56 protein-coding genes and 1 riboswitch (2 of these 57 running past the window's edge) are annotated in these 54,840 nt (G+C 63.4%); of the genes, 21 read left to right on the plus strand and 35 right to left on the minus strand.

From position 1 onward, the window contains the following. Positions 1-453: the 5' end (the start) of a thiamine ABC transporter substrate binding subunit gene (thiB, locus tag LB557_RS13400; RefSeq protein ID WP_224643733.1), read on the minus strand. Its footprint begins 546 nt before the window's first position; the window shows 453 of its 999 coding nt (coding positions 1-453); its start codon is at positions 451-453; the stop codon falls past the left edge of the window. 43 nt (positions 454-496) lie between these two features. After that, positions 497-611, minus strand: a riboswitch (TPP riboswitch). Between the two features lie 86 nt (positions 612-697). Between thiB and LB557_RS13405 the strand changes: the two genes are divergently transcribed. The 4 genes from LB557_RS13405 (at position 698) to LB557_RS13420 (ending at position 3,872) form a co-directional block, all read left to right on the plus strand. Continuing rightward, positions 698-1,357: a thiamine diphosphokinase gene (locus LB557_RS13405; RefSeq protein WP_015315292.1), complete on the plus strand. Its 660-nt coding sequence runs from the start codon at positions 698-700 to the stop codon at positions 1,355-1,357. A gap of 1 nt (position 1,358) precedes the next feature. Further along, entirely contained in the window at positions 1,359-3,179 is a 1,821-nt protein-coding gene (locus LB557_RS13410; protein WP_141906743.1) for an ABC-F family ATP-binding cassette domain-containing protein, read from the plus strand. 151 nt (positions 3,180-3,330) lie between these two features. Further along, the gene (locus tag LB557_RS13415) at positions 3,331-3,573 is read left to right on the plus strand and encodes a type II toxin-antitoxin system CcdA family antitoxin (protein ID WP_140822558.1); all 243 of its coding nucleotides are present in this window, start codon (positions 3,331-3,333) and stop codon (positions 3,571-3,573) included. Then, positions 3,573-3,872: a CcdB family protein gene (locus LB557_RS13420; RefSeq protein ID WP_015315289.1), complete on the plus strand. Its 300-nt coding sequence runs from the start codon at positions 3,573-3,575 to the stop codon at positions 3,870-3,872. The genes LB557_RS13415 and LB557_RS13420 overlap by 1 nt, the downstream gene beginning before the upstream one ends. Before the next feature lie 40 nt (positions 3,873-3,912). On the opposite strand, the gene LB557_RS13425 is transcribed toward LB557_RS13420, so the two are convergent. After that, a complete protein-coding gene (locus LB557_RS13425) occupies positions 3,913-5,670 on the minus strand; it encodes a hypothetical protein (RefSeq protein ID WP_224643732.1) in 1,758 nt (585 codons plus the stop codon). A gap of 77 nt (positions 5,671-5,747) precedes the next feature. Continuing rightward, the gene (locus LB557_RS13430) at positions 5,748-7,046 is read right to left on the minus strand and encodes an adenylosuccinate synthase (protein ID WP_015315287.1); all 1,299 of its coding nucleotides are present in this window, start codon (positions 7,044-7,046) and stop codon (positions 5,748-5,750) included. Between the two features lie 211 nt (positions 7,047-7,257). On the opposite strand from LB557_RS13430, the gene LB557_RS13435 reads away from it, so the two are divergent. After that, the gene (locus LB557_RS13435) at positions 7,258-8,154 is read left to right on the plus strand and encodes a DMT family transporter (RefSeq protein WP_224643731.1); all 897 of its coding nucleotides are present in this window, start codon (positions 7,258-7,260) and stop codon (positions 8,152-8,154) included. Between the two features lie 13 nt (positions 8,155-8,167). Here the strand turns inward: LB557_RS13435 and LB557_RS13440 are convergent, their stop codons facing one another. The 8 genes from LB557_RS13440 to glmM all read right to left on the minus strand — a co-directional run bounded on the left by LB557_RS13440 (position 8,168) and on the right by glmM (position 18,814). Then, entirely contained in the window at positions 8,168-9,379 is a 1,212-nt protein-coding gene (locus LB557_RS13440) for a cytochrome c (protein ID WP_224643730.1), read from the minus strand. Next, positions 9,376-11,142, minus strand: coding sequence for a GMC family oxidoreductase (locus tag LB557_RS13445; RefSeq protein ID WP_015315284.1), 1,767 nt, complete (start codon positions 11,140-11,142; stop codon positions 9,376-9,378). Before LB557_RS13445 ends, LB557_RS13440 begins: the two co-directional genes overlap by 4 nt. 2 nt (positions 11,143-11,144) lie before the next feature. Further along, positions 11,145-11,840, minus strand: a complete 696-nt coding sequence (locus LB557_RS13450) for a gluconate 2-dehydrogenase subunit 3 family protein (RefSeq protein WP_224643729.1) — start codon at positions 11,838-11,840, stop codon at positions 11,145-11,147. Between the two features lie 421 nt (positions 11,841-12,261). Beyond that, positions 12,262-13,863 (minus strand): phosphoglycerate dehydrogenase, encoded by a 1,602-nt coding sequence (serA, locus tag LB557_RS13455; RefSeq protein ID WP_015315282.1) that lies wholly within the window; start codon positions 13,861-13,863, stop codon positions 12,262-12,264. A gap of 65 nt (positions 13,864-13,928) precedes the next feature. Next, complete coding sequence (locus tag LB557_RS13460; RefSeq protein WP_224643728.1) at positions 13,929-15,104, minus strand: phosphoserine transaminase; 1,176 nt, start codon at positions 15,102-15,104, stop codon at positions 13,929-13,931. Between the two features lie 257 nt (positions 15,105-15,361). Then, positions 15,362-16,138 carry an outer membrane protein gene (locus tag LB557_RS13465; RefSeq protein ID WP_140874771.1) on the minus strand — a complete coding sequence of 259 codons (777 nt, stop codon included), beginning with the start codon at positions 16,136-16,138 and terminating at the stop codon, positions 15,362-15,364. Between the two features lie 208 nt (positions 16,139-16,346). Then, a complete protein-coding gene (locus LB557_RS13470; protein ID WP_015315279.1) occupies positions 16,347-17,207 on the minus strand; it encodes an outer membrane protein in 861 nt (286 codons plus the stop codon). Positions 17,208-17,458: 251 nt separating this feature from the next. Next, entirely contained in the window at positions 17,459-18,814 is a 1,356-nt protein-coding gene (gene glmM / locus LB557_RS13475; RefSeq protein WP_015315278.1) for a phosphoglucosamine mutase, read from the minus strand. Positions 18,815-19,181: 367 nt separating this feature from the next. Between glmM and LB557_RS13480 the strand changes: the two genes are divergently transcribed. Together LB557_RS13480 and LB557_RS13485 are read left to right on the plus strand one after the other, a co-directional pair. Continuing rightward, positions 19,182-20,039 carry a hypothetical protein gene (locus LB557_RS13480; RefSeq protein WP_015315277.1) on the plus strand — a complete coding sequence of 286 codons (858 nt, stop codon included), beginning with the start codon at positions 19,182-19,184 and terminating at the stop codon, positions 20,037-20,039. Positions 20,040-20,333: 294 nt separating this feature from the next. Then, positions 20,334-20,792, plus strand: coding sequence for a hypothetical protein (locus LB557_RS13485; protein ID WP_015315276.1), 459 nt, complete (start codon positions 20,334-20,336; stop codon positions 20,790-20,792). A gap of 277 nt (positions 20,793-21,069) precedes the next feature. On the opposite strand, the gene ftsH is transcribed toward LB557_RS13485, so the two are convergent. From ftsH to ybgC, 10 genes are all read right to left on the minus strand, one after another. Continuing rightward, complete coding sequence (gene ftsH, locus LB557_RS13490; protein ID WP_015315275.1) at positions 21,070-22,998, minus strand: ATP-dependent zinc metalloprotease FtsH; 1,929 nt, start codon at positions 22,996-22,998, stop codon at positions 21,070-21,072. A gap of 122 nt (positions 22,999-23,120) precedes the next feature. Beyond that, positions 23,121-24,488 (minus strand): tRNA lysidine(34) synthetase TilS, encoded by a 1,368-nt coding sequence (tilS, locus tag LB557_RS13495; RefSeq protein WP_224643736.1) that lies wholly within the window; start codon positions 24,486-24,488, stop codon positions 23,121-23,123. Between the two features lie 58 nt (positions 24,489-24,546). Further along, positions 24,547-25,641 (minus strand): tol-pal system protein YbgF, encoded by a 1,095-nt coding sequence (ybgF, locus tag LB557_RS13500; protein WP_140616641.1) that lies wholly within the window; start codon positions 25,639-25,641, stop codon positions 24,547-24,549. Between the two features lie 212 nt (positions 25,642-25,853). Beyond that, positions 25,854-26,360, minus strand: coding sequence for a peptidoglycan-associated lipoprotein Pal (gene pal, locus LB557_RS13505; RefSeq protein WP_015315272.1), 507 nt, complete (start codon positions 26,358-26,360; stop codon positions 25,854-25,856). Positions 26,361-26,618: 258 nt separating this feature from the next. After that, positions 26,619-26,996 (minus strand): four helix bundle protein, encoded by a 378-nt coding sequence (locus LB557_RS13510; RefSeq protein WP_224643727.1) that lies wholly within the window; start codon positions 26,994-26,996, stop codon positions 26,619-26,621. 32 nt (positions 26,997-27,028) lie between these two features. After that, a complete protein-coding gene (gene tolB / locus LB557_RS13515; RefSeq protein WP_224531044.1) occupies positions 27,029-28,300 on the minus strand; it encodes a Tol-Pal system beta propeller repeat protein TolB in 1,272 nt (423 codons plus the stop codon). Between the two features lie 78 nt (positions 28,301-28,378). Further along, entirely contained in the window at positions 28,379-29,536 is a 1,158-nt protein-coding gene (locus LB557_RS13520; protein ID WP_140822576.1) for a TonB family protein, read from the minus strand. Between the two features lie 7 nt (positions 29,537-29,543). Beyond that, positions 29,544-29,999: a protein TolR gene (gene tolR / locus LB557_RS13525; protein ID WP_023784270.1), complete on the minus strand. Its 456-nt coding sequence runs from the start codon at positions 29,997-29,999 to the stop codon at positions 29,544-29,546. Between the two features lie 9 nt (positions 30,000-30,008). After that, positions 30,009-30,719, minus strand: a complete 711-nt coding sequence (gene tolQ, locus LB557_RS13530) for a protein TolQ (protein ID WP_015315267.1) — start codon at positions 30,717-30,719, stop codon at positions 30,009-30,011. A gap of 270 nt (positions 30,720-30,989) precedes the next feature. Next, complete coding sequence (gene ybgC / locus LB557_RS13535; protein ID WP_015315266.1) at positions 30,990-31,469, minus strand: tol-pal system-associated acyl-CoA thioesterase; 480 nt, start codon at positions 31,467-31,469, stop codon at positions 30,990-30,992. Positions 31,470-31,523: 54 nt separating this feature from the next. Between ybgC and LB557_RS13540 the strand changes: the two genes are divergently transcribed. Then, a complete protein-coding gene (locus tag LB557_RS13540; protein ID WP_224644252.1) occupies positions 31,524-32,774 on the plus strand; it encodes a glycoside hydrolase family 5 protein in 1,251 nt (416 codons plus the stop codon). 8 nt (positions 32,775-32,782) lie between these two features. Here LB557_RS13540 and LB557_RS13545 read toward each other — a convergent pair whose 3' ends face one another. The 8 genes from LB557_RS13545 to LB557_RS13580 all read right to left on the minus strand — a co-directional run bounded on the left by LB557_RS13545 (position 32,783) and on the right by LB557_RS13580 (position 38,238). Further along, positions 32,783-33,679 carry a metallophosphoesterase gene (locus LB557_RS13545; protein WP_224644254.1) on the minus strand — a complete coding sequence of 299 codons (897 nt, stop codon included), beginning with the start codon at positions 33,677-33,679 and terminating at the stop codon, positions 32,783-32,785. Between the two features lie 210 nt (positions 33,680-33,889). After that, the gene (ruvB, locus tag LB557_RS13550; RefSeq protein WP_015315263.1) at positions 33,890-34,927 is read right to left on the minus strand and encodes a Holliday junction branch migration DNA helicase RuvB; all 1,038 of its coding nucleotides are present in this window, start codon (positions 34,925-34,927) and stop codon (positions 33,890-33,892) included. Positions 34,928-34,970: 43 nt separating this feature from the next. Then, positions 34,971-35,591, minus strand: a complete 621-nt coding sequence (ruvA, locus tag LB557_RS13555; protein ID WP_224644256.1) for a Holliday junction branch migration protein RuvA — start codon at positions 35,589-35,591, stop codon at positions 34,971-34,973. A 28-nt stretch (positions 35,592-35,619) separates the two neighbouring features. Then, complete coding sequence (locus LB557_RS13560; protein ID WP_224644258.1) at positions 35,620-36,039, minus strand: type II toxin-antitoxin system VapC family toxin; 420 nt, start codon at positions 36,037-36,039, stop codon at positions 35,620-35,622. Next, entirely contained in the window at positions 36,017-36,286 is a 270-nt protein-coding gene (locus tag LB557_RS13565) for an AbrB/MazE/SpoVT family DNA-binding domain-containing protein (RefSeq protein WP_140662640.1), read from the minus strand. Before LB557_RS13565 ends, LB557_RS13560 begins: the two co-directional genes overlap by 23 nt. Positions 36,287-36,341: 55 nt before the next feature. After that, a complete protein-coding gene (gene ruvC / locus LB557_RS13570) occupies positions 36,342-36,851 on the minus strand; it encodes a crossover junction endodeoxyribonuclease RuvC (RefSeq protein WP_140616635.1) in 510 nt (169 codons plus the stop codon). An 88-nt stretch (positions 36,852-36,939) separates the two neighbouring features. Continuing rightward, positions 36,940-37,473, minus strand: coding sequence for a DUF1465 family protein (locus tag LB557_RS13575; protein ID WP_015315258.1), 534 nt, complete (start codon positions 37,471-37,473; stop codon positions 36,940-36,942). A gap of 384 nt (positions 37,474-37,857) precedes the next feature. Further along, the gene (locus LB557_RS13580) at positions 37,858-38,238 is read right to left on the minus strand and encodes a hypothetical protein (protein ID WP_023771684.1); all 381 of its coding nucleotides are present in this window, start codon (positions 38,236-38,238) and stop codon (positions 37,858-37,860) included. 325 nt (positions 38,239-38,563) lie between these two features. On the opposite strand from LB557_RS13580, the gene LB557_RS13585 reads away from it, so the two are divergent. Beyond that, positions 38,564-39,115 (plus strand): DUF2269 family protein, encoded by a 552-nt coding sequence (locus LB557_RS13585; RefSeq protein WP_140712583.1) that lies wholly within the window; start codon positions 38,564-38,566, stop codon positions 39,113-39,115. A 13-nt stretch (positions 39,116-39,128) separates the two neighbouring features. On the opposite strand, the gene LB557_RS13590 is transcribed toward LB557_RS13585, so the two are convergent. From LB557_RS13590 to LB557_RS13600, 3 genes are all read right to left on the minus strand, one after another. Next, positions 39,129-39,899, minus strand: coding sequence for a sulfite exporter TauE/SafE family protein (locus tag LB557_RS13590; RefSeq protein ID WP_015315255.1), 771 nt, complete (start codon positions 39,897-39,899; stop codon positions 39,129-39,131). A 105-nt stretch (positions 39,900-40,004) separates the two neighbouring features. After that, the gene (locus LB557_RS13595) at positions 40,005-40,733 is read right to left on the minus strand and encodes a class I SAM-dependent methyltransferase (protein WP_140712581.1); all 729 of its coding nucleotides are present in this window, start codon (positions 40,731-40,733) and stop codon (positions 40,005-40,007) included. 91 nt (positions 40,734-40,824) lie between these two features. After that, the gene (locus LB557_RS13600; RefSeq protein WP_224644322.1) at positions 40,825-41,277 is read right to left on the minus strand and encodes an Lrp/AsnC family transcriptional regulator; all 453 of its coding nucleotides are present in this window, start codon (positions 41,275-41,277) and stop codon (positions 40,825-40,827) included. A gap of 132 nt (positions 41,278-41,409) precedes the next feature. Between LB557_RS13600 and LB557_RS13605 the strand changes: the two genes are divergently transcribed. The 9 genes from LB557_RS13605 to LB557_RS13645 all read left to right on the plus strand — a co-directional run bounded on the left by LB557_RS13605 (position 41,410) and on the right by LB557_RS13645 (position 49,438). Next, positions 41,410-42,315: a DMT family transporter gene (locus LB557_RS13605; RefSeq protein WP_140712577.1), complete on the plus strand. Its 906-nt coding sequence runs from the start codon at positions 41,410-41,412 to the stop codon at positions 42,313-42,315. Between the two features lie 132 nt (positions 42,316-42,447). Beyond that, on the plus strand, positions 42,448-43,095 hold the full coding sequence (locus LB557_RS13610; RefSeq protein WP_224644323.1) for a thiamine phosphate synthase: 648 nt from the start codon (positions 42,448-42,450) through the stop codon (positions 43,093-43,095). A 46-nt stretch (positions 43,096-43,141) separates the two neighbouring features. Beyond that, a complete protein-coding gene (locus LB557_RS13615) occupies positions 43,142-44,137 on the plus strand; it encodes a tetratricopeptide repeat protein (RefSeq protein WP_263496763.1) in 996 nt (331 codons plus the stop codon). Positions 44,138-44,302: 165 nt separating this feature from the next. Then, entirely contained in the window at positions 44,303-44,869 is a 567-nt protein-coding gene (gene efp / locus LB557_RS13620; protein ID WP_015315249.1) for an elongation factor P, read from the plus strand. Between the two features lie 89 nt (positions 44,870-44,958). After that, positions 44,959-45,759, plus strand: coding sequence for an inositol monophosphatase family protein (locus LB557_RS13625; protein WP_015315248.1), 801 nt, complete (start codon positions 44,959-44,961; stop codon positions 45,757-45,759). Positions 45,760-45,895: 136 nt separating this feature from the next. Continuing rightward, positions 45,896-46,582 (plus strand): PAQR family membrane homeostasis protein TrhA, encoded by a 687-nt coding sequence (gene trhA / locus LB557_RS13630; RefSeq protein WP_224642154.1) that lies wholly within the window; start codon positions 45,896-45,898, stop codon positions 46,580-46,582. 120 nt (positions 46,583-46,702) lie between these two features. Further along, the gene (locus tag LB557_RS13635; protein ID WP_041163650.1) at positions 46,703-47,728 is read left to right on the plus strand and encodes a MotA/TolQ/ExbB proton channel family protein; all 1,026 of its coding nucleotides are present in this window, start codon (positions 46,703-46,705) and stop codon (positions 47,726-47,728) included. A gap of 1 nt (position 47,729) precedes the next feature. Then, positions 47,730-48,761 carry a peptidoglycan -binding protein gene (locus LB557_RS13640; protein ID WP_109664719.1) on the plus strand — a complete coding sequence of 344 codons (1,032 nt, stop codon included), beginning with the start codon at positions 47,730-47,732 and terminating at the stop codon, positions 48,759-48,761. Positions 48,762-49,012: 251 nt separating this feature from the next. Beyond that, on the plus strand, positions 49,013-49,438 hold the full coding sequence (locus LB557_RS13645) for a hypothetical protein (RefSeq protein ID WP_140793042.1): 426 nt from the start codon (positions 49,013-49,015) through the stop codon (positions 49,436-49,438). Between the two features lie 102 nt (positions 49,439-49,540). On the opposite strand, the gene LB557_RS13650 is transcribed toward LB557_RS13645, so the two are convergent. After that, positions 49,541-49,894 carry a DUF1304 domain-containing protein gene (locus LB557_RS13650; RefSeq protein ID WP_015315243.1) on the minus strand — a complete coding sequence of 118 codons (354 nt, stop codon included), beginning with the start codon at positions 49,892-49,894 and terminating at the stop codon, positions 49,541-49,543. 142 nt (positions 49,895-50,036) lie between these two features. Here LB557_RS13650 and LB557_RS13655 point away from each other — a divergent pair, with 142 nt between their 5' ends. Further along, positions 50,037-51,521 (plus strand): carboxypeptidase M32, encoded by a 1,485-nt coding sequence (locus tag LB557_RS13655; protein WP_140822594.1) that lies wholly within the window; start codon positions 50,037-50,039, stop codon positions 51,519-51,521. A 50-nt stretch (positions 51,522-51,571) separates the two neighbouring features. On the opposite strand, the gene LB557_RS13660 is transcribed toward LB557_RS13655, so the two are convergent. Further along, entirely contained in the window at positions 51,572-53,371 is a 1,800-nt protein-coding gene (locus LB557_RS13660) for an ABC transporter transmembrane domain-containing protein (protein WP_140822596.1), read from the minus strand. Between the two features lie 205 nt (positions 53,372-53,576). On the opposite strand from LB557_RS13660, the gene rpmE reads away from it, so the two are divergent. Then, positions 53,577-53,798, plus strand: a complete 222-nt coding sequence (gene rpmE, locus LB557_RS13665; RefSeq protein WP_010912060.1) for a 50S ribosomal protein L31 — start codon at positions 53,577-53,579, stop codon at positions 53,796-53,798. Positions 53,799-53,881: 83 nt separating this feature from the next. On the opposite strand, the gene LB557_RS13670 is transcribed toward rpmE, so the two are convergent. Then, a complete protein-coding gene (locus LB557_RS13670) occupies positions 53,882-54,511 on the minus strand; it encodes a TetR/AcrR family transcriptional regulator (protein ID WP_224587581.1) in 630 nt (209 codons plus the stop codon). A 146-nt stretch (positions 54,512-54,657) separates the two neighbouring features. On the opposite strand from LB557_RS13670, the gene LB557_RS13675 reads away from it, so the two are divergent. Then, positions 54,658-54,840: the 5' end (the start) of a DUF1772 domain-containing protein gene (locus tag LB557_RS13675; protein WP_224530937.1), read on the plus strand. Its footprint extends 294 nt past the window's final position; the window shows 183 of its 477 coding nt (coding positions 1-183); its start codon is at positions 54,658-54,660; its stop codon lies beyond the right edge, outside the window.

Raw genomic sequence — 54,840 nt, forward strand, 5'->3', positions numbered from 1 at the left:
GCTACCCTCCACCAAATCCTTCAAGCTCTTGGGTGGGCTCTTCAGCTTTTCAGTGTCGTAGACGACGGCGAAGTAGCCGTAATCGAACGGGACAAAAGTGTTGTCGGTCCAGCCGCCCGGCACGTTGACGTCCGTTATTGCGCCATGTGGCGCGAACAGGCCCGAGGCCTTGGCATCGGCGGTGAGATTGGTGTCGAGGCCGAGCACGATGTCGGCCTTGGTCGAAGCGCCTTCCAGCTTGACGCGGTTGAGCAGCGCCACGCCATCGGCGACCGAGACGAACTCGAGATCGCAGCCGCATTCTGCCTCGAATTCCTTCTTCACCACGGGACCTGGACCCCAGTCGGCGGTGAAGCTCTCATAGGTGTAGACGGTCAGCTTGTCCTTGGCCAAGGCCGGCCCGGACAGGGTTACTGCCGTGGCGGCGACCAGAGAATATAAAAACGTGCGCATCGGCGCCTCCTTCGTTTGCGTTGAAAGGAATTGAGGCGTCGGAGTGTCCGAAACGTCTAATCCCTCCGCCGGTACAAACCGGATCAGGTTCAGCGGGTTGGCGAGACTGCCTCTCAGCCGGCCCGCGAAATTCGCGTCCGGCACCCCGTTAGAGCGTTTCGACACATAGGCCGGGCCGATGACCCGCGCAAGTGGGACTTTGCCGCCTTCCGTTTCCCGTGCCGGGCTGGTAAGGCGACGGGATATGAGCACATTCACCATCCTGCTTGGCGGCGACCTCATCCGCACGCCTCGGCTCGACCGCCAGGTCGAAGGCTCGCGCGTCATCGCTGCCGACGCCGGCATCGGCCATGCGCAGATGCTGGGCCTCGTGCCGGAACTGTGGGTGGGTGATTTCGACTCGGTCCCGGCTGATCTGCCCGCCGACCTCGCCGCCGTGCCGCGGCAAACCTTCCCGGCGGAAAAGGACAAGACCGACGGAGAACTGGCGATCGCGGCCGCACTGGAGCGCGGGGCGACCCGCCTTGTGCTGGCGGGCGCCTTCGGCGGCAAGCGCGCCGACCACGCCTTCCTGCATCTGGCGCTTGGCCTGCGGCTGGCCGAAGCCGGAATGGATGTGTTTCTGACCAGCGGCGCCCAGGAAGGTGTTCCCTTGCTGCCCGGCAGGGCCGGCTTCGATTATGCCGACGGCACGCTGTTCTCGATTCTCGGCTTCTCCGAACTCTCCGGCCTGACCGTCACCGGCGCCAAATGGCCGCTCGACAAGGTCGAGGTGGCGTTCGGTTCGTCGCTGACCATTTCCAACGAGGTCAAGTTCGGCAAGACCGGGGGCCGCCTCGACATCGCGCTCGGCCATGGCCGCGCGCTGCTGCTCGCCCATCCCTATCCATTGCCCGAAAGCTGACATGGCCCCGCCTCTTCTCAATCTCGACGGGATAAGACTGACCTTCGGCGGCGCGCCGCTGCTCGACGGCGCCGCCTTGACCGCTTCGGCCGGCGACAAGATCGCGCTGGTCGGCCGCAACGGGTCCGGCAAGTCGACGCTGCTCAAGATCGCCGCCGGCCTGATCGAACCACAGGACGGCGAGGTGTTCCGCCAGCCTTCGGCGACGGTGCGTTATCTGCCGCAAATGCCCGACATGGACGGCTTTGCAACCGTGCGCGCCTATGTGGAGGCCGGGCTCGGGCCCGCCGACGATCCCTACCGCGCCAGCTATCTGATGGAGCATCTCGGCCTGTCGGGCGAAGAACGGCCTGGCGACCTGTCCGGCGGAGAGGCCAGGCGCGCCGCGCTTGCCCGCGTCATGGCGCCGGAGCCCGACATCCTGCTTCTTGATGAGCCGACTAACCATCTTGATTTATCTGTCATCGAATGGCTGGAAGAAGAGCTCGTCCGGACCTCCTCGGCGCTCATCGTCATCTCGCATGACCGCCGCTTCCTCGAGCGCGTGTCGCGCGCCACAGTCTGGCTCGATCGCGGCCAGACGCGCAGGCTGGACAAGGGCTTTGGCCATTTCGAGGAATGGCGCGACCTGGTGCTGGAAGAGGAAGAGCGCGAACAGCACAAGCTCGGCCGCCAGATCGTGCGCGAGGAGCACTGGCTGCGCTACGGGGTGACGGCGCGGCGCAAGCGCAACATGCGGCGCCTAGGCGAGTTGCAGACCATGCGCCAGCGTTTTCGCGGCCATCGCGGCGCCGAAGGCACCGCGATAATGGTGGCAAGCGACGCCGCCGAATCCGGCAAGCTGGTGATCGAGGCCAAGAACATCGAGAAGAGCTTTGGCGACCTCACCGTCGTCAAGGGGTTCTCGACCCGCATCCAGCGCGGCGACCGCGTCGGCCTTGTCGGGCCGAACGGCGCCGGCAAGACGACACTTCTGAAGATGCTGACCGGCGAATTGGCGCCGGACGCGGGTTCGATACGGCTTGGCACCAATCTGGAGATCGCCACGCTCGACCAGAAGCGCGAGGCGGTCGACCCGCAAGAGACGCTGGCGCAATATCTGACCGACGGGCGCGGCGAGAACCTCGTCATCAATGGCGAGCAGCGCCATGTCGTGTCCTATATGAAGGATTTCCTGTTCAAGCCGGAACAGGCCCGCACGCCGGTGCGCGAGCTGTCCGGCGGCGAACGGGCGCGGCTGATCCTGGCGCGCGTGCTGGCACGGCCAGCAAACCTCCTGGTTCTCGATGAGCCGACCAATGATCTCGACATGGAGACGCTGGAACTGCTGCAGGAACTGGTCGCCGGTTTTGCCGGCACCGTCATCCTGGTCAGCCACGACCGCGATTTCCTCGACCGCACAGTCACCAGCATCATCGCGCCGGACGGCGGCGGCCGCTGGGTCGAATATGCCGGCGGCTATTCCGACATGCTGGCGCAGCGCGGCGGCACCAAGCTTGACGACCGCAAGGCGCGCGCCAAGGCGGAAGCCGGCGATGCGCCGGCACCGGGCAAGAGCGATCCGGCGGCGCCAAAAGGGCCGGCGAAGAAATTGTCGTTCAAGCAGAAGTTCGCGCTGGAGTCCCTACCCAAGAAGATCGAGGCAGTGACCGCGTCGATCTCGCGGCTGGAGAACAACATCGCCGACCCGGCCTATTACGAACGCGACCCGGCCTCGTTCCAGAAGACGATCGCCGCCCTCGACAAGGAGCGTGCGACGCTGGCCGCGCTCGAGGAAGAATGGCTGGAACTGGAGATGCTGCGCGAGGAGATGGAAGGGTGAAGAGCGGTCGGCCGTAGGCCGATCGATTGACAACGATTTGTCGACTGAAGCGACGAGCGCCCGGAGCCATAGTGGGGCGCTCCTTGCTGCGCCTGAGCATTGCCTCCACATCGGAATGCGCATACATTATGCGCATGTTGCGGAGGCCATTATGCGTAAGATTGCCTTGAATGCGATCCGTCAGCCAGCAAATCTGTCGATCGACTCGAACCTCATGCGGGAAGCCAAGGGGCTTAACGTGAATGTCTCGCGCGCTGCGGAAGCCGGCATCGCGGAGGCGGTGGCAGCTGAAAAGGGGCGGCTGTGGAAGCTTGAGAACCGTACCACGATGGATGCGTGGAACGACTACATCGACAAGAACGGCATCCCATTGGAAGAGTATCGGCAGTTCTGATGCCCCGCTATGATGTCTTCGCCGGTCGCGTTGAAGACAACTATTTGCTCGACGTCCAATCCGACCTGCTCGACAATTTCAAGACGCGGGTTGTCGTTCCGCTTCTGCCGGTCGCAACGGTGCCGCCGCCAATGCGAAAGCTTCATCCGATCTTCGAGATCAATGGACGGAAGCTGGTCATGGCGACACACCTGATCGCCACCGTTCCCGCAAGCGAATTGGTTGAAAGTCGGCTGAACCTGGCGAAGCATCACGATGACATCGTTGCCGCGCTCGACATGCTGTTCCAAGGATTCTGAACGGAGGCGACCGTCACGCCGCCCGTCTCAACCCGCCGTCTCAGCCCGCCGTCTTGGCCTGCCAGGCCTTGATCGCCTCGTCGAACACCTTCTCGCCGGGAATGCCCTTTTCCATGGTCAGCAGTGCCCGCCGTCCGGTCTTGTAGACGACCGGCACGTCGATCCAGTCCTGGCCGCGCAACAGGGTCATGTTGGCGTCTTCGTCGGCCTTGGTGTCGTTGAGCGCGACGAGGAAGAAGCCGTCGGCGATCTTGGCCGGGATGCCGATCAGCGGGCTGCCGGCGTCCTGTTCCGAACTCTTCATGGCAACGCGCAATATATTGTCGACGCCGCCGCCCTCGAACCCGTCTGGGGTCAGGAAGATCATCTCGATGATATGGCTGGCCGGCAGGGTCTGGTCGGTGTTGCGACGGATGGTCATGCGCAACTGGATGTCCTTGCCGGGAATGGTCGCCTCGGCACGGATCGCAGGCTCTGGCGGCAGGTCGCCGCCGGGCGATTCCTGCACCAGCGACCAAACGATGCTGCCGGGCTCGGCTGAACCCTGCGCGGTGCTGGTGCGCTCCTCATAGAAGATCGCCTTCTGGCCGACCGGAACCGAGGTTGGCGCCACGGCCGGAGCCGGTGCCGCCGGCGGCGTTGCGGCTGCCGGTGCGGGCGGCGGCGTGGCGGCGGCATCGGCCGGGGCCGCGGGCACGGTTCCGTTGGTGGGCGGTGTCGCGGGCGGGGTGCCCGCCGCGGGCGTGGTCGCGGCTGGCGCGCCTGCCGCGGGCGTACCGGCAGCAGGCGTATTGGCAGCCGGCGTATTGGCAGCCGGCGCGGGAACCGCCGGCGCTGCCGTGGCCGGCGCATTCGTTGCCGTTGGCGGTGTCGTCAGCGCGGCGACGGATTCGCCCTCGCCTACGCCGCTTTGCCCGCCGGCTGGGCCGGGGTCGGTCTCGCCGCCTTCAGGCGTCAGCCGCTGCGTGAACTTCGTGCCTTCCGCGCCGGTCGCGGGCGCCGGCGGCGTGGCCGCGGCATCGGTCGCCGGCTTGGCCGGCGTCGTTTTCACCGGCTCGGTTTTGGCAACAACCTTGCTGCTCTCCAGGCCCAGCATCTTGCCGAAGGCATCCTTGTTCAGCCAGATGCCGTAGCCGCCGCCGGCAACGACCAGCAGTGCGACGACGGCGGCGATCAGCCCGCCATAGCTGCGCTTGCGTTCGGCCGGCCGCAAACGCTCGAAAGTGTCGGTGGCGGCAGGCGCTTCGTCATCGGCAAAGACGTCGTCCTGATCGTCGTCCCGATCCGCGTCCATCCCCGGCAAGGTCTTCTCGGAAAAGTCCGGAGCGGGCTGCACCGGCGCCGGCCTTTGCCAGCCAGGCTCGACCTTGGCGGCTGGAGCGAGCCGGTAGGGCTCGGCATTGGCAACGGGCTGCGCCGGTTTGTATGGCTCCGGGCTGGCCGCGGCAGGAGCGGGCCGATACGGAGACGGAGCGGGAGCCGGTTCCGCCTTGGCCGGCTGCTTGACGTGGTTCGACTGGTTCTTATTGCGGTCGATGGAGGAAAAGATGTGTTCCAGTTCCGCGAGCGGATCGGTCTCCGGTACGCTCTTGACATAGCCCCGCTCGACGCCGGCAATGGCGTCGTCCAGCGCGCGTTTCTGTTTGTCTATGGCCTCGGAAGCCAGCGGCGGCGAATATTCCGCCAGCTTCTTCGCCAGCATGGCGCGCACGCTGTTATAGATGCGCGTACGCTTCTCGGGCGTCTCGTCGCCGTGCTTCTCGAACGCGTTTTTCAGAACAGCAACGAAATCTGCCATGCTTCAGTCGACCTGTATTTTTTGCCTCCGCGCCGGCCCCCGCAAATCAGCCGCGATGCCCGGAAAGGCTTCAGAAACTAGTCTTGAAACGGATCGGTCACAAGTATCGTGTCGTCCCGTTCCGGGCTGGTGGAGAGGAGCGCGACCGGCGCGCCGATCAACTCCTCTATGTATCGGACATATTTGACGGCCTGGGCCGGAAGATCGTTCCAGCTGCGTGCGCCGGCGGTGGTGCCTTTCCAACCCTCCAACGTCTCGTAGATGGGTTCCACGCGAGCCTGGGCGCCCTGGCTTGCCGGCAGATAGTCGATCGTCTCGCCGTCCAGCCTGTAGCCGGTGCAGACCTTGATCTCATCCAACCCGTCGAGCACGTCGAGCTTGGTCAGCGCGATGCCTTTGATGCCGTTGACGGCAACCGCCTGGCGCACCAGCACCGCATCGAACCAGCCGCAGCGGCGCTTGCGCCCGGTGACGACACCGAATTCATGGCCGCGCGTGCCGAGGAATTCGCCGATCTCGTTCTTCTGCTCGGTCGGGAACGGACCTTCGCCGACACGCGTCGTGTAGGCCTTGGTGATGCCGAGAACATAGCCGATGGCGCCCGGGCCGACGCCGGAGCCGGCGGCGGCCTGGCCGGCGACCGTGTTGGACGAGGTGACGAAGGGATAGGTGCCGTGGTCGATGTCGAGCAGCGTGCCTTGCGCGCCCTCGAACAGGATGCGCTCGCCGGCGCGGCGCTTGTCGTCGAGCACCTTCCAGACGCGGTCCATGTAGGGCAGGATGTCGTTCGCGACCGAGGTCAATTCCTGCATGATCGCATCATGCGTGACTTCGTCATGGCCGAGCCCGCGACGCAGCGCATTGTGGTGCGTCAGCAGCCTGTCGACCTTCAGGGGCAAAGTTTCCAAATCCGCCAGATCCATCACCCGCACCGCGCGCCGCCCCACCTTGTCCTCGTAGGCGGGGCCGATCCCGCGTCGGGTCGTGCCAATCTTTGTTCCGGAATTCGAAGCGGCATCCTCGCGAAACCCGTCCAGCTCCCGGTGTACGGACAGGATAAGCGCCGTGTTTTCGGCTATTTTCAGGCGATCCGGCGTCACGTCCACGCCCTGGCCTTTCAGTTTCTGCACCTCGGCGACGAAAGCATGCGGATCGAAGACCACGCCATTGCCGATGATGGACAGCTTGCCTTCCCGCACGACGCCCGAAGGCAGCAGCGACAGCTTGTAGACCTTGCCGTCGACGACCAGCGTGTGGCCGGCATTGTGGCCGCCCTGGAAACGCACCACGACATCGGCGCGCTCCGACAGCCAGTCGACGATCTTGCCCTTGCCTTCGTCGCCCCATTGCGAGCCGACGACCACCACATTGGCCATGTTTCTTTTCCCTTGAGACGCCGCCGCGCGGCTTGGATATGGTTCGAAACGACAGGCCTCTATAGCGTCAAGACCTCGCGAGTGCGACCTTTCTTTGCCGCCGAAAATGCCCTGAGGCACAACAATTTTCGGCTTTGACATCATTTACTTGGGCTGACCGGGGCAATAGGCCGGCAAACACCGCGGCCCATCCCGCGGCCGGAAGCCCGCGATGCATCGACACGCCTACATGTTCCTGCTGCTCACCACCTTGCTGTGGGGCGGCAATTCGGTGGCCGGCAAGCTGGCGGTCGGCCACGTCTCGCCGATGACGCTGGTCTTCCTGCGCTGGATGCTCGCCGTGGCGATCCTGCTGCCGATCGGCTGGCGCACGATCCAGGAGGATTGGCCCGTCGTGCGCCGGCACTGGCTCGTGCTGGCGGCGCTTGGCGCCAGCGGCTTCACCCTGTTCAACACCATCTTCTACACCGCCCTCAACTACACCACGGCGATCAATGTCTCGATCGAACAGGCGGCGATGCCGATCCTGATCATGACAGCCAATTTCGTTTTCTTCCGCCTGCGCGTGAACTGGGCGCAGATCGCCGGCGTGGTGCTGACCGTCTTCGGCGTCATCCTGACCGCCTGCCATGGCGATCCGCGCCGGCTGCTGACGCTGGAGCTCAATTTCGGCGACGCCATCATGCTGGTCGCGGTCGTTCTCTACAGCAGCTATTCGGTCGGGTTGCGGCTGAAGCCGGCGATGCGCTGGCAAAGCCTGATGCTGGCCATGTCGTTCGCCGCGCTCATCACCTCACTGCCCTTCTTCCTGTGGGAAGCCGCCGCCAGCAAGGTGATCGTGCCCGACGCCCGCGGCTGGGCGGTCATCGTCTACACCGCGATCGGCGCTTCGGTCATCTCGCAGATAACCTATATCAGGGGCAACGAACTGATCGGCGCCAACCGCGCCGGCCTGTTCATCAATCTGGTGCCGATCTTCGGCACGCTGCTTTCGGTGCTGATCGTCGGCGAGACCTTCCAGCTCTATCAGGCGCTGGCGCTGATCCTCGTTCTGGGCGGCATCGGGCTCGCCGAATACAGCGGGCGCAAGATGGCGTCTGGCTTCTGACGTCGCGCCGGGATTACTGCACCAATTCCTTGCGAACCGCCGCGATATCGTCCGACGAGACCGCCGGAGCGGAATTGCCCCAGCTGCCGCGCACATAGGTCAGCACGTCGGCGATTTCCTGGTCCTTCAGCCGCCATGCCAATGAGGGCATCGAAGGCGTCGTCGGCGCACCGGCCGTGTGCACCGCCTGGCTTCCGGCGAGAACGACGCGGGCCAGGGTCTCGGGATTGCCCTGCGCGACGATCGAGTTGCCGACAAGCGCTGGGAAAAGCGCTCCGGCCCCGGCGCCATCGCCGCCATGGCAGGCCGAGCAATTGTCACGATAGATCGCCGCGCCCGCCACCATCCGCGCGTCGTCGGGCTTGGGCGCCTGCGCATTGCCGGTGTCCGGCCCCAGGCTCTTGAGATAGACGGCCACGGCCTTGAGGTCGGGATCCGTCATTTTGGAGGTCGAGTTCTCGATCGCCTCGGCCATCGGACCGGATGCGATCGAATGCGCGTTGACGCCGGTCCTGAGGTAGGCGACCACATCGTCTTGCGACCATTTGCCCAGGCCGGATTGGGCATTGTTGGTGATGTCGGGGGCAAACCAGCCTTGCAGCGAGGCGCCTTGCAGGAAGCCGCTGTCTTGGTCCGCTCCAAGGAACGATTTGGGCGTGTGGCAGGTGCCGCAGTGCCCGGCGCCCTGGACGATATAGGCGCCGCGGTTCCATTCCGCCGATTTGGAGGGGTCGGCCTGGAAGCTTGCCTCGCTGAAGTTGAGGAGGTTCCACCCCCACATCGCCAGCCGGATGTTCAGCGGGAACGGCAGCTGGTTGGCTTCGACCTTGTTCGAGACCGGGTCGACCGTGGTCATGTAGGCCCACAGGTCGGAAATGTCCTGCTCGTTCATCCTGGTATAGGCGGGGTAAGGCATGGCGGGATAGAGCCGCACGCCATTGTGGCCGACGCCGGTCTTCATCATGTTGCGGAAATCGGCCTCCGACCAATTGCCGATGCCCGTCTCGTGGTCGGGTGTGATGTTGGGCGGCACCAGTGCGCCGAAAGGCGTTTCGAGCGGCAGGCCGCCGGCCAGCGGCTTGCCGCCCGGCCTGGTATGACAGCCGGCGCAATCGCCGAGCACGGCCTGATATTGGCCACGGATGATCTGGTCGGCCTGGTCGGCGGCGAGCGCCGGCGTGATCGCCAGCATAGCGGCGCCGACGGCGGCGGCGAGCGTCCTCATGCCTGCACCAAGGGGGCGCCGGGATTGCGCAAATAGTGATTGCGGATGCCGTCAGCGGCGCGGTAGGCGAGCGCGCCGACCGTTCCCGTCGGATTCTTGCCGGCATTCTGCGGAAAGGCCGAGGCGCCGATGACGAAGACGTTGGGCACATCCCAGCTTTGCAGGAAGCTGTTGACCGCACTCTTCCTAGGGTCCGTTCCCATGATGGCGCCGCCCGTATTATGGGTGCTTTGATAAGGGACGCTGTCCCAGCCCTTCTTGCGGCGGCCGACATTGTACTGCTTGCCCCCAAGCGTCTTCGCGATCTCCTCCATCCGGTCGCAGAGATAATTCGACATTCGGATATCATTGTCGGGAAAATCGAAGGTCATGCGCATGAGCGGCCGGCCGAAGCGATCCTTGTAGGTCGGATCGAGGTCGAGGTAGTTGGTGCGCGTCGCGTAGCTGCTGCCCTGCGAGGAGAAGCCGAGCGTGCTTTTGTAGCCCGCGACGGTCGCCTTCTTCCAGGCGCTACCCCATTTCGGCGTGCCGGGCAGCGTCGGCCTCGTCCCGATCGGACGTCCATTGGTAGGAATGCAGTTGATGCCCGCGCCGCCGACGAAATCGAGGCCGCCATGGTCGAAAGCGTCGCCATTATAGTCATCGATCGTCTGTCCGAGCGCGCCCGCGGCAATGAATGGGTTGAAGTTCTTGTCGTCGAAGAACACCTGCACGCCGGCATTGGTCTGGTAGCAATAATTGCGCCCGACGGTGCCCTCGCCGGTAGCGGGATCGTAGATCTTGCCGATGCCCGACAGCATCATCAGCCGGGCATTGTGCAGGCCGTAGGCGCACAGAAGCACGAGATCGGCCGGCTGGAAGAATTCCTGCCCCGACGTATCGACGTAAGTGACACCTCGCGCGGACTTGCCGCCGGCGGCGAGATCGACATGCAGCACCTCGCTGTCGGTCCGCACCTCGAAATTGGCCTTCTTCATCAGCACGGGAAGGATGGTGGTCTGGGCGCTGGATTTGGAGTAGTTGGCGCAGCCGAACCGCTCGCAGAATCCGCAGTAGGTGCACTGCCCCATGGTGATGCCGAGCGGATTGACATAGGTCCGCGACATGTTGGCGGACGGTGTCGGGAACGGGTGCAGTCCCATGGACCTGCCGGCATTGGCGAACAGGGTCGGCGCGTAGGTCATCTCCATTGGCGGATTTGGGTAATCCCGGGACCTCGGATCCTCGAACGGGTTGCCACCTTCCTGTATCTGCCCCTTGATATTGCCGGCCTTGCCAGAGATTCCCGCCAGATATTCGAACTGGTCGTAATACGGCTCCATCTCGGCGCCGGTCACGCCCCAGTCCTCGACCTGGAGATCGGCGATCCGCGCCGCGCCATACTTCTTGGTCAGGTTGGTCTTGATCTGGAAGTCGGAGTCCCAGAACCGCCAGGTGTGGCCGTTCCAATGGACGCCTGCGCCGCCGACGCCGTTGCCGGGCAGGAACGAGCCGAAATCGCGCATCGGCAGCGCCGTCTGCGAAGGGTCGTTGCGCATCGTCATGGTTTCGACGGCTGGCTGCAGGAACAGGTCGCGCCGCACGCTGTAGCGCAACTCGTCCTGCGCATAGCCGATGTTGAAATCGGTCGCCGTGTCGCGCCAGGGACCACGCTCGATGGCCAGCACGTCCAGGCCTTGATCGGTCAGTTCATGCGCAAGGATGGACCCCGTCCAGCCGAGGCCGACGATCACGACGTCCTTGCGGGGCAGTATCGTCGTCATGGTCAGCTCCTTTTCACGAGCCATTCCGGGCTGCCCTCGATCGAGACGGGCGGCCGCGGATAGGGCTGATTATGGTTGCTGACGTGATCCCGGTAGTCATAGCGCGCGCCGGGGAAACCAAGCATGCGCCACGACACCATGTCCTTGTTGCCGCCATAGACCGGATCGGCAAAGAACCCTTCCATCGTGTTCTGCAGCAGAAGTCCGAAGAAGCCGGCAGCCTTGACTCCATTGGGCAAGTCGACCTTTCCAGCCTCCATCGCCGCCAGGAACGTATCCTGATCGGCTGGCTGGAGTTCGGTGAACGCCTTGCCATCGCGCTGCTTCAGGAAAGCGTCGATGGCGGCGAGGCCGGAGCGGTAGCGCTGGGCGGGGTTTGCCTCGCCCTGGTAGCCCTGCGTGGGCAATCCCGGCAGAAACGGTCCTTTTGTGTAGAGCCGGCTCGACGTTCCGAACGCGCCCGTCAACTGACGGTCTATATAGACAGCGCAGCCGGCCTCCTTGCCGCCCATCGACAGATCGTCGGCGGGGATGATGCGGTCGACGATAGCCTCGACCAGCGCGGCCTCCTGCGGCGTGAAGAACTGCCAGCCGCCGGACACCACCTGCATAGGAGGATCGGAAGACAGCGGCGCCCAGGGCAGCGAGCCGGACAAGGATCGGGCAAAACCTGCCGATGTTGCCGTCACTGTAAACATCGCAGCCGAAGACAGAAAAAGACGCCGGCTCAGTCGGACAGTATTGCGATGATCCATCGAAGGCACCCCGACAGCAACAGAAGCGCGCCGGATGTTGCGCGCAAAATCATGACCAACTCAGTTAAGATCGCATCCATCAATTGACCGCAGCGTGCGGAAAGAAACCGGGATCGTCAAGCAGATCACAAAATCGTTAGATTGGGCCAGACCTTATGCTTATCTACATCCGCTAATGTACTGACGGCTAAAAAGGATATCTTGCAGCAGCTTGACGCAAGGACGCCGTTGGCGCGACGCCTGCGGCGGCGCCCGCAACGACGCAAACCGTCGGGCGGCGCCAGCGGTCGTGGAAACGCCCCGCATGCATGCCGGCAAACGGGGCGTCTGATGTATTGGCTTGTCACCTCAGAGGGTGTGGGGGCTAGATCCCGCCCACGTCGAACCGCAGCCGCTTTGCCGAATCGATCGACTTGTGGCCGCGCACCTGCTCCAGCACCTTCTCGGGGAACGGGGCGTCGAGATAGAGCAGTGCGATAGCGTCACCGCCCGGCCGGTTGCGGCCAAGCTGGAAGTTGGCGATGTTGACGTCGTTCTCGCCGCAGACAGTGCCGAGCAGGCCAATAATGCCGGGCGCATCGGCATTGGTCGTATACAGCATGTGCTGGCCGACCTCGGCGTCGAGATTGATGCCCTTGATCTGAATGAAGCGCGGCTTGCCGTCCGAAAAGCAGGTACCGGCGATCGAGCGCGTCATGTGCTCGGTCTTGACGGTCAGCTTGATGTAACCGTCGAAGACGCCCGATTTGTCGCGCTTGACTTCGGCGACGATGATGCCGCGCTCCTTCACCATGATCGGCGCCGACACCATGTTGACGTCGGCGACCTGCGGCCGGATCAGTCCGGCCAGGGCGGCACTGATCAGCGCCCGCGTGTTCATCGTCGCGGTCGAGCCGTCGAACAGGATCTCGACCTCGCTGATCGGATCCTCGGTGACCTGGCCGACAAAGGCGCCCAACACTTCGGCGAGCTTGACGAACGGCTTCAGCCGCGGCGCCTCTTCCGCCGTGATCGAGGGCATGTTGATGGCGTTGGAGACCGCGCCCTTGATCAGGTAGTCGGCCATCTGCTCGGCGACCTGCAGCGCGACATTCTCCTGCGCTTCCGCCGTCGAGGCGCCAAGGTGTGGTGTCGCCACCACGTTCTCCATGCCGAACAGCGCATTCTGCTCCGCCGGTTCGACCTCGAACACATCGATGCCGGCGCCTGCCACCTTGCCGCTCTTCAGCGCCGCGACCAGGTCGGCCTCGACCACCAGCCCGCCACGCGCGCAGTTGATGATGCGCACGCCATTCTTCATCTTGGCGATCGCCGCCGCATCGATGATGTTGCGGGTCTTGTCGGTCAACGGCGTGTGCAGCGTGATGAAGTCGGCGCGGGCGAAGAGTTCGTCCAGTTCCACCTTGTCGACGCCGAGCTCCTCGGCGCGCTTGTCCGACAGGAACGGATCAAAGGCGACGACGTGCATCTTCAGCCCGACGCCGCGTGTGGCGACGATCGAACCGATATTGCCGCAGCCGATAACGCCCAGCGTCTTGCCGGTGATCTCGACGCCCATGAAGCGGTTCTTCTCCCATTTGCCGGCATGGGTCGAAGCGTTGGCTTCCGGGATCTGGCGGGCGAGCGCGAAGATCATCGCCACGGCGTGTTCGGCCGTCGTGATCGAATTGCCGAAGGGCGTGTTCATCACGATGATACCCTTGCGGCTTGCCGCCGGGATATCGACATTGTCGACACCGATGCCGGCGCGACCGACAACCTTGAGATTGGTAGCCGCGTTGATCAGCTTCTCGGTGACCTTGGTCGCCGAACGGATGGCGAGGCCGTCATACTTGCCGATCACTTCGAGCAGCTTTTCCTTGTCCTTGCCGAGGTCGGGCAGATAGTCGACCTCGACGCCGCGATCCTTGAATATCTGCACGGCGGTGGGAGAGAGTTTGTCAGAGACGAGAACGCGGGGCGCCATGGCGGCCTCCTTGAAAATGAAATTGATCCGGGAACGGACGGCCCTCGGGGCCGCCACGGAAACTCTCAGGCGGCCGCTTTGAGCGACGCCTTCTGGCTGGCAAAGGCCCAGTCGAGCCAAGGCAGCAGCGCTTCGAGATCGGAGGTCTCTACGGTTGCGCCGCACCAGATGCGCAATCCCGGCGGGGCATCGCGATAAGAACCGATGTCGTAGGCGACGCCTTCCTTGTCGAGCGTCGAGACCAGGCCCTTGGCAAACGCCGCCTGTCCATCAGCGTCGAGCGCCGCGATATCGGGGTCGGTGAAGGACAGACAGACCGACGTGTTCGAGCGTGTCGCCGGGGCCACCGCAAGATGGCCGAGCCAGGATGATCTTTCCACGAACCGGTCGAGCACGGCGGCATTGGCATCCGCCCTGGCAATCAGCGCATCGAGGCCGCCGACCGACTTAGCCCAGTTCAACGCGTCGAGATAATCCTCGACGCAAAGCATCGACGGCGTGTTGATGGTTTCGCCCTTGAAAATGCCCTCGATCAGCTTGCCGCCCGAGGTCAGGCGGAAGATTTTCGGCAACGGCCATGAAGGCTTGTAGCTCTCCAGCCGCGCTACGGCACGCGGCGACAGGATCAGCATGCCATGCGCACCCTCACCGCCCAGCACCTTCTGCCAGGAGAAGGTCACGACATCGAGCTTCTCGAAGTCGAGCCTTTGCGCGAAGGCCGCTGAAGTAGCGTCGCAAATGGTCAGGCCCTTGCGATCGGCGGGAATGAAGTCACCGTCCGGCACGCGCACGCCCGAGGTCGTGCCGTTCCAAGTGAAGACCACGTCGCGATCGAAATCGATCTTGGTCAGATCAGGCAGCGCGCCATAACCGGCCTCGATCTTTCTGATATCGGCGAGTTTCAGCTGCTTGACCACGTCGGTGACCCAGCCGGAGCCGAAGCTTTCCCAGGCGACCATGTTGACGCCGCGTTCGCCGAGAAGAGACCACAGCGCCATCTCGACGGCACCTGTGTCGGAAGCCGGCACGATGCCGATGCGGTAATCGGCAGGAACTTGGAGGATTTCGCGGGTCAGCGCGATCGCCTGTTCGAGCTTGGTCTTGCCGATCTTGGCGCGGTGGGAACGGCCGAGCGCGGCAGCTTTCAGCGCCTCGACCGACCAGCCGGGACGTTTTGCGCAGGGACCAGAGGAAAAATTGGGATTTGCCGGACGGAGTCCGGGCTTCGTAAGCGTCGTCATCGTGGTCTATCCTTCCAGATAGTGGCCCCTCGTTGGGGAGGGGTGGCCCACGGACGGCGATATGCGTTCAGGCTTCGGGCGTCAAGAGGAAAGTTTTTGTCGCTGCCGGGATACCGGATGCATGTCGCCCAAAAGTGCGCGGCGGTTTTGGGGCTACGACATGCATCAAACAGGAAAGCGCCGCGATCAGGATCGCGTGACTTCAAATGCAAACGGCGGACCCGAGAGATCCGCCGTCAAGAGCTGGTGTGCCCAGTCTACCAGAGATCGTAGCGCAGCCCGAGCTTGATCTGGTGATTGCTGATCCCTTTCTCGACCGGAAAGGAAGTCAGGCTCGCGGCGGTCGCGTATTCGACGCTAGGCGCGGAAAAATACTGATAGCCGAGATCTACGGAAACATTCTTGGACACTTGATACGCAAGACCGGCATTCAACGTATAGGCGAGGGAATACTGCGTCTTGCTGTCATCAAGCGTGAAATCGTTGGCGGGGGTGGCCTCGTCGGCATAGCTGGCGGAGAGGCTGCGTTTGCTCACGACGACGCCGACACCCGCACCGACATACGGTGTGATTCCAACATAGGTGCCAAGGTCAACATAGCCATTGAGTATGCCTGAGAACGCATAGTTCTTCAGGTTTCCCGATCCCACGATCGACGTTCCAGCCGGTGCGGTAGCAGTATCGTCATAGCCGAAGCTTGCCTTGTTACCCGGCAAATAGCCGAAGTTGAGATCGGCGCGGAGGTAATCGTTGAAATGATATCCGAAGCCGACGCTCGCATAAATTGCATCTTCGCTCTCGCTAAAGTTTTCGTTGTTGATCGCCGACGGGAAGGTGAAATCCCCATTCTTGAAACTCTTCTGCGCCAGGTAGGAAACATCGCCGCGCAGGTACCAGCCGGAGCCGACCTCGACCGGCACATAATCCGGCGCCTGGTCGACATAGATCGGCGGATCGTAGTCGGCGGCGATTGCAGGCGCCAGCGGCAACAGCAGTGCGGCAAGCGCCAGCGCCATACGCGATATTGATATCATGGTCCCCGGCTCCCGAATTCGGCGCCGTCAAACAAGCAACGGCGGCCAACGTTTCATGAGCCATTGTTAACCATAGTGGTTAAGTGCCGGTTAAGGCTAACAGAGGGTTAGCGAATTGATTTCGAACGGGCTGACCTCGGCTCATCTCAAACGAAAACCGCCCGGCTGATGCCGGGCGGTCGACGAATTCCTGGAAACTTCGAAGCGATTACTTGGTGTAGATCGGCTCGGGCTCCGGCTGATAGGCCACCACCGGCGCGGCGCAACCGTTGTTGCCGCCGAACTGGTAACGCAGACCGCCGCGCACCTCGTGGGTGTTGAAGCCGTGATCGAAGCCCGGCCCGGCGCCCGGCGTGGCGCCGGCTGGACCATACTCGAACATGCGACCGCCTTGAATATGGGAGAAACGGTAACCAGCATCGAGGATGACTTTGTCGGTCAAGCAGTAGGAGGCGCCGGCCATTACCGCGTACGCGAAGCGCCAGCTGGATGTTCCGGGGTTGGACTCGGTTGCGCCCGGGGTCGGGTCGTAGACAGTATCCCATTTGACGCGCGCTCCGCCGATACCGGCGCCGACATAGGGCGTGATGCCGTGCCAGGTGCCGATATCGACATAGGCATTTGCCAGAAGCAGCAAGGCGCTCATCTTCGACGACTCGACCGAGACCGTGGTGAGATCCGAGGTGCCGCCGTTGAAGTTCGACTTGAACCAGTAGTCGGCGGTCAGGTCGGTGCGGAAGTGTTCATTGATCTTGTAGCCGACGCCGCCGCCAAGCGAGAAGCCGCCCTTGAGCTTGCCATAGTCGAAGGACTTGCTCCCGGCGACCCCGACAGGAGGCCCGCACGGGCAAGGCGCGGCGCCGTAGGTGATGTAGTCGATGTCACCGACCTTCGACTTGTGATAGTCGAGGTCGCCACGGATATACCAGCCGCCGACATCGACCGGTTGCTCATAGACCGGCGGCGGCGCTTCTTCGACTTGCGGCTCGGGCAGGTCAGCTGCGAACACCGGCCAGGCCAAGCCCGCGAACAGCAGCGCGAACAGGGCCTTTCTTGCTGTATTGAACATGCTTGTCACCCCTAGAAACCTCGGAACGGCGATCGCGTCCGAATAAGATTGGCTTTCAGGCGTGGATAATGAATTGCAAAAGTTAAAAGGCGTTTAACCCTGTCGATTAACCACGAATCTCCAGAATCCCGGAGATCTGGCAAGGATTTCGACAGAAAGAGACCGATCCTTTGCCAACAAAAAAGCCCGCCGGAGGGGCGGGCTTCGATGCAATAAAGGCGGCGGCGTGACGCCTTCGAGGCTGGCGGGGATCAGGCGGCGCTGCTGCGGGTTTCCGAGATGACCCCGACGATGTCGTTGACGACGGCCTCGACCAGTTGCGGATCGTCGCCCTCGGCCATCACACGGATCAGCGGCTCGGTGCCGGATGGACGGATGACCAGCCGCCCGGCCTTGCCGAGACGATGGCGGGCGTCCTCGATCGCGGCCTTGACCGGGGCTTCCTCCAACGGTTTGCCGCCGGCGATGCGAACGTTCTTCAGCAATTGCGGCACCGGCTCGAACTTCTTCGACAGTTCGCTGACCGGGCGGCCTTGCCGCTTGATGCAGGCCAGCACCTGCAGTGCCGAGACCAGCCCGTCACCTGTGGTCGAGAAGTCGGACAGCACGATGTGGCCCGACTGCTCACCGCCGACATTGAGCCCATGCGCGCGCATATGCTCCACGACATAGCGGTCGCCGACCTTGGTGCGGTGCAACTGCAGCTTCATGTCGCCGAGAAAGCGCTCGAGGCCGAGATTGGACATGACCGTCGAAACGACGCCACCGCCAGCCAGCCGCCCGCTCTGGTGCCAGGACTCGGCAATCAGCGCCATGATCTGGTCGCCGTCGACGATGGCGCCGTTCTCGTCGACGATGACGACCCGGTCCGCATCGCCATCAAGCGCGATGCCGATGTCGGCGCGCACTTCGTGCACCTTTTTCTGCAGATCGGCGGGATGGGTCGAGCCGCATTCCTTGTTGATGTTGAAGCCATTGGGTTCGACATTGATGGCCACGACTTCGGCGCCCAGTTCCCACAGCGCCTCGGGCGCCACCTTGTAGGCCGCGCCATTGGCACAGTCGACGACGATCCGCAGACCCGAAAGCGACATCGAGCGCGGCAAGGTGCGCTTGGCGAATTCGATGTAACGGTCATGCACGCCGTCGACGCGCTTGGCGCGGCCAAGCCCGTCGGAATCGGCGAGCGCCAGTTCGATATCCTTGTCGAGCATGCTCTCGATGCGCTCTTCGATCTCGTCGGACAGCTTGTAGCCGTCTGGGCCGAACAGCTTGATGCCGTTGTCGTAGTAGGGATTGTGAGAGGCCGAGATCATGACGCCAATGTCGGCGCGCAGCGAGCGCACCAGCATGGCAACCGCCGGGGTCGGGATCGGGCCGAGCAGAAACACGTCCATGCCGGCGGCGCAAAGACCGGCCACCATCGCGTTTTCGATCATATAGCCGGACAGCCTGGTGTCCTTGCCGAGCACGACACGATGGCGATGGCTGCCGCGCTGGAACGAAAGGCCGGCGGCCATGCCGACCCGCATGGCGATTTCCGCGGTCATCGGAAACTTGTTGGCGCGCCCGCGAATGCCGTCCGTGCCGAAGTAATTCCCTGCCATGCCAGTCAGTTTCCTTGGTTGTCCTTAGCCGGCACGTCATGCCACAATTGGCCGTCGTGCCTCGATCACATTGTGTGATTATATGTTACCAATCCTTAGAAAATCATTGTTGTGCGTTGCACACAACATGGCCGCAGCCTAGCACGGAGACGCTATGGCGTCACATATACCAGTTTTGCCAGCCATTCGGCGCGGATACATCCCGAGAATTCTTGCCTCGGCGGCAGTCAGGCCGAATGATTTCATCACCTTGTCGTTAGAAAGCGATTTCGGCGATATATAAGCCGCCTGGCATCTGGCGCAACCGACCGTTGAGCGTTATTGATTCGCTGGGACGTATAATGGGCTGCAGCCACGGAGAAACGCTATGCTCATCCACCGAATTGCTACTCTGACCGGCCTTGCGGTCGCGACGTTGTTCCTGGCCGCGCCAGCCAACGCGCTGACGATGGCCGAGTGCAGCACGAAGTACAACGCCGCCAAGGACGCTGGGACACTTGCCGGGGCGACCTGGAACCAGTTCCGCAAGGCACAGTGCGGCACCGACGCCGCCGCCACCACCGACACCAAGGCGGCCACGACCAAGGCTGCTGAAACCAAGCCGGCCGAAGCCAAGCCGGCCAAGACCACCAAGGCCGCCGCAGCGGCCAGCGACAGCACGGCCAAGGGCCTGACCGCCAAGGAATGCAGCACCAAGTACCAGGCGGCCAAGGCCGCCGGCACATTGAACGGCATGAAGTGGAACGACTTCCGCAAGGCCGAATGCGCCGCTGGCGCATCCGCCGCCGCCGACACCGTCAAGCCGGCGACCACCAAGGCTGCGACCACGACGGCCGCAGCTTCCGGCAAGGGCCTGAGCATGGCCGAATGCAGCACCAAGTACCAGGCTGCCAAGACGGCGAACACGCTGAAGGGCATGAAGTGGAACGACTTCCGCAAGGCCGAATGCGGCGCCAGTGCCTCGGATGACGACAGCGTGCCCGCTCCAAGCGAGGCGAGCTACACCAAGGAACCCGCAAAGCCGACGACGGTTGCCCCCAAGGGCGTCACCTTCCCGTCCGCGATCTCGGCGAAATATGCCAGCGAGACCCCCGGAAAAGGCCGCATGCATACCTGCCTTGACCAGTACTATGTCCTCAAGGACGCCAACGCACTCGGCGGTCTGAAGTGGATCCAGAAGGGCGGCGGCTTCTACAGCCTCTGCAATGCCAAGCTGAAGGGCTGAGCCGCGCATAGCATCCCCCCGGGATCGATGGGGCATGACGGTGAATTGAATTAGATGAAATCTGGCAAGGCCAGGCAAAGGCCCGCGATGCATCTGCTTCGCGGGCCTTTTGTTGCGCACGAAGACGCCAGGGTCTTGCTCGCGTCTGCATATCGCGGAAGCTGCCTGCATCATCAATTCGCTTACACTCTCGCCGCGAGGCTGATTGGTAACTCATGAAAATTCTGATTGAACATATCAGGAACAAACAGTATACAAAAGACGTCTGAACTTGTCATCAACCAGGAGGATCTTATGCCCAGTTTAAAATTGGCGGTATTGGCTGTGACGGCATTGGTTGCTTGCGGCGTCGCCCCTGCAAGCGCATTGACGATGAAGGAATGTGGCGAGACCTATCGGACAGCCAAGGAGAGCGGCACTCTGAATGGCATGGACTGGGCCGCTTTCCGCAAGGAGAAATGCGCGACGTCGGCTGCGGAGAGTGTCAGCGCGGATAAGGTCGAAACCGCACCGCAGCCGAAAAAGGAAACCAGCGCGGCACTTGCCCCCACCGTAGCGCCAGCGGGCGTAACATTCCCGACCACCCTCGCCGCCGAGTTCGAGACCGAAAAGCCCGCGAAGGCACGGATGAAGACCTGCCTGCAGGGTTACCATGGCAACAAGGAGGCAGGTACGTTGAACGGCCTTCGCTGGATCCAGAAGGGCGGTGGTTATTACAGCCTGTGCAATGCGCGGCTGAAAGCTGAATCATAAAAAGCGATAACGGCGGAAAGCGGTTCACCGTTTTTCCCGCAGACGTGGCCGTTATCCTCAGGCTGTCCCGAGGATCTGCTGTCGGGCGACATCTGGACCTCGGGCTAGCCTGAGGTTGACGTTCCAAATGTACGTCCGGCCAGCCTCCTGATGCGATGTCGCCCAAAGGTGGTTTGGGGGCGACGACATACTTAGAAGCAAAGACTTAAAGCGCGTCGGGGATAGCGTCAAAGAACAGAGCGGTTCTGCGTTCCGTGAAACGGTGAACCGCTCTGGTCTAGCTTGACGGCTGTGGCTCCATGCCGCCTTCGGGCTCGGGACCCTTCTTGCGGCGGCCGCCGGACTTCGGCACGGCCGAGCCACGGCTCGGCGGCGTGTCGTCGCCGAGGTCGCGCGAGGGCTTGTTGCCCGCGATCAGCTGCTTGATCTCCTCGCCCGACAGCGTCTCGTATTCGAGCAGGCCCTGCGCCAGCGCGATCCATTCCTTCTTCTTCTTGGTCAGCACCGACTTCGCCGTCGAATAGGCCTCGTCGATCAGGCGGCGCACCTCGCCGTCGATGATCTGCGCGGTCTCTTCCGAAATGTTCTGCGTGCGCGCCACCGAATGGCCGAGGAACACTTCCTCCTGGTTGTCGCCATAGGCGACATGGCCGAGCTTGTCGGAGAAGCCCCAGCGCGTGACCATGGCGCGCGCCAGCTTGGTCGCCTGCTCGATGTCGGAGGAAGCACCGGACGTGATGTTCTCCTTGCCGAACTTGAACTCCTCGGCAACGCGGCCGCCCATCATGATGGCGAGGCGCGAGACCATGTATTTGTAGCTCATGGAATAGCGGTCGCCTTCCGGCAACTGCATGACCATGCCGAGCGCGCGGCCGCGCGGGATGATGGTCGCCTTGTGCAGCGGATCGGCCGACGGCACGTTGAGCGCCAGGATGGCGTGTCCGGCCTCGTGATAGGCGGTCAGTTCCTTCTCGGCCTGGGTCATGGCCGACGAGCGGCGCTCGGCGCCCATCATGATCTTGTCCTTGGCGTCCTCGAACTCGGCCATGGTGACGAGGCGCTTGTTGCGCCGCGCCGCCATCAGCGCGGATTCGTTGACCAGGTTCATCAGGTCGGCGCCGGAGAAGCCGGGCGTACCACGGGCGACGACCTTGAGGTCGACATTGGGCGCCAGCGGCACGTTGCGCACATGCACCTTGAGGATCTTCTCGCGGCCGACGATGTCTGGGTTCGGCACCACCACCTGGCGGTCGAAACGGCCTGGACGCAGCAACGCCGGATCGAGCACGTCGGGCCGGTTGGTGGCGGCGATCAGGATGATGCTTTCGTTGGACTCGAAGCCGTCCATCTCGACCAGCAGCTGGTTCAGAGTCTGCTCGCGCTCGTCATTGCCACCGCCGAGGCCGGCACCGCGATGGCGGCCGACGGCATCGATTTCGTCGATGAAGATGATGCAGGGCGCATTCTTCTTGGCCTGGTCGAACATGTCGCGGACACGGGACGCGCCGACGCCGACGAACATCTCAACGAAATCCGAACCCGAAATGGTAAAGAACGGCACGTTGGCTTCACCGGCGACCGAACGGGCAAGCAGCGTCTTGCCGGTGCCGGGAGGGCCGACCAGCAGCACGCCGCGCGGAATCTTGCCGCCGAGGCGCTGGAACTTCTGCGGATCGCGCAGGAATTCGACGATCTCTTCGAGGTCTTCCTTGGCCTCGTCGACGCCGGCGACGTCCTGGAAGGTGACGCGGCCATGCGCCTCGGTAAGCAGCTTGGCCTTCGACTTGCCGAAGCCCATGGCGCGCCCGGAGCCGGACTGCATCTGGCGCATGAAGAATATCCACACGCCGAGGATCAGGATCATCGGCAGCCACGAGATCAGATAGCCGAACAGCGAATTGGAGCCGTCGGTCTCGGGCCGCGCATTGATGGTGACGTTCTTGTCCTGCAGCCGCGAGACCAGCTGGGGATCGCCGGGCGAATAGGTCTGGAAGCCGCTGGAATTGTCGGTGTAGTTGCCGGTGATGCGGGCGCCCGCGATGGTCACCGTCTTGACCCGGCCGGCCGCGACGTCCTGCAGGAACTGCGAATAAGGCACATCGCTCGAAGCCCCGCGCGTCTGCGGCGTCTGGAACAGATTGAAGAGGGCGATGAGCAGGACCGCTATGATCGCCCAGAGCGCGAGGTTGCGATAGTTCGGATTCATCAATTGTCCCGTTGGCGTCCGCGAGCGGACAGCATCATGAGAGGAAACTTGGGCCTAACATAGGGAGAGCGTACCCCCTTGCCAAGCAGAACAGCATGTCTGGGTTAAGCTTTCGCCCAGCATCAACCGGCACGAGGGCCACGCAATGGCAAGGCGGGAAGCGGTGCCGCGCCGATCAACCCGGCGACGCCGCTCGCCGGGGCCAGGTCGAAGGACGGCAGGAAGCGGGCAAAGGGAGCAACGACCGGCAAGGCCGCGAACCCTTGCGATGTCGGCCTGTCAGGCTCCGGACCCACCTTCTCGACGGCTTGCAGCCATCCTGGTTCCGCCGCCAATGCCGCACGCAGCAGGCTTGGCGGGGTTTCGCCCCGGCCTATAGCCAGCCGCTTCGCCGCCATTGCCCCGAATGGCGCGATCAACAATGCGCCGCCGGCGTCGTTCAATGTGATTTGGCGGCGCCCATCCCAGATGGCGCCGTCGATCGTTGCCGCCGCCGCCGGCAAACCGCGCATCTCCCGACGCAGGAAGATGCCGGCGCGCCGGAAGTCGACCACTGTCCGCGACAATGTGGCGCAAAGAAATCCGGCTTTCAGCCGGGCGAACAACGCCTCGCCGCGGGCTTGGTCCGGCAGGAAGGCAATCCCGCCTGACGTCGCCAGGAGAACGCGCAGTGCGTATACGGCCGTCCGATCGGCGCCGGCGCCGAGCAGGGCCGGATCGAGCCGGATGAGGCCCGCCGCCGGCTGGCTGGCAAAGCGCTCGATCAGACGGGCGGCCTCACCGCCAAGCCGCGTCCGGTCGCCGGCCTGCCGCGCGGCCAACGCCAGCGCGTCGTTCATGCGCTGCGCGCCGGCCTCCCCGGCAAGGGCTGCGCGCATGCGCGGCCGCTCGAAGGCTTCATCGGCATTGGTCGGGTCCTCGGCCCAGCCGACCTGTTGGCGCCGCAGGAAATCGCGCAGCGCATCGCGCCGCACGCTAAGAAGCGGTCGCACGATCCAGTCGCGCCAGTCATGCAGGGTGGCGGGCGCCATGCCGGCGAGGCCCCGTCCCTCGTCGCGGGTCGCATCGTTGCGATCGCGCCGCATCAGCACCGTCTCGGCCTGGTCGTCCGCTGTATGTCCGGTCACGATCAGGCCGATGCCTTCCGCCCGGGCGGCGCTGGCCAGCAGCTGGTAGCGCGCCTCGCGCGCCGCCGCCGGCAGGCCGGTCGACGGCTTGGCGCCGGACCAGGCCAGCATGCGGTGGGCGATGTCGCGATCCGCGCAAAGCTTCGCCACGGTCCGCGCCTCATCAGCCGAACCTTGCCGCAAGCCGTGGTCGATTGTGACCGCGAGCAGCTTCGCGGACGGTGCGGTTTTGTCGAGATGCTGTTTGAGAAGGAGAAGGAGCGCAGTCGAGTCGCTGCCCCCGGATACGGCCGCTACGGCGCCGTTGGAAAAATCGATATGCGAAAAGAGTCCGGTCGAAAGATCAGGCCCGGTATCGAGCATCAATCCATGTCGCCAAAAAGCGGTCCCGGTTTTGGGACTACGAGACCCCCAGAAAAAATCAGCACGCAGCCAGGGCCTTCTCCTGCTTGACGCGTTCCTTGAGTGTGCTGGAAATATCGGGATAGCGCTTGCCGACCTCGCTGAAGGTGGCGCAGGCAACATCGTGCTGCTTGAGACCGACCAGCGACACGCCCAGCTTCAACAGCATGTCGGGCGCCTTCTTGGCTTTGGGATAATCCTTGCTGGCGGCGAGGAACACTTCCGCCGCATCGCGGTATTTCTGCTGGCCAAGCAGCGATTCCCCCAGCCAGTAATGCGCGTCCGCCGCCTTCGCGTCCTTGGGGAAGCGCGAGATATGATCGCGGAAACCCTGTTCGGCGGTGCCGTAGTCACCCGACAGGATGAACTGGTAGGAGTTGCGATAAAGCTCTTCGGGATTGTTGGTCGCGGGCAGCGCCGCGACCACCGTGCCGCCGGACTTGCCGGCCTTGGCCGGCGCGCTGGCGGCTGGTGCCGTGTCCTGTGCCGGCGCGGTTGCCTGCGTGCTGCCGCCGGCATCGATCACATTGCCGTTCTTGTCGACAGTGATGGATCCAAAGGTCTTTTCGGGCGCTCCCTTGCCGGGGATCACCTTGCCGGGGTCACCGTCGGGTGATTCGACGATGACGTCCTCGACCGTCTTGCCGCCTGTGGATTGATCGCCGCCCGGCGCGGCGCCGGCATCGGCCGGCGCCTGGGTTGCCGGGGCCGAGGCCACGTCGGTGTTGGTCCCGGTGGTGGCATCTGATTTCTTCTGCGCCGGCGGTTGACCACCTTGCGAGCCGCCTTCAAGCTGCTGGAAGCGGAACTCGTTGTCTTCCTGCTGTTTGCGGATCTGCTCCTGCATCTGCAGGATCTGGAAATTGAGTTCCTCGACCTTGCCGGTCAACTGCCGCATTTGGTCCTCGAGCCCGGTCACGCCGGCGCCGCTCGACTGGGCGAGCTGGACCTGATCTTGCTTTTTCTTCTCGCCGAAAAGGCTGGGCAACTCGAGTGTCGGCAGATGAAAGGAAAAGCCGGTCTCGGCTGATTGCCCTGTACCGCTCGCCGAAGCGGTTACGCCTGATAGGAGCAGCAGCGCCAGCGTGCCGCTCAGAACCGATCTCAAATGCATGTGTCTCTCGCCGTCCAATCGTTAGCTTGTTCGCGCCTTCCAATCGATGTGAGACCAGCCAAGCGCCCTCGGCTCATAGCAGGGCGCGAGACTTCGGCCAAATTTTGTTTCGGGTGTCAGGAGATGAAAAAGGCGGCCCGAGGACCGCCTTTCGCAAAGAGGTGTTGTATTTTTGCCATCTGTGCCGTGCGCGCCTTGCGGCGCGCGACGCCTCAGGAACCAGCGCCGCTGAGCGTGGTGACGGCGCGGCGGTTCTGCGACCAGCAGGAGATGTCGTCGCATACGGCGACAGGACGTTCCTTGCCGTAGGAAATCGTCTTGAGACGGCTCGCCGAAACACCCTTGGAAACCAGGAAGTCGCGCGTGGCGGCGGCACGGCGGGCACCGAGCGCCAGATTGTATTCGCGCGTGCCGCGTTCGTCGGCATGGCCTTCGACGACGATGGCATACTGCTTGTACTGGTTCAGCCACTGTGCCTGGCGCGACAGCGTCGTCTGTGCGTCGGCACGGATCGAGGTCGAGTCCGTATCGAAGAAGATACGGTCGCCGATGTTGACGGTGAAGTCCTGTGCCGAGCCGGGTGTTGCGGCACCCGCGCCATTGAGGCCAAGGTCAGCGGCGCTGTTCGGGGTCTTCTTCGAAGCGCAACCGGTGATGGCGAGCATCGCCACCAGCGCGATCATGGCCGGGTTTCTGGTCAGTGCTGCGATACGGCCCATGCCGCCTCTCCTTCGTATTCGAGTGATCATGTTTCGAGTGATTTCGTTGATCACCCAGTAACCACGTTTGGGTTAACCGGCATTCAAGAAACACGGTTAAAATTTGGTTTAGGCTGCCCGTCCGCAGCTGTTTTGTCGTAGGCCACAGTTGGCGCGGACCCTAGGCGGAAATGCGGCCAAAACGCGACGAAGGCATGGAAAAGGGGAATGTAAGGGGGAATTGAAGAGTTGGAGAACTGAAGAATTGAAGAAGGATGTTCACCCTAGCTTCACTCTGAGGTTCACCAGCATTCCGTACACCTGGCCATACGATTGTAGCCACTCGTCCCGTTGCGCCTGCGAGATGTATTCGAGATCGAACGCGTATGAAATCCACGTCTCCACTTCACTGCACGATCCTATGGCCATCGAAATGAACCGGGCAAATTCAGCTTTGGAGTGGGTCTGTTTGGCAAATCCCTCGGCCAGATTGGCGCAAATCCCTTTGCTGGAACGCCGCAACTGATCGGCCAGCGCGTATTGCTCTATCTTGGGAAAAGCGAGGGTGGCCTTGTGAACCGCCAGAGAGACCACGTAAGCGCGCTTGTAGACCTCTAGATCCTTTGCTCGCTTAACGTAGCCCTCTACTTTCTCCATCTCTTCAATTCTTCAATTCGCCAATTCCCGTTCTATTCCAGCAGCGGCGACCAGGCCGGATCCGAAGCAAAGTTCGTCGTCGGGATCGGCTGCTCGTTGCGGCCGGTGAGATCGACGGAAACCAGTTTCGGGCCGCCATTGGCGTCGCGGAAAAACATCAGCACGCGGCCGTTCGGCGCCCAGGTCGGGCCTTCCTGCTGGAAGCCGGACGACAGGATGCGCTCGCCCGAGCCGTCGGTCTTCATGACGCCGATCTGGAATTCGCCGCCGCTCTGCTTGGTGAAGGCGATGAGGTCGCCGCGCGGCGACCACACCGGCGTCGAATAGACGCCGTCGCCGAACGAGATGCGGGTCTGGCCCGATCCGTCGGCGCCCATGACGTAGATCTGCGCGCGACCGCCACGGTCGGAGGTGAACACCACCTTGCTGCCGTCGGGCGAGTAGGAAGGCGAGGTGTCAATGGCGGTCGAGTTGGTCAGCCGCGTCGTCGAACGGCTGCGCAGGTCCATGGCGAAGATGTTGGAATTGCCGTCGTCGCGCAGCAGGCTCATGATCACCTTCTGGCCGTCGGGCGAGAAGCGCGGCGCAAAGGTCATGCCTGGAAAATTGCCTACCAGTTCACGCTGCCCGGTCTCGATCTGCAGGAGATAGACCCTGGGCTGGCCGCTCTCATAGGACATGTAGGTGATTTCCTGCCGGTTCGGCGAGAAGCGCGGCGTCAGCACGATCGACCTGCCGTCCGAAAGGTAGCGGACGTTGGCGCCGTCCTGGTCCATGATGGCGAGGCGCTTCTTGCGCGCGTTCTTGGCGCCGGACTCGTCGATGAAGACGACGCGCGTATCGAAATAGCCCTTCTCGCCGGTCAGCCGTTCATAGATGGCGTCGGCGATGATGTGGGCGACGCGGCGCTGATTGGCGTCGTTGGCGAAGAACTGCTCGCCGGCCATCTGCTGGCCCGCGAATGTGTCCCACAGCCGGTACTGGGCGCGGATGCGGCCGTCTGCTTCCTTGCTGACGCTGCCGGTGACCAGAGCCTGCGCATTGATCACCTTCCAGTCGTCGAAGCGGGGGGTTGCGTCCGGATTGGCGATCTTCTCGATGAAGGCGCTCTTGTCGATCGGCGCGAACAGGCCGGAGCGCTTCAAGTCGGCGGTGACGATCTGGGAAATCTGCGCGCCAAGTGCGTCGCCGCCCTGGAAATCGGTGATGGCGATCGGCAACGGCTCGACATTGCCCTTGTTGACGTTGAGTTCGACCAGCGCCCAGGCAGGCATCGGAACGATGGCCGTCATGCCCAGCGCCATGGCTGCAATCGTCAGGAGCGGCTTGAGGATTGATTTCATGTCTTCTCGCTTCTCATACTGATCTTCGGATATCAGGGCCTAGAGGCCGAGCATCTCCCTTGGGTCGAATGTGACCCGGATGTCGTTCCAGATGTCCTGCTTGCCGGCGGGAACCTGCAGGCCGGCCATGTCGCATTTCTGAACCGCGCGCACCGCGCTCTCGTCGAACTGCCTGTTGCCGCTCGACGTTTCAACGGAAGGACGGCCGTCGAGCTTGCCGGAGTTGTTCAGGTTGAAACGGACGACGACGACGAAATTCTCCGAACCTTCAAGCCCGGCCGGCAAGGTCCAGCAACCGCCGAGCTGGCTTTCCAGGGCGCCCTGCTCCGACTTCGACAGCTTCTGGCCCTGATCCTTGTCGCCGCCGAGCGACGCTTGCTGCGTCGAGCGCTTGGCGCCGCCGCCGGACGGCTTCTGCTTGTCGAGCAGCGCCGAAATCTCGTTGGCGTTGAACTGCTTGTCGTCCGACTTTGGCTTGGACGAAGCTTCCTTGACCGGCTTGTCGGCATCCTTGCGTTCAGGCGCCTTGGCGCTTTCGGCCTGTGCCGGCTGCGGCTTCGGCCGGGCCTCCGGCGCGGGCGCCGAATTCGGCAACTGCGCCTCCTCGGTGGGCGGGTCCTTGGCTATTGCCTCGGCGACGGCGTCGGGCTTGACCTCGGGCGTTGGATCGATGGCGGCGGTCTTGTCCTGCGGCGGCGGTGTCGGCGCGGGCTTTGCCGGAGTGGGCTTCGGCTCGGTCTGCTTGACCGGCTCAGGCTTGACCTCTTCCTTGGGCGTCGGCGCTGGCGCCACTTCCGTCGCCGGAATGGGCTTGGGCTTTTCCTGCGGCTTCGGCACGTCCTCGGTCTTCGGGATTTCCTTCGGGGTCGGCGCGGGCGCCGGAGCCGAGGTCGTGTCGACGGGTTTCGGCTTGGCTTCAGGCGTTATCGGCTTGTCGGTGTCGACGCTGTTTTCGCCGACCTTCTGTGCATTCGGCACGATATCGGGACGCTGCGTCGGCAACGGCGCCGGCTTTTCATGCATCACGGCCTTCTTGTCGCCCTGCAGGGTCTGCGCAATGGCTTCCATCGGCACGATATCGACCGCGACGGACTCGACATCGGCTGACGGAAGCGCGGCCGGCGCCGACAGCGTGAACAGGCCGAAGGCCAGCACCGCCGTATGCAAGATCACCGATGTGGTGAGGCCGGTCCTCATCGTGCGTCTATTGATCCTGTTCCTGCAGTGAAACCAAGCCGATGTTCTTGTAGCCAGCGGCCGAAATGCGGGCCATCACCTTCATCGCCGTGCCGTAGTCGGTCGACTTGTCGCCTCGGATGAAGATGCGCTCTTCATAGCCGGTCTTCGAGATCGCCTGCAGCTTGGCCACCAGCTCCTCGATCGGAATCTCGGTTTCCTGCAGGAAGATCTTGCCGGTCGCATCGATCGACACGGTGATCGGCTGGGTGTCGGCATTCATCGCCTTGGCCTGCGTGTCGGGCAGGTCGATCGGCACGCCGACCGTCAGCATCGGTGCGGCGACCATGAAGATGATCAGCAGCACCAGCATCACGTCGACCATCGGCGTAACATTGATCTCCGACATCAATGCATGGTGACGGCCGCGCCGTCGATGACCCCTGCCGCCACGTCCACCACCTGCGCCTACAGACATTCCCATGATCGTCCCTCAGGCCTTCGGCGCGACTTTTTCATCGATTTGGCGCGAGAGTATGGCGGAGAACTCGTCGGAGAACCCCTCCATCCGCACGGCGATCTTGCTCGCATCCGATGACAGCTTGTTATAGGCGATGACCGCCGGAATGGCGGCGAGCAGGCCGATGGCCGTCGCCAGCAGCGCCTCGGCGATGCCGGGCGCGACCACCGCGAGACTGGTGTTCTTTGAGCCGGCGATGGCCTGGAACGAGGTCATGATGCCGATGACGGTGCCGAACAGGCCGATGAAAGGTGCCGCCGAGCCGGTGGTGGCGAGGAAGCCGAGGCGGCCCTCCAGCTTTTCCATCTCACGGGTCAGCGCCAGGTCCATGGCCTTGTCGATGCGGGTCTGCAGGCCGAGCGGCGACTTGGCGCCTTTCTCGAAACTCTTCTTCCATTCGCGCATGGCGGCGACGAAGATGGCGCCCATGCCTGTCGTCTTGCGGTCGGCAAGGGTGCGATAGAGCTCCTCCAGCGACTGCCCGGACCAGAAAACCTGCTCGAAGCGGTTCAGCGCCAGGCGCATGCGGCCATAGGCAACCAGCTTGTCGACGATGATCGCCCAGGTCCACACCGAGGCGCAGAGCAGCCCGATCATGACCAGCTTGACCACCCAGCTGGCCTGCATGAACAAGGCCCAAATCGACAATTGCGCGCCCGGTTCGGCGAGTGCGATATTTTCCATCGTTACGTCCTTAAGATTTTCCGGGCGAAGCTGGCGGCTGGCCCATGGCATCCCTTGTGGTCGGTTCGCACGAAGCTACCGGACACCCCAAACCGTGCCGTTAGCGGCCTTTTCGGGGCAAATATTGGTGAAAGGAAGGCGCTCGATAACGCCAATCTTCACCAATCTCTTCATGAACCGTTATGGTTAAGGATGGGTTAGTCCATAAGGCGCGGCGCATTGCCGCGCCCCGGCACCGGCGCTGGCGAAGTCGGCACGCGATCCGTCCAATCAGTCCTGGGGAACGACCTTGGGCATGAACGCCGCCACCCATTCCCTGGGAAAACGCCTCGGCCGGCCGTTCTCGCCGATGATCGCCGCCTCGACCTTGGCCTCGACCAGCACCTCTTCGCCGCGCTTGAGCTGCTGCGCCATGAAGATACGCGCGCCGGAAATGGTCTCGGTGCGGGTGTCGACGGTCAGGATGTCATCGATACGGGCGGGGATGCGGAAGTCGATCTCCATGCGGCGCACCACCCACACGATCTTCTCGCCGTGCTTGCCGTCGGCGAGTTCGGTGTGATGCACGCCGGTGAGCCTGAGATAGTCGGAGCGGCCGCGCTCGAGGAATTCCAGATAGCGCGCGTGATAGACGACACCCGAGAAATCGGTATCGGCATAATAGACCCGCGCCATCAGCCGGTGGCCGAACGCGGTCAGCGCACCGGAAAGCCCTGCCAGCAATGCCGCGGATTCACCATGATCGCCCATTGCGCTTCCCTTTTGGATGCCGACGCGGCAGGTATTTTTTGGCGCATGAACCCGATGGCACTGTTGACGACGATGATCAAGACCTTGATGGCGGTCGTGCTGGCGCTGGCCGCTTCTACACTCTCGGGTGAGGCGGCGACCTTCTCCATGAAGCGCGGTCTCAATCTCGACCAGTGGGTCACCTGGCCCGGCGAGGACCAGTGGGGTGATGCCAAGGCCATCCTGCCCTACCCGGAATGGCGCAAATTCCTCAACGAGGACGACCTCAAGGCGCTGAAGGATGCCGGCTTCGATTTCCTGCGCATGCCGGTCGATCCGTCGCCTTTTCTCTCGGACAAGACAACGGACCTTCGTGACCAACTCTATGCCAGCGTGCTGGACTCGGCGCGCATGATCAATCGCGCCGGACTGAAGGTCATCGTCGACATGCACCTGATCCCGGCCGGCGGCGGCCGCAAGATCGGCATGGGCGAAGTGATGGACGACCCCGCGACCTTCGACCGCTATGTCGAGGTGGTTCGCGGCATGGCGCGCACGCTGGCCGCCGAAGATCCCGAGAAGGTCGCTTTCGAACCCATGAACGAGCCGATCGTCGATTGCGACAGCGACGGCACCAGCCTGTGGCCCGACCGCCAGCGCAAGCTGTTCGCGGCGGCGCGCGCCTCGGCGACGAAACTGACGCTGATCCTGACCGGAGCTTGCTATTCCGCTGCTTCGTCTCTGGAAAAGATCGACCCCAAGACGATCCCCGACGACAACGTCATCTGGACCTTCCACTCCTATGACCCGTTCCTGCTCACCCATCAGGGCGCGACGTGGGCCGGCGACTTCATTCCCTATGTGACCGGCCTGCCCTATCCTTTGACCGCGGTGCCGAAGGCGCAGCTTGATGTGACGCTGGACACCATCCGCGCCCGGATCAAGGCCGAGGCGCCGTGGACACGGCAGCATGGCCTGCTTGCCTATCTCGACGAGCAGGTCGCCAGCATGGACAGCGCCGACAAGCTGCTTGGCCTGATGGATGCGCCGTTCAAGGCTGTCGAGGCTTGGGCGAGGGCCAACGGCATCAAGCCGGAAGACATCACGCTGGGCGAGTTCGGCATGATCCGCCAGGAGTATGGCAATGCCTATGTGATGCCGGCCGAGTATCGGGCCGCCTATGTCAGGGACATGATCGCTCGGGCCGAAGCACATGGCTTCTCATGGTCGGTGTGGAGCTATGGCGGGGCTTTCGGTATCGTCGACGCGTTCAATGGCGACAAGGCCGAGCCTGACGTGCTGGACACAATCCGAGGTCTGCCATGACGCGCCAGTCAGCCGAGGTCGATCTGCAGGATTTCCGGACGCATTCCGAAACGGATCGGCAAATTGCTGAAGCCAAGCCCGCCCGAGACGATGAGGTTGCGGTCGTTCTCGACGACATGGCCATAGGCGTAGCGATTGCCGAACTGGGATGGCACGATCGGCGAATAGCCGAACAGCCGCACCTGCCCGCCATGGGTGTGTCCCGATAGAGTCAGCGACACACGCCACGGCACTTTTGGAAAAATGTCCGGTTCGTGCGCCAGCAGGATGACGGGCGCGGCGTCGCTGATTTTGGCCAGCGTGCCGTCGAGATCGTCCAATCCCCTGGGAGGCTCGTGCTTCTTTTTCGGCAACAGCGCCAACTGATCGGCGAGGCCCGCGATCCAGACGCCATGTCCGTCCTTTTCCAGACGCACGGCGTCGTTCTCCAGCACCGGGATGCCGGCTTTCTCCAGAGCCTTGCGCGCGATCGTCGGGCCGACTTCGGCACGCTGCGCAAAGCCGTCGGCCCACCAGTCGTGATTGCCGAGGATCGACACCACGCCGAGCGGCGCCTTGAGGCCCGACAGGGCGCCAGCCCATTCCGGCGGCGTCACCCTTTGCGACACCAGGCGCATGCCGGCTATGTAGTCGCCGAGCAGCACGATCAGGTCCGGCCGCAAGGCATTCGCCTCTTCGGCAAGCGAAGCGATCCGCTCCGGCGTCATCCACGGCCGGCAAGCATGGATGTCGGCGAGCGCGACGACGCGCAGCTTCAATCCGGCCGGCCAATGCGGTGGCGTCAGCGCATAGCGCTTCACATGCGTCAGCAGCATCGGCTCGATACCGACGGCGTAGGCGCTGAAGGAGGCGACCGACAGGAACGACCCGCCGATAAAGCGCAGGAACCCGCGTCTGGTTATCATCAAGTGGCTCCGGCACCTCATTTCGGCATGCGCTGCTACATGTCGCCCAAAAGCGATCTCGGTCGGGAGGAGGACATGCATGGATGCAGCGAACCCGATACAATCCAGCAATACGCCGGTAAGCCGGCGAAGATGAGGAGAATTTGCGCAGGCCCGTTCACTGATGCTTGATCGCTGGTCCGCGAAACCCGCGCCTGATCGCTTGCGTGGCTATTCTTCCTGGAACAGATTGATCTGCTGCTGCGCCAAATCCTTCGGCGCATCGAGGCCGAGATGGCGCCAGGCATTGGCGGTCAGCATGCGTCCGCGTGGTGTGCGCTGGATGAACCCCTGCTGGATCAGATAGGGCTCGATGATGTCCTCGATGGCATCGCGCGGCTCGGACAGGCCGGCGGCGATGGTCTCGATGCCGACCGGACCGCCGCCGAAATTACGGGCGATCATGCTGAGATAGCGGCGGTCGAGGGCGTCGAGGCCAAGCGCGTCGACTTCGAGCCGGGTCAAGGCCTCGTCGGCGATCAGGCGGTCGACATGGCCGTCGCCGGCCACCGAGGCGAAATCGCGCACGCGCCGCAGCAGCCGTCCGGCAATGCGTGGCGTGCCGCGCGCGCGCCGCGCGATTTCCAGCGCACCGTCGTCGCCGAGTGGCATCTGCAGGATGCGCGCGCCGCGCCGCACGATCTGCTCCAACTCCTCGACGGTGTAGAAGTTGAGCCGCACCGGGATGCCGAAGCGGTCGCGCAGCGGATTGGTGAGCAGGCCGAGCCGCGTGGTGGCGGCGACCAGCGTGAAGTGCGCTAGGTCGATCTTCACCGAACGCGCTGCCGGACCCTCGCCGATGATCAGGTCGAGCTGGAAATCCTCCATCGCCGGATAAAGGATTTCCTCCACCGCCGGGTTGAGCCTGTGGATCTCGTCGATGAACAGCACGTCGCCTTCTTCGAGATTGGTAAGCAATGCCGCGAGATCGCCGGCCTTGGCGATGACCGGCCCGGAGGTCGAGCGGAAATTGACACCGAGTTCGCGCGCCATGATCTGCGCCAGCGTCGTCTTGCCCAGCCCCGGCGGTCCGACGAACAGCACATGGTCGAGCGCTTCCTTGCGGCCCTTGGCGGCCTCTATGAAGACCTTGAGATTGGCCCGCACCGCCGCTTGGCCGACGAAATCGTCAAGCGTTTGCGGCCGCAGGGTCTGCTCGGCATCCTCGCCGCGCTTTTCCGGTGCAATGAGGCGGGGGGAAAGGCTCATGGGACCTTCCTTGCACAGGGCAGCGCCCCGGACAAGCGATGGCTCACCGTGCCAGTTCCTTCAACCCAAAACGGATCAGTTTGGACGCATCGGCGCCCTCGCCCACCGTCTTCAGCGCTGCTGACACCGCATTGGCGGCGGTGTCGCGGGAATAGCCGAGATTGACCAGCGCGGAGACGGCGTCGGTGATCGGCGCCGGCGCTACGCCTTCGCCGAGTTCCTGCTTGAGCCCAATGGTGCCGGTGGCGGTGCCCGCATAGGCCGGCGCCTTGGCCTTCAATTCGGTGACGATGCGCTCGGCCACCTTCTTGCCGACGCCGGGCGCGCGGGAAACCATGGCGATGTCGCGCAGTGCAATGGCATTGGCAAGGTCAGCCGGCGCCAGCGTCGACAGGATGGCCAGCGCCACCTTGGCGCCGACACCCGGCACATTGTTCATCAGCAGCCGAAACCATTCGCGCTCGAGCTGCGACTGGAAACCATAGAGCCGGATCATGTCCTCTCGCACATAGGTCTCGATGAACAGCACCACCGCTTCGCCAGGCGAAGGCAGCGCGGCAAGCGTGCGGGTCGAGCAGTACGCGACGTAGCCGACGCCGTGGATATCGACGAGACAATGGTCTTCGTCGACCTCGTCGAGCGTACCCTTGAGCTTGCCGATCATGCCAGATCTTTCATGGGAGATAAGCCCCTCATGGGTGCGTTTCCGGAGAGATGATATCGAGATCGGGGAAATAACCGCGATAGCGCGCGGCGTCGCGGGTCAAAAGACGATGTCCGGCAACAGCCGCATGAGCACCAATAAAGAAATCAGGCAAGGTGCGTTCCCGAACGCCGCCGGCCCGGCGATAGCGGGAATGCGTGACGCCCGCAAGGAATGCCGCGTCCCAAGGTACAAGTTCGCGATCCATTTCGAGCATGTCGACGGCTCTTCGAAGCGCCGTCTCCGTCGGGATCAGCGGCGCGAGCTCAGACCAGACGATTGTATTGACGACCAATGCGCCGTCGCTACGGCATGAAACGATTGCAGACGCTGACCATTCCGTCAGCGGCCCGGTTGGCCCCCAAACGTCGATGAGGACATTGGTGTCAATCAACGTCGAGATCTTCACGCGGGCCTCTCAACCACTCCATGTAAGCGTCGGCGGTCATGCCTCCTAGATCCAGTGTGCCCGCCATGCCGTGGAGAATATTCCTGAACCTGCGCGCGGCTTCTTCGTCGGACAGGTTTTCATTGACGGCAACGAGCCGAGCCCCTTCCTCGGTGGCCACGAACTCAACCTCGGAGCCCGGCCCAATGCCCAGATGGTCCCTTATCGGCTTGGGGATTGTGACTTGGCCCTTGGTGGTCACGCGCATGGTAATACCTCTAGGGTATTACTACACGCGCAGCGTGAACAAGTCAAGAACATTGCTATTCGGCAAGCGCCATCCGGTAAGCGGCACTTTGCCGGTGATGCGCGTGACAAATCGCGATGGCCAGAGCGTCGGCGGCATGTTCGGTGTCGAAGATCGCTTTCGGCAACAGCACCTTCACCATCATGTGGATCTGCTTCTTGTCGCCGTGACCGACGCCGATCACCGCTTTCTTCACCGCGTTCGGCGCATATTCGGCGACGACGAGGCCGGCGCGCGCCGGCACCAGCATGGCGATGCCGCGCGCCTGGCCGAGCTTCAGCGTCGCCACTGCATCCTTGTTGACGAAGGTCTGTTCGACCGCGGCTTCATGCGGCATCGCCCGGTGCAGGATATCGGCAAGCCCGTCATGCAGCTGGCAGAGCCGCGTCGCCAGCGCCGCCTTGTCCTCCGAGCGCACGGTGCCCGCAGCAACAAAGCGCAAGGAATTGCCGAGGCTCTCGACGATGCCCCAGCCGGTGCGCCTGAGCCCCGGATCGATCCCGATGATGCGAATCGCGTCCCCCATGCCGTGAGTGTACCTCCGGCGGACAGCGATGCCAGCGAAAAGTGAACAAACCGGAAACGTTCAGCCAACCGGGAGGCCTCGACGTCTCTCAGTTGCGGGCGAAAGCCGTGTTGAGCAGGCTGATCTGGTCCGACACCGGATTGGGCCGGCGGGCCACGGGCTGCATGTCGACCACGGCGCCTGCGCCATAGATCTCTTCGTCCATGCGGCGCACCAATGCCTGCAGGCGCAACGACCGGTTGACGAGATCGAGGAAATCGGTCGGCAGTTCGGCCCAGCCGGCCGCCTCGTCATGGGCGGAAGCGGTGTCGAGACGCACCTTGGATTTTTCCGAAGCGACCTGATCGCGCGTCATCTCGCCGGAATTCGCCGCACGCTGCAAAAGCAGCCACGAGGCAACCTGCATCAGCCTGGTGGTCAGCCGCATCGATTCGGCCGCGTAGAGCGTGGCCGCCAGCCGCGACAGTTTCTTGGCCTCTGCCCGGCCTTTGCCGTCGAGATATTCCGCCGCCTGTTCGACTAGGCCCATGCCTTCCTGGTAAAGCGGTTTGAAGGAGTGCGAAAACACCCGGCGTTCCGCCAGCTTGACGGTTTTCGCAATGCCCTTCGAAGGCTCGTTCATTGATACGCCCCTGCACTTGCGACCGGCCGATTCGGCTCTCTGCCGATACACCCGTGACCCTATAAAACTGAAGCTTGAAAATGCGCTTCGTCCGGGGTGAAGGCAAGCACATGTTTAACAGAAGGTTAACGGAGTTCGGCCGTGCGGAATGCCGCCTGGGTGCGGACAAAAAAAGAGCCGCGGATAAGGCGGCTCTCAGGAGTTTAACAGGGAGGCGTCAAACAAAGTGGCTCCAACCACTCGGTAAGAATCCAGATCACTGGATGGACATAGTAAACGCCTGTAAAGCTTAATGAACCCTTAACGGCTCTGATGTTTTTTTACCCAACACCGTGCTCCTGTGCCGTAACAACACAGCCGCACCGGCTGGGTTTCAGCCTTCACTCAGGCTTTTTTCCACACCACCGGCAAGGCGATGAAGGCAAACAGCAGCATGCCTGCGTAGAAGCCGATCGAAGATATCCCCAGCAACGGCTCGATCCCCGGATTTCCGGCAAGCAGTATATAAAGGCCGATCATCAGCCCGATGCCGCTGATTGCCGTCAGCCAGAAATGGACAAGGGCCAGCGTCTTTTGCCCGGCAGCCGGAAACAGGTGGTAAAAGAACGCGAAAACCGCCGACATCAGCCAACCGGCCACCATCGTGTGGGCGTGGGTCGGCATCTGGCCGTGGTCTTCACTGATTGCCATGTGGATGCCGAGCGCCATGCCGCACAGCGCGTAGATGATCGCCAGCGTGAAGAAATTCCGTGCTACCCCTTGCATATTAGTCCCCCGAATTGCCTTTTCCCAAGCTGGGATTGGATTGATCGTCAGGCGAACGCTGTCGCCGCCGGACTCCGGCTTCGGCACTAGCATCGGCAGTGTTTCCGGACGATGTCGCCCCCCGACGCTGCCGACGATAGCAGAAAACCGGGCGGTGGGTTCATCATATTAGTTTCTCCTTTCGTTAGCCGGCAGCCTGAAACACAGCCGGTTTTTCCACGACATCGTCCTGAAACAGCCGCGCCGCTAAACGCTGCGGCATCGAAGCGGCGGGCGGGCAATGGCGCGGCCTCGCCAGCAACCATTGGACATCGGGGAGAAAGCCATGGATTGGTATTCCATCATCAAATTGCTGCACATCCTTTCGGCGATGCTTTGGGTCGGCGGCGGCTTCACGCTGATGGTGCTGGCGACGCTGGCGGATCGCGCCGGCAACATCCAGGGAACGCTGCAGGCGATGCGCGCCACTGGCGAACTGGGCAACCGCTTCTTCGCTCCGATGTCGATGCTGACATTGGTCTTCGGATTGATCATGTGCTCGTTCTGGGTCGGCTTCTCCGATCTCTGGGTCCTGATCGGGCTTGCCGGCTACGCCACGACCTTCTGCATCGGCATGTTCGTCTTTAAGCCGACCGCCGACCGCATGGGCGCGATGATCGCCAGGGATGGCGTGACGCCTGCGGCACTTGGCTATGGACATCGCATCCTGCGGGCGGCGCGCTTCGACTATGCGGTCATGCTCATCATCATCACCGACATGGTTCTGAAGCCTACCCTGCACGACGTCGGGATTCTCGCCGGCATGGTGGTGGTCCTTGCCGCCGGTGCCACAATGGCGCTCAGCCGGCCAAGACGCATGGTGCCCAGCGCCGCCTGACGCGGCTGGAGCGCTACATGATGCCGGCGATCCCGTCCCACAGAAGCTTCACTGCCACGACCGCCACGGTCGCATAGGTGAAGGGATAAAAAATTTCTGGCCGCATCCGCCGCACCAGCCAGGCACCGGCGATGGTCGACAGTGGCGCCAGCGGCATCAGCACGGCGGACGCCGTCAGATTGGCGGTGTCGAACTGGCCGAGCGCGAAATACGGGATGAGTTTCAGCGCGTTGGTAGCGGCGAAGAAGATCGCTGCCGTGCCCGACAACACCTTGGGGTCGAGCCGGATCGGCAAGGCATAGACCTGGAAGGGCGGGCCGCCGACATGGGCGACGAAGCTGGTGAAGCCTGCGACCGTGCCCCATATGGCCGCGGCCACGCGATTAGGTGCGGCCGCATGGTCGGAACCATGACGAAATTGCAGGTAAAGCCAGCGCAGCACGAAGATGATGGCAACGGCGCCGACGATGAGCCGCACCGCTTCCTCGGTGACCAGTGCCGCCGTCAGCCAGCCAAGCCCGATGCCCACGATGGCGCCCGGCATCATGTCGACCAGCATCTTGCGGTCGTACACGCCCCACCATGTCCACACCGAGACGATGTCCATCAGGCACAGGATGGGCAGCAGGATGGCGGCCGCTTGAACCGGCGGCATGGTCAGCGCCATCAGCGGCACGCCGACGAAACCAACCGCGCCGCCGAAGCCGCCCTTGGACAGGCCGACCAGGATGACCGCCGGAATGGCGGCCGCGTAGAACCACGGATCGAGAAGCAGGCCTGACATGAGGAGGAACTGATCTGGAGGGAAAGCGCGTCGACGCCTGAATAGCCCACAATCTTGAGTCGAGCGACAGCAAAAGCAACCCGCGCGCCTCGCCATGCCCCTATTCTATCGGCACGCCGAAACCAGCAGGAACATCGGCCGCTCGAGTTCTTCCGCCAGGTCCGGTCTGGCCGCGATCTGCGCGTCGGTCGGATGGAATTCCTCGACATGCTCGATTGTGAAACCCGTGCGGATCAGGGTGTTGAGCGTGGTCCCGATGGTGCGGTGATGTTTCACCACCCCCTTGGCCAGCCAGTTGGTCTTGCGCGGCCCTTCCACCAGATACTGGTCGACAGGCCAGGTCCTTTTCCCCTCCCCATCGATCGACCAGCCCGGATTGGTCGGCGCCATGTAGATCGGATGCTCGGTCGAGAAGACGAAATGGCCGCCGGGCGACAGGGCTTCGTGCACGGTCCCGAACAGGCGCTGAATGTCTTCGACGTAATGCAAGGCGAGCGAACTGTAGGCGAGGTCGAAGCCGCCTTGCGGCAGGCTGAGCTGGTCGAGGTCGGCTCTCTCGTAGGTGATGCCGGTGTCCGGGCCGGCCGCTCTCGCACGGGCCAGCATCTTTTCCGACAGGTCCAGCCCAAGGACTTCCCTCGCCCCATTTTCATGTGCCCAGCGGCAGAACCAGCCAAAGCCGCAGCCGAGGTCGACGACCCTCAGGCCACCGACATCGGGCAGCATCGCGCGCAACGCCGGCCACTCGGCGGCACCATCCAGGCCTTCGACGGAGCGGCCAAGCTGGCTGTAGCCCGCGAAAAAATCGGGTTGATCGTAAATGTTCTGCGCCATCTTTTTCTGGCTCCTCGGACAATCATCCGGCGGAAGACTGATATTTGGTGGACTGGCTGCGCCTTTCCACCACTGCCATGCCCTGTCAAGCCTACGAGGCCGTCGGCAATCCTAGTGGCGGCGGTCGCCGCCGGATCGGCTGTGCCTTGATAATGGCGGTGCTGGTCTCGGCCTTGTCGGCGATGCGATCGAGAATGCCGTCGAGGTCGCCGATCGAGCGCACGAACAGCCGGGCGACGAAGCAGTCGTCGCCGGTCACCTTGTCGCACTCGCCAAAAGCTTCAATCTCCTCGATCAATTTCTGAACGATGTGCAGCTTGCCCGGCAGAGGCTTGATCCGCACGATCGCCTGCAGCGTATAGCCGAGTGCCAACGGATCGATCTCGACGGTGAACGCCCGGATGACGCCGCGCTCCTCGAGGCGCCGCAGCCGCTCCGAAACGCTCGGCGACGATAGCCCGACCTGGGCCGCCAGATCCTTCAGCGAGGTTCGCGCATCCCTGACCAGGATTTCAAGCAGTTTTCGGTCCAAATCATCCAGCATTTTCTATTTCTCGTAGATTTCAAGCGGATGCCTAATTTAATTAGGCACTATCATTATATTGCCTTTCCTAGGAGATGGATAGCCCAGACCTCACATGAGATTATGCCGCCTCAACGGGTTCAGAGGCTTATTATGAACGATACGGTACGAGGCACGGTCGAAATGTCGGCCGCAATGGCGATCCTGGGAACGATCGGCTGGTTCGTCATCATGTCCGGTCAGCCGATCATGGATGTCGTGTTCTGGCGCTGCGCGTTCGGCGCGCTGACGCTGCTCTTCATCTGCGCTTCGCTTGGATTACTGCGCAACAGGCTGTCGTTGCGCGTCATCGGCCTTGCCGCGCTTGGGGGTGCGGCGATCGTCATCAACTGGCTGCTCTTGTTCAGCGCCTTCTCGCGCGCGTCGATCTCGATCGCCACCGCCGTCTACAACACGCAGCCTTTCATGCTGGTCGGCTTCGGCGCGCTCTTGTTCGCCGAGCGGCTGACATTGACCAAGCTGACATGGCTGGCAATCGCCTTCGCCGGCATGCTGCTGATCGTCGCCGCTGCTCCCGATGCCGCTGATGTCGGCACGAACTATTTCGCCGGCATCCTGATGGCCCTGGCCGCCGCCTTTTTCTGGGCCGTCGCGGCAATCGTCACCAAGAAGCTCAAGGGCACGCCACCGCATCTGATCGCGCTGATTCAGGTCTGCGTCGGCGTCGTCATGCTCGCGCCCTTCGCCAATCTCGCGCATCTCCCCGGCGATCCATGGAGCTGGGCCATGCTGGCAACGCTCGGCATCGTCCACACCGGCCTGATGTACATCCTTATGTACGGCGCCATCCAGAAGCTGCCGACGCATCTGCAGGGGTCGCTGTCCTTCATTTATCCGGTCGTTGCCATCCTGGTCGATGTCACCGCCTTCGGCCACCGGCTGCACCTCAGTCAGGTCGCCGGCGCCGCCGCCATCCTGATCGCGGCCGCCGGCATGAACCTCGGCTGGACATTGTGGAAACCGAGACCGGCCGCCGCGAGCCCCGAGCCGATCAGGTAAGGCGACGCGCCGGCTGCCCGGCGGATCAAAAATCGCGATCCGGCTGCCCGCCTGTTCAAAGCGGGCAGTTTGCTCTATGCCGCAATCCAACCATCTTCGCCCGGCATAGGCGAAACCCGGGATCGAAGAACCATGAATGACGCAACGCCCCCCAACCGCTGCCGCATCGTGCTGATCGCGCCGTCCGGCGTGTCGGCGGATCGGATCACGGCCGCATTCGACGGCGGCGATGTCGCCTCGCTGATCCTGCCCGAGAACGGCATGGACGAGGCCTCCTTCCAGGCCTTCGCCGAGCGTATCGTGCCGGTCGCGCAGGCCGCCGGAGTGGCCGTCATTATCGCTGGCGACACCCGCATCGCGGGCCGCGTCCAGGCCGACGGCATCCATGTCGAGGTCTCCAAGGCCGAACTCGCCGAGACGATCGAACATTTCCAGGCGAAAATGACGGTCGGCGCCGGCGGCGCCAAGACGCGTGACGACGCGCTCGAACTCGGCGAAGCCCGGCCCGACTACATTTTCTTCGGCCGGTTCGGCTACGACAACAAGCCCGAGCCGCATCCGCGCAACCTGTCATTGGGGCAATGGTGGGCGCAGATGATCCAGATCCCCTGCATCGTCGAGGCCGGTTCCGATCTTGCCTCTGTCGAAACCGTGGCCGCCACCGGCGCCGAATTCGTCGCGCTGTCGAGCGCCGTGTTCGCCGACGGCATCGATCCGAAGGTGGCGATCGCCCGGGCCAATGCGCTGCTCGACGAAACAGCGCCGCGCCTCGAGGACTGACGTGTTCCTGGCAAGGCTTTCCCTTCAGGCCCTGCTTGCGGCGGTGATGATCCAGGCCGGCGCCGCCGAAACCATACCCTTGCCGCAGCCCAAGCCTGAAACCGGCGTGCACACCGACAAGCCGATCGAAAAGCAGCTGCCGCAGCCCGCCACTACATCCGAACCCGCGCCGTTGCCGTCGGCCGACAGCGTCAATCCCGACCGCTTTGGCGCCAAGCCGGCGGACGCTGCCTATGGTGCCTTCCAGCGTGGTCTTTACAAGACCGCCTATAATCTGGCGCTGGTCCGCGCGCAGAATGGCGATCCGGCGGCGCAGACGCTGGTGGCCGAGATCCTGTCGCGTGGGTTGGGCGTGCCGTTGAACGCGGCCGAAGCCGCGAAATGGTATGCGCTTGCCGCCGAGCAGGGTGTGCCGGAATCGCAGTTTCAATATGCGCTGATGCTGCTCGACGGCCGCTACGTCAAGAAGGACGCGAAGGAAGCCTATGCCCTGATGCAGGCCGCCGCCGAAGCCGGCAATCAGCTTGCGCAGTTCAATTTCGCGCAGATGCTGGTCCAGCAGGATCCCGGCAACGCCGGCCTGGCCAAGGCGGTTTCCTACTATGAGCGCGCCGCCGCGACCGGTCTCGCCGACGCGCAGTACGCCATGTCGCAGATCTATGCCAACGGCGTCGGCGGCAAGCCGCGCGACGATGCACAGGCACGGCGGCTGCTGGCGCAGGCCGCCCGTCAGAACTACGACACCGCGCAGATCGATCTCGCCGCCTGGATGATCGAGGGCCGCGGCGGCGCGCGCGACCTGAAATCGGCCTTCGGCTGGACGAAGCAGGCCGCCGAAGGCGGCAATGTCGCGGCCCAGAACCGGCTGGCAAAACTCTATATGCAAGGCATCGGCACCGATCCCGACCTCGTGCTCGCCGGCGCCTGGTACATCGTCGCCCGCCGCGCCGGTCTCATCGATCAGCAGATGGACGATTTCCTGCAAGGGCTGAGCGACGACCAGACCAAGCAGGCCCTGCAGAAGGCCAACCGCCTGCCCTGATGGCGGTAGGCGGAACCGGCCGGTGCCCGCCCCCGTTGCTCAGCCGCAACCCGCCCTCCCTTGCCTCTCCGGGCGATTTGTGGTCTTGGAGCCTTAAATCGCCTGTCACGGCGAACATCCCATACCAATGGCCCGGCCGTTGGCAGCATCCCGGATCCCATCATCATGGCCAAGATCAATGGCAACGAAATCCGCCCCGGCTACGTCATCGAACACGATGGCGGCCTCTGGGTGGCGGTCAGGACCAACACCGTCAAGCCCGGCAAGGGCGGCGCCTACAACCAGGTTGAGCTGAAGAACCTCATCAACGGCACCAAGCTCAACGAGCGCTTCCGTTCGGCCGAAACGGTCGAGCAGATCCGGCTAGACCTGAAGGACTTCTCCTTCCTCTACGAGCAGGACGACGCGCTGGTGTTCATGGACACCCAAAGCTACGAGCAGCTCGAACTGAACAAGGATTTCGTCGGCGACCGCGCCGCGTTCCTGCAGGACGGCATGATGGTGACGGTTCAGCTCTACGAGGAGCGGCCGATCGGCATTTCGCTGCCCGATTACGTGACGTTGACCATCACCGAGGCGGATCCGGTGGTGAGGGGCCAGACGGCGGCATCCTCCTACAAGCCGGCGGTGCTGGAAAATGGCATTCGCGTGCTGGTGCCACCCTTCATCGGCGCCGGCGAACGCATCATCGTCGACACCAACGAAATCACTTACGTGCGCCGCGCCGACTGATGCATGCATGTCGCCCGGAAGCGGCCCCGGTTTGGGTCGCCGGCATGCATCGAGACAGAATTTAAAGCGCCGCACCAGGAAGAAGCACTATGGCACGCTCAGCCCTCCTCAACGTCATGGTCCAGGCCGCAATGAAGGCCGGCCGCTCGCTGTCGCGCGACTTCGGCGAGGTCCAGAACCTGCAAGTCTCGATGAAGGGCCCCGGCGACTATGTCAGCCAGGCCGACCGCAAGGCCGAGGACATCGTTTTCGCCGAACTGTCGAAGGCACGTCCTGGCTACGGCTTCCTGATGGAAGAGCGCGGCGCCGTCGCCGGCGATGACAGCCAGCACCGCTGGATCGTCGACCCGCTCGACGGCACCACCAATTTCCTGCACGGCATCCCGCTTTTCGCCGTCTCGATCGCACTGGAGCGCCAGGGCCAGATCGTGGCGGGCGTCGTCTACAATCCCGCCATGGACGAGCTCTACACCACCGAGCGCGGCGGCGGCGCCTTCATGAATGATCGGCGCCTGCGCGTTGCCGGCCGCACCAAGCTTGTCGACACGGTGATCGGCTGCGGCGTGCCGCATCTCGGCCGGGGCCATCACGGCAATTTCCTGGTCGAACTGCGCAACGTCATGGCCGAGGTCTCCGGCGTCCGCCGCATGGGCTCCGCCTCGCTCGATCTTGCCTATGTCGCCGCCGGCCGCATGGACGGCTTCTGGGAAGTGGGCCTGTCGGCCTGGGACATGGCCGCCGGCCTGCTCTTGATCCGGGAAGCGGGCGGCTTCGCCTCCGACATGGATGGCGGACAGGACATGCTGGACACCGGCACGGTTGTCGCCGGCAACGAGATCATCCAGCGCGCATTGCTGAAGACGGTGAAAAAGCCGCTCCCGCCGCGCTGAAGCAATTCCGGAAAAAATGTTCGCGGTTTTGCATCCAGAATTGCGGTCAAGGCAAAGCGCGCAGTCGTAAAACCGCAAACAAAGCTTGAAATACTGTCCGTCGGTTGCCCAGATATGGGGTGATGCAGGACGATAGATGACCGACACCCCGCCACAGATCGAGATTCCGTTCATCGGACGCTGGCACTATTCGCGCGCCGAGATGATCGCCGACGGGATCGTCCATGCTGTCGGGATCGTGCTGGCGATCGCGGCCGGTTCGGCGCTGCTGGCGCTCGCCGCCTTCCGGGTCGGGCCCGGCGAATATATCGCCGCCGCCTTCTATGTCGTGTCGCTGCTCACCGTGCTCTCTGTATCGCTGACCTACAATCTGTGGCCGGTGACCTCGCCCGCGAAATGGATCCTGCGGCGCTTCGATCATGCCGCTATCTATCTCTTGATCGCCGCCACCTACACACCCTTTCTCGCCCAGTTGGGAAACTCTGCGCTGGCGCGCTGGATGATCGTCCTGGTCTGGGCCGCGGCCGCAACGGGCATTGCCATCAAGGTGTTTTTCCCCGGCCGTTTCGACAGGCTGGCGATCGTCTTCTATCTTGCCATCGGCTGGAGCGGCATCGTTCTCGTCAAGCCGCTCGTCGAGACGCTGCCGACCACGTCGATCGTGCTCATCGTCGCCGGTGGCGTCGTCTATTCCTGCGGCGTGATTTTCTTCGCCTGGAAGGCGCTGCGCTTCCACAACGCACTGTGGCACGGCTTCGTCGTCACCGGCGCCGGCCTGCATTTGGCGGCCATGGTCGACTGCCTCGTCATCAACCGCCTCTGATGCGCCGGCTCCAAAGGCCGCCTGTGGCAATATTGCCAAGCACCATTCAATTTGGTCATAATTCCGTTTAGAGTTGCCAACTACGTGATCGGCGGCAGCGGCATCGGAAACGGGGCACGGATGGCTTTTCTCAGATCCTTCGGCATGGGCAGGCGCTCCGACGTGCTGATCTACGACCCGCATAAACTGTCCAGTCCGCAGGTCTTCCTGCTGACCATGGTCATCTTCCTGGCCATCGTCGCTTTCATCGCCGCCATCCTGACCCGCCAGGTCACCACCGCTTTCGTCACCAACCCGGGCCTCAACGGCCTCATCGTCGGCGTGCTCGTCGTCGGTATCCTGCTGGCCTTCACGCAGGTCGGGCGGCTGTTTCGCGAGGTCCGCTGGGTCAACTCTTTCCGGGCCGGCTCCGAAACCACCGAACCGGTGCTGCTGGCGCCGATGAAGGCGATGATCGGCCGTTCCTCGTCCATGGCCTTTTCGACCTCATCGATGCGCACAATGCTCGATTCCATCGCCACCCGCCTCGACGAAAGCCGCGACACCTCGCGCTACCTTGTGGGCCTTTTGGTGTTCCTCGGCCTGCTTGGCACTTTCTGGGGTCTGCTGAATACGATCGGCTCGATCCGCGAGACCATCGAATCGCTGGATCCCGGCACGGGTGACGCCGCCGCGGTGCTCGATTCGCTGAAACAGGGCTTGTCGGCGCCGCTGGCCGGCATGGGCACCGCCTTCTCGTCCTCGCTGTTCGGCCTGTCCGGCTCGCTCGTGCTCGGCTTCCTCGACTTGCAGGCCGGCCGCGCCCAGACACGTTTCTACACCGAGCTCGAGAACTGGCTGTCCTCGGTCACGGATCTGTCGTCCGACATCGTCGTTTCCGACCCGGCCAAGGCCGACTCTTCCGACGAGATCCGCGTCCTCTCGGAGCGGCTGCGCAGCATGCAGGAAAATGGCGGCGGCTCCAACCCGCGCGTCGCCACCGCCATGGCCAATCTCGCCGATGGCATTTCCGGCTTGGTCAAGAACATGCGCTCCGAACAGCAGATCATGCGCGACTGGGTCGAAGCCCAGTCGGACGAACAAAAGGCGATGCGCAACACGCTGGAAAAGATCGCCGACGCGCTGAAGAAGCCCGGGGTGCACTAGCATGGCGCTTGCCAGGGGCCGGCGTACCGATCGCCGCATCGACTATTGGCCGGGCTTCGTCGACGCGCTTTCGACGCTGTTGCTCGCCATCATGTTCCTGCTCACCGTCTTCGTGTTGGCGCAGTTCCTGCTCGGGCGCGAAATCTCCGGCAAGGATACGGCGCTGTCGCGCCTCAATTCGCAGATCAACGAACTGACCCAGCTTCTGGCGCTGGAGCGCTCGACGGCACAGGACAAGGACGATTCGCTGGCCAACCTGCAGGCGTCGCTGTCGGCGGCGGAGGCGGAGAAGAGCCGGCTCGAACAGTTGCTGGCGCAAGGTGCGGGTGCCGGCGACGCCGCCAACCAGCGAGCCGCGGCGCTGGGCGGCGAACTGGACAGCCAGCGCCAGATCAGCCAGCAGGCGCTGAGCCAGGTCGAGATCCTCAACCAGCAGATCGCGGCATTGCGCAAGCAGATCGGCGCGCTCGAGGATGCCCTCAACGTCTCCGAAACGCGCGACCGCGATTCCAACACCAAGATCGCCGATCTCGGCCGTCGCCTGAACGTGGCGCTGGCGCAGCGTGTGCAGGAGCTGAACCGCTACCGCTCCGATTTCTTCGGACGTCTGCGCGAAATCCTGGCCGATCGCGAGAACATCCGCATCGTCGGCGACCGCTTCGTGTTCCAGTCGGAGGTTCTGTTCCCGACCGGATCCGAAGTGATCAACGATGCCGGCAAGGTCGAGATGAAGAAGCTCGCCGACGCCATCATCGAACTGCAGAAAGAGATCCCGCCGGAGATCAACTGGGTGCTGCGCGTGGACGGCCACACCGACAACAAGCCGCTGTCCGGCACCGGCCGTTATCGCGACAATTGGGAACTGTCGACGGCGCGCTCGACCTCGGTGGTCAAGTTCCTGATCGAAAATGGCGTGCCGGCCAACCGGCTCGTCGCCGCCGGCTTCGGGGAATTCCAGCCGCTCGATCCCGCCGACACCGAAGAGGCGCGCAACAAGAACCGCCGCATTGAACTGAAGCTCACCGAACGTTGATCCATCATCACGCGAACTCACGCGAAATTGTTCGCCGGCTCAACTCTAGGGCGCAGGCATCCGCCGGCAAGGCCTGAAAAGATTATCTTTTTTTAATTACACTTCGCGCCGAAGCGCTCCTAGCTTGCTGCGCAGGGCCGAGAACCGCCGGCGATGCCTCCCATCGCGACGCGACGGGACTGGACGACCCAAAATGGTCGGGAGGCGAGGCGGCGCGGCCGCTCTCCCTTCCCAGCAGGAGGAAGCGCACCATGCGCTCATCAGCATCTCTCAAGACTGCAACGCTTGCCGCAATTCTCATTGCCGTCCCGCTTGCCGGCGCCTATGCCGCGGGCCACCACAAGGGTGCTCTCGATGCGACCGCCCCCACCGACATGGCAGGCCCCCGTGTCGAGGCGCTCGTTCAGCAGGTCCAGGGTGTTCATCAGGGCATCGTCGACGCCAGGCAAGCCAACCACATCACCCCGGCCGTCGCGGAGCGCCTGGAAATGCGCACCGCCCGCATCAGTCAGGTCGCCGAGAGAATAGCCGCGTCGGATCACGGCAGGATCCCGGCCGCGCAATACCATGACCTGCTGCGCCGGCTCGACAATGTGGATCAACGTCTGATGGTCGACACCGGCAGCGGTTTCCTGATGGGTGATGGCGCCGACGGCGGAAACTATCCGAACGGCTGAGGCTATTCCGGCCTGGAAACGTCCTCGGGGAAGGGACCCATTGACGCCTTCGGGACCCCAATCCGCTGGCGTCCTTTTTCTTTCCTTACCAGCCCATCCTGCCTACCAACCGAGCCAGGCCGCGACCAGGGCGACCACCGCCGGCACGGTCTGGATGTACAGGATCTTGCGGCCGACCGTCGCCGCGCCATAGAGACCGGCAATGGTCACGCACAACAGGAAGAAGACCTCGACCTGGAAACCGGCGGCGCCGAGGTAAAGCCCCCAGATCAGGCCGGCGGCGAGAAAGCCGTTATAGAGACCCTGATTGGCGGCGAGCACTTTGGAGGCACCGGCGAATTCCGGCGTCAGGCGGAATGTCTTGTGCCCGCGCGGCGTGTCCCAAAGCACCATCTCGAGATAGACGATGTAGACATGGATCAAGGCCACCAGCCCGACCAGGATGTTGCCGATCATTCTGCTCCCCCTTCATCCGTCGCCGGCAGCATTTCATGCCCAACCTCGCTTGCGCAAGCTGCATCTGCCGGATGGCATCCGAGGGTTGCCAATGCTTTTGCGTTGGTGTCTTTTCGCCCCGTCCTCAACCACGGAAGCCGCCATGTCCTTTCACAAACTCGACGATCTCGGCCACAAGCTCGAAGCGCTTGAGCATGCGCTGGCCATCCTCGGCGCCGATGAGGCGACCCACATGGCCGTCGGTGGTGGCGAGAAGCGCGCCGAGGCGATGGCGGCCCTTGCCGGCATGTATCACACCAGGGCGACCGCGCCGGAAATATCGGACTGGATCGCCGCGGCCGAAGGCGAGGCATTGGACGATGAGCAGCGGGCGGCTCTCGCCGAGCTGCGGCGGCAATACACCAACCTGACCTGCCTGCCGGTCCAATTCGTCGAGCGCCAGACGACGGCGCGCATGCGCTGCGAGCAATTGTGGCGTGCCCTGCGCGCCAAGAACGATTGGGCGGGTTTTCAGCCGGCGCTTGAAGGCGTGGTGGCGCTGGTGCGCGAAGAGGCCGCCCTGCGCTCCGACGTGCTCGGCCTTGCCCCCTATGACGCGCTGATGGAACAATACGATCCCGGCAATCGCACGGCCGACATCACGCCCGTCTTCGCCGACCTCAAGGCCTTCCTCAAGGGTTTCGTGCCGGAGGCGCTGGCGATCCAGGAAGCGCGGCTGCGCAAGCATCCGCTGAAACCGCTTTCGGGTACCTATGCCATCGACCGGCAGCGCGAACTCGGCCTTGCCATGATGGCGGCGGTCGGCTTCGACCTGACGCACGGGTCACTGTCGGTGTCGCACCATCCGTTCTGCGGCGGCGTGCCCAGCGACGTGCGCATCACCACGCGCTACAAGACCTCGGATTTCCTGTCGGCGCTGATGGGCGTGCTGCACGAGACCGGTCATGCGCTCTACGAACAGAACCTGCCCAAGGCGTGGGCGCACTGGCCGCTCGGCAAGGCCCGCGGCATGGCCGTGCATGAGAGCCAGAGCCTGTTCGTCGAAAAGCAGATCGGGCGCAATCCTGCCTTCTGGCGCTGGGCGCTGCCGGTGGTGGAGAAGCATCTCGGCGAAGCCTGGTCGCTCGACGATATCCTGCCGCATGTGCATCGTGTCGAACGTGGCCTGATCCGCGTCGACGCCGACGAGGTGACCTATCCCTTGCACGTCATCCTTCGCTACGAACTGGAGCAGGAGCTTGTTTCGGGCAGCCTCGAAGTGGCTGATTTGCCCGAAGCCTGGGATGCCAGGATGCGCGACTATCTTGGTCTCTCGACCATCGACAACCCCGCCGACGGGCCGATGCAGGACGTCCATTGGCCGGGTGCCGCCTTCGGTTATTTCCCGTCCTATACGCTGGGCGCGATGATGGCGGCGCAGCAATGGACCGCGCTGACGCGCGAGCATCCTTCAGCCGACGAAGACCTTGCAAAGGGGAATTTCGAGGCGATCAACGGTTGGCGCCGCGAGAAAATCTGGTCGCAGGGGTCGCGCTGGTCGACGCCGGACCTGCTTGAGCGCGCCACCGGCGAGAAGCTCAACGCCACGTACTTCGTCAACCATTTGAGGCAGCGCTACGGCGGCTGAGATGCCGCCTGAGACGACAATTTTCGTTGCGCCGAGGCGAACTGAACCTGCTACTCCGCCGCGCCCCTGAAGGCGCTGGCGCCGGTCTCGAACTGCAACTTGGCGAGCCGTGCATAGATGCCACCCTTGGCGACCAGGCTCTGATGCGTGCCTTCCTCGACGATGCGGCCGCCATCCATCACCAGGATCCTGTTGGCCTTCAGCACCGTCGCCAGCCGGTGGGCGATGACGATGGTGGTGCGCCCCCGCATCAGCCGCTCGAGCGCGGTCTGCACCAGTGTCTCGCTTTCGGCGTCGAGGGCCGAGGTCGCCTCGTCGAGCAGCAGGATCGGCGCGTCGCGCAGGATGGCACGTGCGATCGCCACACGCTGGCGCTGGCCGCCGGACAGCGTCACGCCACGCTCGCCGACCTGGCTGTCATAGCCGTTCTCGAGCCTGAGGATAAACTCGTCGGCCAGTGCGTCCCTGGCCGCGGCCTCGATCTCGGCCTCGCTGGCGCCTGGCCGGCCGAAGCCGATATTGTCGCGCGCGCTCGCCGCGAAGATGGTGACGTCCTGCGGGACGATGGCGATGCGCTGCCTGACCACGACGGGATCGGCCTCGCGCACATCGACGCCATCGATCAGGATCTTGCCGGTTTCCGGATCGTAGAAGCGCAGGATCAGCGAGAACACCGTGCTCTTGCCGGCACCCGAGGGGCCGACGATGGCGACCGTCTCGCCGGGCATGACTTGAAAACTCAGGCCGTGGACGGCGGCGCGATCGGGCCTCGCCGGATAGGAGAAGGACACATTCTCGAAGACGATCGCGCCCTTGGCAACCGCCGGCAGCGGCTTCGGATCGGCCGGCGCCTGGATCGCCGGCGTCTCGGCCAGAATCTCGGTCAGCCGTTCGGCGGCACCTGCGGCTTGCGCGAGTTCGCCCCAGACTTCCGACAGCGCGCCGAGCGCGCCAGCGGCGAACACCGAATAGAGGAGGAATTGGCCAAGCGTGCCAGGCGATATCGTGCCGTCGAGCACGTCGCGCGAGCCGAACCACAGCACCGCCACGACCGAGGAGAAAATGGTGAAGATGGCAAAGAAGGTGAGGAAGGAGCGCGCGAAGATCGAAGCGCGCGCTGCCTCGAAGGCCGCTTCCACCGCGCCCGAGAATCGTCCGGTGACCAGTCTCTCATTGGTGAAGGCCTGCAGCGTGCGCACCGCGCCGATCTGCTCGCTGGCATAGGCCGTCGCGTCGGCAAGCGTGTCCTGGGCCTGCCTTGACTTGCGCCGCACCGAGCGGCCGAAGGCGACCAGCGGCAGCACGATCACGGGGATCGCCCCGATGACCAGGCCGGAGAGTTTCGGGCTGGTGACGACCATCATGCCCACCGCGCCGAGGCCGAGGATGACATTGCGCAGCGCCACCGAAGCGGTGGCGCCTACCGCCGACTTGACCTGCGTGGTGTCGGCGGCGAGCCGTGACACGATTTCCCCCGACTGGGCGGTGTCGAAGAAGGCAGGCGACAGCGTCGTCACATGGGCAAAGACATCGCGCCTGATGTCGGCGACGACGCGCTCGCCGAGCGTGATGACGAAATAGTAACGGCCGGCCGACGCCGCGGCCAGCACGGCGGCCATCGCCACGAGGGCGCCGAAATATTCGGCGATGAAGGTGGTGCTGGCCGACGAGAAACCGTGGTCGATCATGCGCCGGACGGCCAGCGGCAGTGCCAATGTCGTTGCCGCGGCGATGGCCAGTGAAATAAGGGCGCCGATGACCAGCGTGCGATATCCGGCGATATACGGAAACAGGCGCCTGAGCGGCTTGAGCGAGCGTCGGCGCTCGTCTGCGCTGCTTGATTGCGCCATCTCGGTGTTTCCTCTAGCCACTTCAGCCTTTGCGCCTCAATATGCGCTTGCCGCGGCCTTGTGATTCAATTCCGGCTGATGTATAGGCACGCCGACCGTTTTAGAAGCCGTGGCTCCTCAATAGCTGCGGCTTCGAGTTTTAAAAAGAGGCGCATCGACGCAGGCTTATGCCCGTCCGCCGCGCCGGCAAGCCAGGAACAGAGCCATGAAGAGCGCAATCCATCCCGACTACCACACCATCAAGGTCGTCATGACCGACGGCACCGAATACACGACCCGTTCGACCTGGGGCAAGGAAGGCGATACGATGAACCTCGATATCGACCCGACCACCCACCCGGCCTGGACCGGCGGCCAGCAGACCCTGCTCGACCGCGGCGGCCGCCTGTCGAAATTCAAGAAGCGCTTCGAAGGCTTCGGCCTCTAAAGCGAAGAGCTTTTTCGCGGATCAAGAGCCCGCCCATGTGGCGGGTTTTTTGTTGCTTGGCCGAAGGCTGGGTCTTCGGCCCCTTATTCGTCCAGCAATTCCCTGAGTGCCATGCGCTTGTAGGCAGCGACCAGCCTGTCGCCCTCCTGCCTGTCGACCGAGATCGCCAGCCGCATGGCCGCCTCGCCCATCTGCCACACCAAGAATGCCGTCGTGTCGAGCGCCACCGGATCGGCATCGGGCCGCAGGCGCTTGAGTACCGCGATCAGAAATTCCGCGTTCGCCCGGCTGTCAGCGAGTTCGAGCTGGCGCAGCGCCTTGTCGGCCTGCGTGCCCGACCAGATGTCGCGCATCACCGGCTCGGCCAGGAACAGCTCGTAGTAAATATCGACCAGCTCCGAGAAAGCCTGCCGCAGGCCTTTGGCGTCGCTGACATCCCTGAGTGCCGCCGAGATACAAGCCTGGCTTTCCGCTGTGTAGCGTTCGGCCAGCGCCCAGACGATCGCCCTCTTGTCCGGAAAGAACTGGTAGAGCGAGCCGATCGACACCCCAGCCCGCTCCGCCACCTCGCCCATGCGCATGGCGTCGCTGCCTTGTTCGGCAATCAGCGCCGAGGCGGCGGCCAGCATGCGCTCGACCCGCTCGCGGCTGCGCTGCTGGCTTGGCGCCCGGCGCGGCGAACCGATCCGCTCATTGGTTTGCGTGCCTTCCATGACCGTCTCCAACAAACGCGCCCGGCAAAATCGCCGGGAACGACTTGACTTACAAAATACGAGGGTTTATCACGTTTTGCAAATGTGAGGCATGCTCATATTTTTTAGAGAGCAAACCGCCGCAACCGGCGTCTGGAGCAACTGAGATGATCAAGCTTCTTCCAACCCTCACCTTCATTGCCGCGATCGGCGCGGGCGTCGTCGGTGGCGTATTCTTCGCCTTTTCCAACTTCGTCATGGCGGCCCTTGCCCGGCTGCCCGTCCCGGCGGGCATCGCCGCGATGAATTCGATCAACGTCACGGTGATCACCCCGGCCTTCATGACAGCG

The sequence above is a fragment of the Mesorhizobium sp. BR115XR7A genome (assembly GCF_020165315.1).
GTDB lineage: Bacteria > Pseudomonadota > Alphaproteobacteria > Rhizobiales > Rhizobiaceae > Mesorhizobium > Mesorhizobium australicum.

Coding starts and splice junctions, on each gene's coding strand:
- LB557_RS13485 (WP_015315276.1), top strand. CDS start 20,334: ATGCCCAGTTTAAAATTGGCGGTATTGGCTGTGACGGCATTGGTTGCT.
- LB557_RS13405 (WP_015315292.1), top strand. CDS start 698: ATGAGCACATTCACCATCCTGCTTGGCGGCGACCTCATCCGCACGCCT.
- LB557_RS13600 (WP_224644322.1), bottom strand. CDS start 41,277: ATGCTGGATGATTTGGACCGAAAACTGCTTGAAATCCTGGTCAGGGAT.
- LB557_RS13510 (WP_224643727.1), bottom strand. CDS start 26,996: ATGGAGAAAGTAGAGGGCTACGTTAAGCGAGCAAAGGATCTAGAGGTC.
- LB557_RS13520 (WP_140822576.1), bottom strand. CDS start 29,536: ATGAGGACCGGCCTCACCACATCGGTGATCTTGCATACGGCGGTGCTG.
- LB557_RS13440 (WP_224643730.1), bottom strand. CDS start 9,379: ATGAGGACGCTCGCCGCCGCCGTCGGCGCCGCTATGCTGGCGATCACG.
- LB557_RS13425 (WP_224643732.1), bottom strand. CDS start 5,670: ATGGCAGATTTCGTTGCTGTTCTGAAAAACGCGTTCGAGAAGCACGGC.
- LB557_RS13435 (WP_224643731.1), top strand. CDS start 7,258: ATGCATCGACACGCCTACATGTTCCTGCTGCTCACCACCTTGCTGTGG.
- LB557_RS13625 (WP_015315248.1), top strand. CDS start 44,959: ATGGCACGCTCAGCCCTCCTCAACGTCATGGTCCAGGCCGCAATGAAG.
- LB557_RS13645 (WP_140793042.1), top strand. CDS start 49,013: ATGCGCTCATCAGCATCTCTCAAGACTGCAACGCTTGCCGCAATTCTC.
- LB557_RS13565 (WP_140662640.1), bottom strand. CDS start 36,286: ATGCGCGTGACCACCAAGGGCCAAGTCACAATCCCCAAGCCGATAAGG.
- LB557_RS13610 (WP_224644323.1), top strand. CDS start 42,448: ATGAATGACGCAACGCCCCCCAACCGCTGCCGCATCGTGCTGATCGCG.
- LB557_RS13450 (WP_224643729.1), bottom strand. CDS start 11,840: ATGTTTACAGTGACGGCAACATCGGCAGGTTTTGCCCGATCCTTGTCC.
- LB557_RS13540 (WP_224644252.1), top strand. CDS start 31,524: ATGGCACTGTTGACGACGATGATCAAGACCTTGATGGCGGTCGTGCTG.
- ybgC (WP_015315266.1), bottom strand. CDS start 31,469: ATGGGCGATCATGGTGAATCCGCGGCATTGCTGGCAGGGCTTTCCGGT.
- LB557_RS13590 (WP_015315255.1), bottom strand. CDS start 39,899: ATGTCAGGCCTGCTTCTCGATCCGTGGTTCTACGCGGCCGCCATTCCG.
- LB557_RS13470 (WP_015315279.1), bottom strand. CDS start 17,207: ATGTTCAATACAGCAAGAAAGGCCCTGTTCGCGCTGCTGTTCGCGGGC.
- ruvB (WP_015315263.1), bottom strand. CDS start 34,927: ATGAGCCTTTCCCCCCGCCTCATTGCACCGGAAAAGCGCGGCGAGGAT.
- ybgF (WP_140616641.1), bottom strand. CDS start 25,641: ATGCATTTGAGATCGGTTCTGAGCGGCACGCTGGCGCTGCTGCTCCTA.
- LB557_RS13670 (WP_224587581.1), bottom strand. CDS start 54,511: ATGGAAGGCACGCAAACCAATGAGCGGATCGGTTCGCCGCGCCGGGCG.
- LB557_RS13615 (WP_263496763.1), top strand. CDS start 43,142: ATGATCCAGGCCGGCGCCGCCGAAACCATACCCTTGCCGCAGCCCAAG.
- tolB (WP_224531044.1), bottom strand. CDS start 28,300: ATGGCGCTGGGCATGACGGCCATCGTTCCGATGCCTGCCTGGGCGCTG.
- serA (WP_015315282.1), bottom strand. CDS start 13,863: ATGGCGCCCCGCGTTCTCGTCTCTGACAAACTCTCTCCCACCGCCGTG.
- LB557_RS13575 (WP_015315258.1), bottom strand. CDS start 37,473: ATGAACGAGCCTTCGAAGGGCATTGCGAAAACCGTCAAGCTGGCGGAA.
- tilS (WP_224643736.1), bottom strand. CDS start 24,488: ATGCTCGATACCGGGCCTGATCTTTCGACCGGACTCTTTTCGCATATC.
- LB557_RS13595 (WP_140712581.1), bottom strand. CDS start 40,733: ATGGCGCAGAACATTTACGATCAACCCGATTTTTTCGCGGGCTACAGC.
- efp (WP_015315249.1), top strand. CDS start 44,303: ATGGCCAAGATCAATGGCAACGAAATCCGCCCCGGCTACGTCATCGAA.
- tolR (WP_023784270.1), bottom strand. CDS start 29,999: ATGGGAATGTCTGTAGGCGCAGGTGGTGGACGTGGCGGCAGGGGTCAT.
- tolQ (WP_015315267.1), bottom strand. CDS start 30,719: ATGGAAAATATCGCACTCGCCGAACCGGGCGCGCAATTGTCGATTTGG.
- ftsH (WP_015315275.1), bottom strand. CDS start 22,998: ATGAATCCGAACTATCGCAACCTCGCGCTCTGGGCGATCATAGCGGTC.
- trhA (WP_224642154.1), top strand. CDS start 45,896: ATGACCGACACCCCGCCACAGATCGAGATTCCGTTCATCGGACGCTGG.
- LB557_RS13580 (WP_023771684.1), bottom strand. CDS start 38,238: ATGCAAGGGGTAGCACGGAATTTCTTCACGCTGGCGATCATCTACGCG.
- LB557_RS13480 (WP_015315277.1), top strand. CDS start 19,182: ATGCTCATCCACCGAATTGCTACTCTGACCGGCCTTGCGGTCGCGACG.
- LB557_RS13605 (WP_140712577.1), top strand. CDS start 41,410: ATGAACGATACGGTACGAGGCACGGTCGAAATGTCGGCCGCAATGGCG.
- pal (WP_015315272.1), bottom strand. CDS start 26,360: ATGGGCCGTATCGCAGCACTGACCAGAAACCCGGCCATGATCGCGCTG.
- LB557_RS13465 (WP_140874771.1), bottom strand. CDS start 16,138: ATGATATCAATATCGCGTATGGCGCTGGCGCTTGCCGCACTGCTGTTG.
- LB557_RS13655 (WP_140822594.1), top strand. CDS start 50,037: ATGTCCTTTCACAAACTCGACGATCTCGGCCACAAGCTCGAAGCGCTT.
- glmM (WP_015315278.1), bottom strand. CDS start 18,814: ATGGCAGGGAATTACTTCGGCACGGACGGCATTCGCGGGCGCGCCAAC.
- LB557_RS13430 (WP_015315287.1), bottom strand. CDS start 7,046: ATGGCCAATGTGGTGGTCGTCGGCTCGCAATGGGGCGACGAAGGCAAG.
- LB557_RS13410 (WP_141906743.1), top strand. CDS start 1,359: ATGGCCCCGCCTCTTCTCAATCTCGACGGGATAAGACTGACCTTCGGC.
- rpmE (WP_010912060.1), top strand. CDS start 53,577: ATGAAGAGCGCAATCCATCCCGACTACCACACCATCAAGGTCGTCATG.
- LB557_RS13635 (WP_041163650.1), top strand. CDS start 46,703: ATGGCTTTTCTCAGATCCTTCGGCATGGGCAGGCGCTCCGACGTGCTG.
- LB557_RS13650 (WP_015315243.1), bottom strand. CDS start 49,894: ATGATCGGCAACATCCTGGTCGGGCTGGTGGCCTTGATCCATGTCTAC.
- LB557_RS13420 (WP_015315289.1), top strand. CDS start 3,573: ATGCCCCGCTATGATGTCTTCGCCGGTCGCGTTGAAGACAACTATTTG.
- ruvC (WP_140616635.1), bottom strand. CDS start 36,851: ATGGGGGACGCGATTCGCATCATCGGGATCGATCCGGGGCTCAGGCGC.
- LB557_RS13445 (WP_015315284.1), bottom strand. CDS start 11,142: ATGACGACGATACTGCCCCGCAAGGACGTCGTGATCGTCGGCCTCGGC.
- LB557_RS13660 (WP_140822596.1), bottom strand. CDS start 53,371: ATGGCGCAATCAAGCAGCGCAGACGAGCGCCGACGCTCGCTCAAGCCG.
- LB557_RS13415 (WP_140822558.1), top strand. CDS start 3,331: ATGCGTAAGATTGCCTTGAATGCGATCCGTCAGCCAGCAAATCTGTCG.
- ruvA (WP_224644256.1), bottom strand. CDS start 35,591: ATGATCGGCAAGCTCAAGGGTACGCTCGACGAGGTCGACGAAGACCAT.
- LB557_RS13460 (WP_224643728.1), bottom strand. CDS start 15,104: ATGACGACGCTTACGAAGCCCGGACTCCGTCCGGCAAATCCCAATTTT.
- LB557_RS13545 (WP_224644254.1), bottom strand. CDS start 33,679: ATGATAACCAGACGCGGGTTCCTGCGCTTTATCGGCGGGTCGTTCCTG.
- LB557_RS13585 (WP_140712583.1), top strand. CDS start 38,564: ATGGATTGGTATTCCATCATCAAATTGCTGCACATCCTTTCGGCGATG.
- LB557_RS13640 (WP_109664719.1), top strand. CDS start 47,730: ATGGCGCTTGCCAGGGGCCGGCGTACCGATCGCCGCATCGACTATTGG.